This window comes from Halomonas sp. 3F2F (assembly GCF_014897805.1).
Taxonomy (GTDB): Bacteria; Pseudomonadota; Gammaproteobacteria; order Pseudomonadales; family Halomonadaceae; genus Vreelandella.
Genome location: NZ_JABUZE010000029.1, coordinates 1 through 57671 on the forward strand (window position 1 = coordinate 1; position 57671 = coordinate 57671).

General features: G+C 51.3%; 52 protein-coding genes, 2 tRNA genes and 1 pseudogene (1 of these 55 running past the window's edge). 25 read left to right on the forward strand and 30 right to left on the reverse strand.

Annotated features, from left to right (window positions below; translation table 11 throughout):
• Positions 1 to 286: 286 nt before the first annotated feature.
• The 5 genes and pseudogenes from INT21_RS02685 to INT21_RS02705 all read right to left on the reverse strand — a co-directional run bounded on the left by INT21_RS02685 (position 287) and on the right by INT21_RS02705 (position 6141).
• Positions 287 to 1279: an adenosine deaminase gene (locus INT21_RS02685; protein WP_193084838.1), complete on the reverse strand. Its 993-nt coding sequence runs from the start codon at positions 1277 to 1279 to the stop codon at positions 287 to 289.
• Positions 1280 to 1294: 15 nt separating this feature from the next.
• Complete coding sequence (cydC, locus tag INT21_RS02690; protein WP_193060599.1) at positions 1295 to 3022, reverse strand: thiol reductant ABC exporter subunit CydC; 1728 nt, start codon at positions 3020 to 3022, stop codon at positions 1295 to 1297.
• On the reverse strand, positions 3019 to 4698 hold the full coding sequence (gene cydD, locus INT21_RS02695) for a thiol reductant ABC exporter subunit CydD (protein WP_193060600.1): 1680 nt from the start codon (positions 4696 to 4698) through the stop codon (positions 3019 to 3021). Before cydD ends, cydC begins: the two co-directional genes overlap by 4 nt.
• A 49-nt stretch (positions 4699 to 4747) precedes the next feature.
• Positions 4748 to 4951: pseudogene (locus tag INT21_RS02700) on the reverse strand (cytochrome ubiquinol oxidase subunit I); the annotation flags it as partial.
• Between the two features lie 215 nt (positions 4952 to 5166).
• On the reverse strand, positions 5167 to 6141 hold the full coding sequence (locus INT21_RS02705) for a calcium/sodium antiporter (protein WP_089038219.1): 975 nt from the start codon (positions 6139 to 6141) through the stop codon (positions 5167 to 5169).
• A gap of 200 nt (positions 6142 to 6341) precedes the next feature.
• Between INT21_RS02705 and INT21_RS02710 the strand changes: the two genes are divergently transcribed.
• The 8 genes from INT21_RS02710 (at position 6342) to INT21_RS02745 (ending at position 14868) form a co-directional block, all read left to right on the forward strand.
• Positions 6342 to 7688: a PqiA/YebS family transporter subunit gene (locus tag INT21_RS02710; protein WP_443602021.1), complete on the forward strand. Its 1347-nt coding sequence runs from the start codon at positions 6342 to 6344 to the stop codon at positions 7686 to 7688.
• Complete coding sequence (gene pqiB / locus INT21_RS02715; protein WP_193060602.1) at positions 7681 to 9363, forward strand: intermembrane transport protein PqiB; 1683 nt, start codon at positions 7681 to 7683, stop codon at positions 9361 to 9363. The genes INT21_RS02710 and pqiB overlap by 8 nt, the downstream gene beginning before the upstream one ends.
• A 13-nt stretch (positions 9364 to 9376) precedes the next feature.
• Positions 9377 to 9970, forward strand: coding sequence for a PqiC family protein (locus INT21_RS02720; protein ID WP_193060603.1), 594 nt, complete (start codon positions 9377 to 9379; stop codon positions 9968 to 9970).
• Between the two features lie 272 nt (positions 9971 to 10242).
• Entirely contained in the window at positions 10243 to 11499 is a 1257-nt protein-coding gene (locus tag INT21_RS02725) for a DEAD/DEAH box helicase (protein WP_089038216.1), read from the forward strand.
• A 77-nt stretch (positions 11500 to 11576) separates the two neighbouring features.
• On the forward strand, positions 11577 to 12080 hold the full coding sequence (locus INT21_RS02730; RefSeq protein WP_038483828.1) for a hypothetical protein: 504 nt from the start codon (positions 11577 to 11579) through the stop codon (positions 12078 to 12080).
• Positions 12081 to 12088: 8 nt separating this feature from the next.
• Positions 12089 to 13288, forward strand: a complete 1200-nt coding sequence (locus INT21_RS02735) for an MFS transporter (RefSeq protein WP_193060604.1) — start codon at positions 12089 to 12091, stop codon at positions 13286 to 13288.
• 181 nt (positions 13289 to 13469) lie between these two features.
• Positions 13470 to 14540 carry an asparaginase gene (locus tag INT21_RS02740; RefSeq protein ID WP_193060605.1) on the forward strand — a complete coding sequence of 357 codons (1071 nt, stop codon included), beginning with the start codon at positions 13470 to 13472 and terminating at the stop codon, positions 14538 to 14540.
• Positions 14541 to 14628: 88 nt separating this feature from the next.
• Complete coding sequence (locus tag INT21_RS02745; protein WP_193060606.1) at positions 14629 to 14868, forward strand: DUF2789 domain-containing protein; 240 nt, start codon at positions 14629 to 14631, stop codon at positions 14866 to 14868.
• Between the two features lie 53 nt (positions 14869 to 14921).
• On the opposite strand, the gene INT21_RS02750 is transcribed toward INT21_RS02745, so the two are convergent.
• A complete protein-coding gene (locus tag INT21_RS02750) occupies positions 14922 to 15338 on the reverse strand; it encodes an SRPBCC family protein (RefSeq protein ID WP_125747528.1) in 417 nt (138 codons plus the stop codon).
• Positions 15339 to 15541: 203 nt separating this feature from the next.
• Between INT21_RS02750 and queC the strand changes: the two genes are divergently transcribed.
• From queC to INT21_RS02770, 4 genes are read left to right on the forward strand one after another with little or no spacing between them, the layout of a single operon-like run.
• Entirely contained in the window at positions 15542 to 16252 is a 711-nt protein-coding gene (gene queC / locus INT21_RS02755) for a 7-cyano-7-deazaguanine synthase QueC (protein WP_193060607.1), read from the forward strand.
• Positions 16252 to 16896, forward strand: coding sequence for a 7-carboxy-7-deazaguanine synthase (queE, locus tag INT21_RS02760; RefSeq protein WP_193060608.1), 645 nt, complete (start codon positions 16252 to 16254; stop codon positions 16894 to 16896). Before queC ends, queE begins: the two co-directional genes overlap by 1 nt.
• Entirely contained in the window at positions 16896 to 17735 is an 840-nt protein-coding gene (locus INT21_RS02765) for a 6-carboxytetrahydropterin synthase (protein WP_193067871.1), read from the forward strand. The genes queE and INT21_RS02765 overlap by 1 nt, the downstream gene beginning before the upstream one ends.
• Complete coding sequence (locus INT21_RS02770; protein ID WP_193060609.1) at positions 17732 to 18013, forward strand: YkgJ family cysteine cluster protein; 282 nt, start codon at positions 17732 to 17734, stop codon at positions 18011 to 18013. The genes INT21_RS02765 and INT21_RS02770 overlap by 4 nt, the downstream gene beginning before the upstream one ends.
• Before the next feature lie 8 nt (positions 18014 to 18021).
• Here the strand turns inward: INT21_RS02770 and INT21_RS02775 are convergent, their stop codons facing one another.
• Both INT21_RS02775 and miaE read right to left on the reverse strand, forming a co-directional pair.
• Positions 18022 to 21927, reverse strand: a complete 3906-nt coding sequence (locus tag INT21_RS02775) for an AAA family ATPase (protein ID WP_193060610.1) — start codon at positions 21925 to 21927, stop codon at positions 18022 to 18024.
• Between the two features lie 30 nt (positions 21928 to 21957).
• A complete protein-coding gene (gene miaE, locus INT21_RS02780) occupies positions 21958 to 22614 on the reverse strand; it encodes a tRNA-(ms[2]io[6]A)-hydroxylase (RefSeq protein WP_038483807.1) in 657 nt (218 codons plus the stop codon).
• A gap of 521 nt (positions 22615 to 23135) precedes the next feature.
• On the opposite strand from miaE, the gene acnB reads away from it, so the two are divergent.
• From acnB to INT21_RS02795, 3 genes are all read left to right on the forward strand, one after another.
• Complete coding sequence (gene acnB / locus INT21_RS02785; protein WP_193067872.1) at positions 23136 to 25739, forward strand: bifunctional aconitate hydratase 2/2-methylisocitrate dehydratase; 2604 nt, start codon at positions 23136 to 23138, stop codon at positions 25737 to 25739.
• A gap of 194 nt (positions 25740 to 25933) precedes the next feature.
• Complete coding sequence (gene rraA, locus INT21_RS02790; protein ID WP_193067873.1) at positions 25934 to 26428, forward strand: ribonuclease E activity regulator RraA; 495 nt, start codon at positions 25934 to 25936, stop codon at positions 26426 to 26428.
• A gap of 67 nt (positions 26429 to 26495) precedes the next feature.
• Positions 26496 to 28382, forward strand: a complete 1887-nt coding sequence (locus INT21_RS02795) for a glycerophosphodiester phosphodiesterase family protein (RefSeq protein ID WP_193067874.1) — start codon at positions 26496 to 26498, stop codon at positions 28380 to 28382.
• A 113-nt stretch (positions 28383 to 28495) separates the two neighbouring features.
• Here the strand turns inward: INT21_RS02795 and ppsA are convergent, their stop codons facing one another.
• Positions 28496 to 30880 carry a phosphoenolpyruvate synthase gene (gene ppsA / locus INT21_RS02800; RefSeq protein WP_089038205.1) on the reverse strand — a complete coding sequence of 795 codons (2385 nt, stop codon included), beginning with the start codon at positions 30878 to 30880 and terminating at the stop codon, positions 28496 to 28498.
• 283 nt (positions 30881 to 31163) lie between these two features.
• Here ppsA and ppsR point away from each other — a divergent pair, with 283 nt between their 5' ends.
• Positions 31164 to 31997: a posphoenolpyruvate synthetase regulatory kinase/phosphorylase PpsR gene (gene ppsR, locus INT21_RS02805; protein ID WP_193060614.1), complete on the forward strand. Its 834-nt coding sequence runs from the start codon at positions 31164 to 31166 to the stop codon at positions 31995 to 31997.
• Between the two features lie 9 nt (positions 31998 to 32006).
• Here the strand turns inward: ppsR and INT21_RS02810 are convergent, their stop codons facing one another.
• The 4 genes from INT21_RS02810 to INT21_RS02825 form a co-directional block, all read right to left on the reverse strand.
• Positions 32007 to 32585: a hypoxanthine-guanine phosphoribosyltransferase gene (locus INT21_RS02810; RefSeq protein WP_089038203.1), complete on the reverse strand. Its 579-nt coding sequence runs from the start codon at positions 32583 to 32585 to the stop codon at positions 32007 to 32009.
• Between the two features lie 69 nt (positions 32586 to 32654).
• On the reverse strand, positions 32655 to 33665 hold the full coding sequence (gene nagZ, locus INT21_RS02815) for a beta-N-acetylhexosaminidase (RefSeq protein ID WP_089038202.1): 1011 nt from the start codon (positions 33663 to 33665) through the stop codon (positions 32655 to 32657).
• 81 nt (positions 33666 to 33746) lie between these two features.
• A complete protein-coding gene (locus INT21_RS02820; protein WP_193067689.1) occupies positions 33747 to 34268 on the reverse strand; it encodes a L,D-transpeptidase in 522 nt (173 codons plus the stop codon).
• The gene (locus INT21_RS02825) at positions 34246 to 34923 is read right to left on the reverse strand and encodes a TetR/AcrR family transcriptional regulator (protein WP_038483793.1); all 678 of its coding nucleotides are present in this window, start codon (positions 34921 to 34923) and stop codon (positions 34246 to 34248) included. The genes INT21_RS02820 and INT21_RS02825 overlap by 23 nt, the downstream gene beginning before the upstream one ends.
• 337 nt (positions 34924 to 35260) lie before the next feature.
• Here INT21_RS02825 and lexA point away from each other — a divergent pair, with 337 nt between their 5' ends.
• Positions 35261 to 35938, forward strand: a complete 678-nt coding sequence (lexA, locus tag INT21_RS02830; protein ID WP_089038200.1) for a transcriptional repressor LexA — start codon at positions 35261 to 35263, stop codon at positions 35936 to 35938.
• Positions 35939 to 35998: 60 nt separating this feature from the next.
• Here the strand turns inward: lexA and INT21_RS02835 are convergent, their stop codons facing one another.
• Together INT21_RS02835 and purU are read right to left on the reverse strand one after the other, a co-directional pair.
• Positions 35999 to 36670: an energy-coupling factor ABC transporter permease gene (locus tag INT21_RS02835; RefSeq protein WP_193067690.1), complete on the reverse strand. Its 672-nt coding sequence runs from the start codon at positions 36668 to 36670 to the stop codon at positions 35999 to 36001.
• Between the two features lie 86 nt (positions 36671 to 36756).
• Positions 36757 to 37611 (reverse strand): formyltetrahydrofolate deformylase, encoded by an 855-nt coding sequence (gene purU / locus INT21_RS02840; RefSeq protein ID WP_193067691.1) that lies wholly within the window; start codon positions 37609 to 37611, stop codon positions 36757 to 36759.
• A 276-nt stretch (positions 37612 to 37887) separates the two neighbouring features.
• Between purU and INT21_RS02845 the strand changes: the two genes are divergently transcribed.
• Positions 37888 to 39486 carry a ribonuclease J gene (locus INT21_RS02845; RefSeq protein WP_193067692.1) on the forward strand — a complete coding sequence of 533 codons (1599 nt, stop codon included), beginning with the start codon at positions 37888 to 37890 and terminating at the stop codon, positions 39484 to 39486.
• 36 nt (positions 39487 to 39522) lie between these two features.
• Here the strand turns inward: INT21_RS02845 and moaE are convergent, their stop codons facing one another.
• The 10 genes from moaE to INT21_RS02895 all read right to left on the reverse strand — a co-directional run bounded on the left by moaE (position 39523) and on the right by INT21_RS02895 (position 47372).
• Positions 39523 to 39999: a molybdopterin synthase catalytic subunit MoaE gene (moaE, locus tag INT21_RS02850; RefSeq protein ID WP_089038196.1), complete on the reverse strand. Its 477-nt coding sequence runs from the start codon at positions 39997 to 39999 to the stop codon at positions 39523 to 39525.
• Positions 40000 to 40003: 4 nt separating this feature from the next.
• Complete coding sequence (gene moaC, locus INT21_RS02855; protein ID WP_193060618.1) at positions 40004 to 40798, reverse strand: cyclic pyranopterin monophosphate synthase MoaC; 795 nt, start codon at positions 40796 to 40798, stop codon at positions 40004 to 40006.
• A gap of 60 nt (positions 40799 to 40858) precedes the next feature.
• Positions 40859 to 41410, reverse strand: coding sequence for a molybdopterin-guanine dinucleotide biosynthesis protein B (gene mobB / locus INT21_RS02860; protein ID WP_193067693.1), 552 nt, complete (start codon positions 41408 to 41410; stop codon positions 40859 to 40861).
• 41 nt (positions 41411 to 41451) lie between these two features.
• Positions 41452 to 42681 carry a uracil-xanthine permease family protein gene (locus INT21_RS02865; protein ID WP_193060620.1) on the reverse strand — a complete coding sequence of 410 codons (1230 nt, stop codon included), beginning with the start codon at positions 42679 to 42681 and terminating at the stop codon, positions 41452 to 41454.
• 88 nt (positions 42682 to 42769) lie between these two features.
• Positions 42770 to 43399 (reverse strand): uracil phosphoribosyltransferase, encoded by a 630-nt coding sequence (upp, locus tag INT21_RS02870; protein ID WP_038483772.1) that lies wholly within the window; start codon positions 43397 to 43399, stop codon positions 42770 to 42772.
• A gap of 97 nt (positions 43400 to 43496) precedes the next feature.
• Complete coding sequence (gene ung / locus INT21_RS02875; protein ID WP_193067694.1) at positions 43497 to 44180, reverse strand: uracil-DNA glycosylase; 684 nt, start codon at positions 44178 to 44180, stop codon at positions 43497 to 43499.
• Between the two features lies 1 nt (position 44181).
• Complete coding sequence (gene gpt, locus INT21_RS02880; RefSeq protein ID WP_009723428.1) at positions 44182 to 44661, reverse strand: xanthine phosphoribosyltransferase; 480 nt, start codon at positions 44659 to 44661, stop codon at positions 44182 to 44184.
• Between the two features lie 8 nt (positions 44662 to 44669).
• Positions 44670 to 45215: an adenine phosphoribosyltransferase gene (locus INT21_RS02885; protein WP_089038192.1), complete on the reverse strand. Its 546-nt coding sequence runs from the start codon at positions 45213 to 45215 to the stop codon at positions 44670 to 44672.
• A gap of 34 nt (positions 45216 to 45249) precedes the next feature.
• Positions 45250 to 46548 carry an NCS2 family permease gene (locus tag INT21_RS02890; protein WP_193067695.1) on the reverse strand — a complete coding sequence of 433 codons (1299 nt, stop codon included), beginning with the start codon at positions 46546 to 46548 and terminating at the stop codon, positions 45250 to 45252.
• 197 nt (positions 46549 to 46745) lie between these two features.
• A complete protein-coding gene (locus INT21_RS02895; RefSeq protein ID WP_193067696.1) occupies positions 46746 to 47372 on the reverse strand; it encodes a riboflavin synthase subunit alpha in 627 nt (208 codons plus the stop codon).
• A 461-nt stretch (positions 47373 to 47833) separates the two neighbouring features.
• Between INT21_RS02895 and INT21_RS02900 the strand changes: the two genes are divergently transcribed.
• The 4 genes from INT21_RS02900 (at position 47834) to INT21_RS02915 (ending at position 50970) form a co-directional block, all read left to right on the forward strand.
• Complete coding sequence (locus INT21_RS02900; RefSeq protein WP_089038189.1) at positions 47834 to 48877, forward strand: methionine ABC transporter ATP-binding protein; 1044 nt, start codon at positions 47834 to 47836, stop codon at positions 48875 to 48877.
• Positions 48858 to 49511 carry a methionine ABC transporter permease gene (locus INT21_RS02905; protein WP_089038188.1) on the forward strand — a complete coding sequence of 218 codons (654 nt, stop codon included), beginning with the start codon at positions 48858 to 48860 and terminating at the stop codon, positions 49509 to 49511. Before INT21_RS02900 ends, INT21_RS02905 begins: the two co-directional genes overlap by 20 nt.
• Before the next feature lie 114 nt (positions 49512 to 49625).
• Positions 49626 to 50417, forward strand: a complete 792-nt coding sequence (locus tag INT21_RS02910; protein ID WP_193067697.1) for a MetQ/NlpA family ABC transporter substrate-binding protein — start codon at positions 49626 to 49628, stop codon at positions 50415 to 50417.
• A 79-nt stretch (positions 50418 to 50496) separates the two neighbouring features.
• Positions 50497 to 50970, forward strand: coding sequence for a GAF domain-containing protein (locus tag INT21_RS02915; protein ID WP_193067698.1), 474 nt, complete (start codon positions 50497 to 50499; stop codon positions 50968 to 50970).
• Positions 50971 to 51055: 85 nt separating this feature from the next.
• On the opposite strand, the gene INT21_RS02920 is transcribed toward INT21_RS02915, so the two are convergent.
• A tRNA-Val gene (locus INT21_RS02920) sits at positions 51056 to 51132 on the reverse strand.
• A 24-nt stretch (positions 51133 to 51156) separates the two neighbouring features.
• Positions 51157 to 51233 (reverse strand) — tRNA-Val (locus INT21_RS02925).
• Positions 51234 to 51415: 182 nt separating this feature from the next.
• Between INT21_RS02925 and INT21_RS02930 the strand changes: the two genes are divergently transcribed.
• Positions 51416 to 52486 (forward strand): endonuclease/exonuclease/phosphatase family protein, encoded by a 1071-nt coding sequence (locus tag INT21_RS02930; protein WP_193067677.1) that lies wholly within the window; start codon positions 51416 to 51418, stop codon positions 52484 to 52486.
• A 30-nt stretch (positions 52487 to 52516) separates the two neighbouring features.
• On the opposite strand, the gene INT21_RS02935 is transcribed toward INT21_RS02930, so the two are convergent.
• Complete coding sequence (locus INT21_RS02935) at positions 52517 to 53893, reverse strand: class II fumarate hydratase (RefSeq protein ID WP_193060568.1); 1377 nt, start codon at positions 53891 to 53893, stop codon at positions 52517 to 52519.
• Between the two features lie 350 nt (positions 53894 to 54243).
• Here INT21_RS02935 and INT21_RS02940 point away from each other — a divergent pair, with 350 nt between their 5' ends.
• The gene (locus INT21_RS02940) at positions 54244 to 54618 is read left to right on the forward strand and encodes a phasin family protein (protein WP_089038183.1); all 375 of its coding nucleotides are present in this window, start codon (positions 54244 to 54246) and stop codon (positions 54616 to 54618) included.
• Between the two features lie 75 nt (positions 54619 to 54693).
• Here the strand turns inward: INT21_RS02940 and hda are convergent, their stop codons facing one another.
• Complete coding sequence (gene hda / locus INT21_RS02945; protein WP_193067678.1) at positions 54694 to 55398, reverse strand: DnaA regulatory inactivator Hda; 705 nt, start codon at positions 55396 to 55398, stop codon at positions 54694 to 54696.
• The gene (locus tag INT21_RS02950) at positions 55395 to 56507 is read right to left on the reverse strand and encodes an AI-2E family transporter (protein WP_193067679.1); all 1113 of its coding nucleotides are present in this window, start codon (positions 56505 to 56507) and stop codon (positions 55395 to 55397) included. Before INT21_RS02950 ends, hda begins: the two co-directional genes overlap by 4 nt.
• Before the next feature lie 200 nt (positions 56508 to 56707).
• Here INT21_RS02950 and purM point away from each other — a divergent pair, with 200 nt between their 5' ends.
• Positions 56708 to 57671, forward strand: partial view of a phosphoribosylformylglycinamidine cyclo-ligase gene (gene purM, locus INT21_RS02955; RefSeq protein ID WP_193084839.1) — the 5' portion only. The gene runs 104 nt beyond the window's last position; the window shows 964 of its 1068 coding nt (coding positions 1–964); the start codon lies at positions 56708 to 56710; the stop codon falls past the right edge of the window.

Here is a 57671-nt window from a genome sequence, read left to right on the forward strand (position 1 = left end):
TCACCCTCATCGGCAAGCGCCCACATGAATTACCTGATCAAATTATTAAAGAGCTACCGAAGGGCGTTGCCGTTCGATGTGGGGCGTATTCTACCCATTTCTATTTATTCGTCAACACTTTTTTATCTTGTTTGATAGCCACCTAGAAAGAAGATAGGCGACTACTTAAGAAGATAGTTTGTCTAGTAGGAACGTCATTACGGGTAGCAACCAACCCTATGCTGGCCGACGGTGAGATGGGAAGCGATTTACATAAGCCACCATCAACACGAGGTCGGCGGTTCTTTCATACCAACTCAAGACGTTGCAAAAGCTCTTGGCGACGTGGCTCATCAACAAAAGCTTCTTCAATTGCATTACGGTTCAGCATACGGAACACCTCCGCATCCCAGCCAAATGCTTCAGCACAGGCAACATGATTTGTCAGCAACCCACCGCCAAAATAAGCCGGGTCGTCTGAGCTAATTGTCACCTTGAGGTTTTCTTTCAACAACTGGGGAAGAGGGTGATCTCGAAGATCATCAACTACTTTCAAACTGACATTAGACAGCGGGCAAACCGTTAGTACGATTTGACGCTCTCTGAGTCGCTTAACCACCGTGTCACTTTCGAGGCAGCGAACCCCATGGTCAATTCGCTGAACATCGAGGAGATCCATCGCTTCAGCAATATATTCGGCGGGTCCTTCTTCTCCTGCATGGGCAACACGCACCAAGCCAAGTTCTTTAGCTCGCGCAAACAGTGCCTGGAATTTTACCGGGGGATTATCACGCTCTGCGCTGTCTAAACCAATCGCATCTAAAAACTTCCAGTATGGAGCAGCGTTTTCGAGCACGCTGAGCGCTTCTTCAGCCGGACGATCACGCAAAAAAGCCATAATCATACCAACAGACAGATCAAGCGTAGCCTCTGCCTCTTCTTTCGCACGAAGCAATCCCGCCATCACAACCTCAAGAGGAATGCCACGCTGGAGATGGGCCTGAGGGTCAAAATGCATATCAATGTGCACCACCCCTTCACCACGAGCACGCTGAAAATAATCCATCGCCAAGTCATAAAAATCCTGCTCTGTGCGCAGCACATTCATGCCTTGGTAATAAAGATTTAGGAACCCTTGTAGGTCATCGAACTCGTAAGCCGCTTTTGCCTCTTTAGCCGTAGCGTAAGGAAGCTCAATACCATTTCGCTTGGCAAGTTCAAACATTAACTCAGGCTCTAGTGAGCCTTCGATATGCAAATGAAGCTCTACCTTAGGGAGTTGAAGAAGAAATTCATGCATACGAAACTCCTGTCATTAGGATAAATTATTTCCAACATTATCAAGAGTATCCGTATTTAACTTCCCCCCAGCAAGTCGCCAGTGGTAGTTAACGCCAGGCAGCAACGACGGGCATTCTACTTGGTGAATAAAATAGATCGCTGTTCGACCAGTGAGCCAATGGTCAAGAGATTTAGCAATATGCATAGCGGTGAAGGCATCCACACCGGCAAAGGGTTCGTCTAAAAGCACGACTGCTGGATCCCGCAAAAAAACACGAGCCAATGCCACTCTTCGCGCTTGCCCACCTGAGAGCTGCTGCCCCATTTCGCCGACTTGAGTCATAAGCTGATTGGGTTGCTGCTTTACCCAATCTTTTAGGGCGACTTGAGAGAGAGCTTCCCACAGTTGATCATCGCTTGCCTCAGGGTTCGCGATACGCAGATTCGCCGCTAACGATCCATCAAAAAGATCAACCTGCTGCGTGAGCAAAGCAAAATGCTTGGCACGGCTTTCCACAGTAACGTTAGAAGGCGCACAGCTGGCAACGTAAACCTGCCCCTCTGAAGGCGATATTCTACCCATAACAAGGTTAGCCAACGTTGACTTGCCTGCCCCAGAGATACCCGTCACCACTGTTCGCTTCCCGGCAGGCAAGGTAAATGTAGTCTCAGACAGCACCGAATAGACTGTATCGGGATAGCGAAACGAAACATTATAAAACGCCACTGAATGCCCACGAGAAGCATTAGGCAAGGCCAACGACGGCGCCTCAGTCATTATGCTGCTCAGTGCATTTAATCGTCGAGCAGCGCCATAGCTAGCACCGACTTTTAGAAAGGCGTTAGGCAGCGTAGTGAATACTTCATTTATACCCAGCACGGCGATAACCGCCATAACAATGATAGGCCCCGCCACGTGGCCGGCCTCTACAATGAAGCTGCCCAGCCATAATACGCCCACCAACAATACGCCGGTCACCGCTAATACTAGCGCGTTGCCAATGGCCGACTTATAAGCAAGCTGACGCTGATTACTTAGCGCTTGGTCTTCGTGCTGATTAATCCGCGTACGGTACCAAGGATTAGTTTGGTAACTCATTAGCTCAGCCGACGCTTGTACTTGATCAAGCACTAGACGGCGTAACTCTTCTTGGTCGCTAACTTGCTGGTGGCTATTACCAAACCCCAACCACGCATAGCCAAGCGTCACTACAAGCCATAGCACGCTCAACACAGCGGCTATCAAACCACCCAACACTGGCACCCAAATAGCGATAAAGCCAGATACCACCAGGATGCTTAACAGCCCAACTAACGGAGGGATAAGCAAGCGCAGATACAGGTTGTCAAGCGTATCAATATCCGACGTTAAGCGACTTAGCCATTCACTCGCGCGGCGGCGCTTAAGGGTTGCCTCATCCAACCTGGTTAAATCGCCAAATACGCGGTAGCGCAAATCAGCTAATAATGTCAGTACGGTATTGTGGTTATAAAGACGCTCCGCGTAACGTGCCACCGTTCGCAGCAGTGCAAAAAAACGAATACCGCCACCGGGAACATAAATATCCAAAGTAACGGGCAATCCAGCTGCCAACGCGATGCCAGCCAACGCACACGCGGCAATAAACCAACCCGAAAGCCCTAACAGTGCAAGACCTGCCAGGAGCGTCACCAACGCTAACAATGCCCCCATAAAGAAACGCTGACGACGACGCAGCATTATGAGCAGCCATGGTTTCATATCGCGATAAAACTGCTTCATACCGTCGCCTCAATAAGCTGACCGGCTTCACAGGTAAAATGACGATTAGCAACGGCTACCAGCGCAGGGTGGTGCGTTGCAATAACTAGCGTACGGCCTTCCTTTGCCCAATCTAGCAGTGCCTGAATGACAACCTTCTCAGTGATAGCGTCTAGGCTTGCCGTCGGTTCGTCTAATAAAACCAGTTGCGCCTCGCTAAGGTAGACACGCGCCAGCGTAAGACGCTGTGCTTGGCCACCAGACAGTCCGACACCACGCTCGCCTACCAGGCTTTCCAGACCATTTGGTAGCTGGGATAACAACTCACCCAGCCCTGCCCGTTGCAGTGCTCGTACCATTGACACCTGATCAGCTTCAGGGGCCGCTAAGCGCAGGTTATCGGCAAGAGTTCCCTGAATAATGCAAGGCGTTTGATCCAGCCAAGCAACCTGACCACTGTGACGATAGCGGCACTCACCGCTGCTAGGCATCATAAAACCAGCCATTAAGGCTAGGATGGATGATTTACCACTACCTGATTCACCAGTGATAGCAACCACGTCACCACGTCGGATGGTAGCGTTCAGGTTGGACAAGACCGTGGCACGCCCCTCATATCCAACACCAACCCCGCAAAACTCAATAACTGTATTCTCTGAATGAGGCACTGACGTGGCTGAAGGAACCAGATCTGGCTCATTAAGTATTGCCACGATACTTTCAGCCGCCCCTAATGCTGCTGCACGGTCATGATAGTGCTGGGATAGCGTTCGTAGAGGCTGAAAAAACTCGGGTGCCAGCAATAAAACGGCTAGCCCAGTGAAGAGGGTTAGAGCGGAGGATGGCCCATAGTCGATATAACCAAGTAGACCAAAACCGACATACATGGCCACAACCGCAATCGCCACGGATGCAAAAAACTCAAGCACCGCGGATGACAGGAACGCTAGACGCAGCGTGCGCATACTTAGTCGTCGATAGTCATCGGTGGCATACCAAACATCTTTTTGTGCTGACTTGGTATGGCCAAACAGCTGGAGCGTCGTCATCCCTCTGACTCGATCTACAAAGTGGGCCGACAAACGCGACACGGCCATAAATTGATCACGATTCAAACGCTCAGCGCCCATACCTACCAACGCCATAAAAAGCGGGATAAGTGGCGCAGAAAGCAACAAAAAGATGGCCACAAGGTAGTCCAGCCATCCAACAATGCAAAGGATAAGTAACGGTAATGCGACGACAATCCTCATCTGAGGATAAAAACGCGCGAAATAACCGTCTAACGCGTCAATATGCTCTACCGCCTGAGTCGCTATCGCCCCACTCTGTTGGCGAGTAAGCCAAACGGGGCCAAGCGTCGCCACCTTATTTAACAACTCCTCTCGCGCATGCTGGCGAATACGAAGACTTGCCTCTGCACTACTGGCTTCTTGCATTGCTTGGAGTAGTGAGCGACACAGCACCACTGCCACCAACCCCAAGAAAACAACTGTCAGTGATGCCGGTGAGCGACCATGAATGACAAGCTGATCAATGCACCATGCAAGCCCCACCACTAGTAAAACCGTAAGCCCCCCTGCAAGCACGCCACCTATTGCGGCTAGTGTGAGCTTTTTGTGTTCACGCCGAGCAAGAGATTTCAACCATGAGCGTGAAGTTAAGGGTATTACCTGACCTGATTGAGAGGTAGCCATAAGGTTAGTGGCACTCCTCATTTGATGGTCGCGCCTTGCCAGCAATGGATACATCCAAGCTAAAGACAACCGCAAACACTTTTGTCCAAAATAGCGAAAGACGGTCCCAAGCTGGGTTTTGGGTTTTAAAGAAAAGCCCATGGAGTAATGCTATATAGGAGACCAGCCCGATAGTAGAAACTGGAAAAATTGCATGGAAATACTCCACAAAGGCGAACTGAATTCGCGATAGTACGCAGAGGGCAAGCTCCATCACACTCTCCTAAGACCTGGATAAGCATCCCACTGCTGGGCCACACAAGCTTAGTTAAGCCTTACTGGTGCTGCACTTTAGCAATGAGCATGGGCTCTAGGCACGATGCAGCGACACAGCAACTAGGCCTGAGATTCGAATGTGTTGTCATTTGATGCTGTGACAAACGTTATACACTACTAGCGCTTCTTCAAAACTGTGTCGCATTGACGCAGTTAGGACATCACTACGATGCTAACCATGTAGCCAGTGTAAGCAATGAACATAGAGAACAGTACGCCACCCTCGATACGGTTTATACGCCGCGGGCGCCCCCGCCAAGAGAAAGCAAAGAACACCATCATGAGGGTCATAAAGGTCATGACGCTCCAATCACGAATTAGCACTTCGCGCCCTACTTCAATGGGTGTAATAACGCCGGCAAGACCTACCACAGCCAAACTGTTAAACAGGTTAGAACCTACGACATTACCTAGCACCATATCATGCTCTTTGCGCCGCAAAGCGCTGATAGAAGAAGCAAGCTCTGGCAAGGATGTTCCTATTGCTACAACGGTTAAGCCAATAATTAAGTCGCTAACCCCAAAAGCTACCGCTATTTCGACCGCCCCCCACACCAGTATGCGCGAACTAGCGATCAACAAGACTAGTCCAACTAGCGTCCACATAAACGCCTTGCCACGAGACATGGGCTTACTATCCAGCGCTTCTGCTACTTCACCCACTAGCGGATCATCTTGCTGTCCTCGTGAACGAACAATACTAACCCCAATAAAGAGCGCCAACGCACCTAGCAGTAAGACGGCTTCTCCGCGAGAAATCCAACCGTCATAAAGCATATAACCCGTCAAAAGCATGACACCTATCAACAGTGGCATCTCCTTACGGATCACACCAGAATGCACCGCTAAAGGAGCGATCAACGCGACAAAACCTAAAACAAGGCCAATATTAGCGATATTGGAACCATAGGCGTTACCTACCGCTAAACCAGGATTTCCTTGCATGGCCGCCAACACTGACACCATCATTTCTGGTGCAGAGGTGCCAAAACCAATAACCAGCATGCCAATTAATAGAGGCGATAGTCCTAACCACCTAGAGGTAGCTGCAGCACCATCGATAAATTTCTCAGCGCTCCATACAAGAAGCACCAAGCCCAAAACTACAGCCAAAAAAGGGAGCAACATTATTTCATTTCCTTAATAACGTAATGTTAGGCACTATCATTAGGCACCATTGCCGAGGCATCCTTGTCTAACTAGTTGGTTAGGTCAAGTGCTGTTTTACGGGGCGAAGATTAATCTCGATTTGACAGTAGTATCTGCCCACCGTACTAATTTGGATTCCTCAACGTATTGAGAATTAGCAGTTGCCTCATTTTCAGTTTATCAAACGACCTTCTTTGCGGGTGAACTCACCACAGGTCGACTGCCGCCCTCCTGAAGCACGCGCCCAGCGTAGACGCTTACGCGCCTGCCATGAGTGTGACTGGGTGTCTGCACTCCCTCCGCTCGGCTCTGGAGAGAAAGCATCTTGCCCACGCTGTTCACATGTGCTGGTAAAGCGGCATCGTTATCCTGCTCAGAGAAGCATGGCGCTTGCGCTTTCATCCTTGATAGCGCTACTTGCAGCAGTATCATTTCCGTTTGTTAGCTTTAGCATCAGTGGCATTGGTAATCGTATAGAACTTTCACAGACTGCCACTACGCTCATCGCTTTTCATCAGCCTGTTGTCGCTATCGCTGTCATTATGACCATTGTTGTGCTGCCCGCTATTTATCTAATTAGCGTGATCTGGCTTCAGTTTGGTTTACTTCGCGGCCATCCAATGCCGTTTAGTCGGGACATCGCTCGTTCACTAGCGAGGCTTACCCCATGGATGATGGCGGATGTCTTCATCGTTGGGGCGCTGGTGAGTTTGATAAAAATAGCTGGCATGGCACACATTGAAATAGGCATCTCCTTCTGGGCGTTCAGCGCGTTTGCCATCCTTTTACTGTTAACGACACAATCCATTGATTCAGATTGGATGTGGTTCTCTTTAGAGAAAGAACCCCTCGCGCCAGAAGGCACTCTCACAGGAACGACAGCGGCAAGCCAAGGGGTAACCGGCTGCCCAACTTGCGGCCTAATTAATCGGCTTAATGAGCATGCCAAGGGGCACTGTCTGCGCTGCCAAGAAAAGCTCCACCCACGATTACCACACAGCTTGCAACGCACCTGGGCACTGCTTTTTGCAGCAGCGGTGATGTATATCCCTGCTAATGTATACCCTATTATGACCACGACTAGCTTAGGGCACTCATCACCCTCAACGATCATCGGTGGGGTTGTACAGCTGATCCAAATGGGCTCCTGGCCCGTGGCCGTGGTTATCTTTGTGGCGAGTGTTATTGTTCCCGTTGGTAAGCTGGTCGCACTGGTTTGGCTCTGTATGGTCATTAAGCACAGCAACGAACTCAACGCACAAAGCCGAACTCGACTTTATCGGCTGACTGAATTTATAGGCCGATGGTCAATGGTTGACGTATTTGTGGTTTCAATATTAGTAGCTCTGATTCGCGCAGGGTCGTTAATGTCAATTACACCAGGGCCGGCGGCGCTCGCGTTTGCTGCCGTCGTTGTGCTCACAATGTTAGCAGCCATGACGTTTGACCCGCGCTTAATTTGGGACACTCCGCCCCCTCGCTCTACACGCCGTAACACGGCCACCAAGGAAACTGTTGATGGCTAATGATTCAACACCAAAGAAAGCCGATACCAACGACAACAACGATTTACATCGTGCGAAGTCATCACCGCAAACACGGCTCTCTCCGATTTGGATCGTGCCAATCGTTGCTGTTGTGATCGGACTGTGGCTTGCCTACGACAACTACGCCAGCCGAGGCACGCTCGTTACACTAACAATGGACAGCGCGGAAGGTATTGAAGCGGGCAGCACGCTTATTCGCAGCCGCAATGTTGAAATAGGCAGAGTCCAAAACGTTCGCTTATCTGATGACCTTTCCCATGCCGTTATGACCGCCCGCATCCAACCAGAAGCGGAAGCGATGCTAAGGGAAGATAGCCGATTCTGGGTGGTAAAGCCGCGCATCGGCCGCGAGGGCATTAGCGGGCTGGGCACGGTATTGTCGGGTGCCTATATTCAGCTAGAGGCAGGTCAGTCTGATGAACCTGAGCGCGAGTTTACGGTAAGTGATACACCACCAGTTGCCCCAGCTGGGCAGGCTGGTTTGCAAATCAGCTTAGTCAGTCAACTGGGTAACTCACTGCGTATAGGAGACCCTGTTTCTTACCAGGGCTATACCGTAGGACGAGTTGAAGATACTCGGTTTGACGCGGAATCTCGCACCATGCACCACCAAGTATTTATTGAAGAACCCTACGGCCAGTTAGTAACGGATAGCACTCGATTTTGGACATCAAGCGGTGTTGATTTCCAACTAGATGCCGATGGTGTACGTGTCAACGTGGAGTCTCTTGAAGCATTACTGGGAGGCGGCGTTACGTTTGGCGTGCCAGAAGACTTGCCGATGGGGCAACCCGTAGAACCCAATGCACGCTTTAATCTCTATGCGGATGAAAATACTGCCCGGGAAGGAACCTTCAATCAGTATTTAGAGTACGTGCTATTGGTTGATGATACCGTTCGCGGATTATCGAAAGGTGCGCCCGTCGAATTTCGCGGGGTAAGAATCGGTACGGTTGCGTCGGTACCCTGGAACTTTACCGCTCCACAGCCCGACTCGCGTTCTCAGTTTGCCATCCCAGTGCTGATTCGAATCGAGCCTCAGCGGTTGGGCATTGAGAATGCCGACATCGACATAGAACAGTGGGACTCACGCTTTAAGCGCCTTTTTGGCTTAGGGCTACGTGCATCACTCAAAAATGGCAGCCTATTAACGGGTGCACTTTTCGTTGATCTTAATTTTCAACGCGATTTAGCTGATGAATATGTCGCCGAAATGTTCTCCGAGCGGACAGTATTCCCTACTGTTGCTGGCGGCTTTGCACAGATCCAAGCGCAGATAACCAGCCTGCTTGAGAAATTAAACGCGCTTGAAGTTGAGCCATTACTTGCAGGTTTAGACCGAAACTTACAAGCATCTGAAAGTGTGCTCAACGAGATACGCCAAGTAAGCACCTCCATCAACCAGTTGCTGAATGATCCCGATACTCAGGCAGTGGGCGGAAACGTAAATGCGACTCTTGAGGAGCTGCGTAACACCTTGCAAGGTGTATCACCGTCATCTCCAGCCTATCAGGATTTAACAACGGCTATTCAACGGCTGGATCGCTTAATGCGCGACTTACAACCACTTACTCGCACATTAAATGAAAACCCAAGAGCGCTCTTATTCGACAACCTGGATACTCAAGATCCCGTGCCTCGCGCACCACGCTAAGAAGGAGCTTACTATGCGCTATAAGGCAATCCGCTATTTATCACTACTTGGCCTTTGCATACAGCTAAGTGCTTGCGCTAGCAGTGTCACACCACCCTCTCGCTACATGCTACCAAGCGAAAATGCAGTGAGTTCGCCAAACCAGCCGATCGGCACACTGCAAGTGCGAGCACCACGTTTAGCACATTATCTGGATGTGGACGGCATCGTCATGCAGCTTGATGACATCACCCTAATTGAAGCCCGCGAACACCAATGGGCTGAAAGTATTGGACGCCAATTAGAACGTGCATTACGTGCTCAACTATCCCAAGAACTCACGTCCATTCAGGTCGTTCATGCGGATGGCAATGCACCTGAAGCGCTCACATTACTACTTGAAGTTGATCAATTTCAGGGGCGGCACGACGGGCGAGCGGTCACCAGTGGCCAATGGCAGTTACGCGGCGCAGATAACAACCTACTTGCGCTAAAAAGTTTTTCTGCAGAGACCGAGCTCCAGCAGGACGGCTACCCTGCTCTCGTTCGCTCACTTGGCGAAAGCTGGGATAAGGTGGCCCTGCAAATCGCCAACGAGATCCGCGAAGGAAATTATTTTCAGATGTGACATCAGTAAGGCATCCAGCCTCTAGGTTAAACGCTGAAATGAAGTATCCATGATATACTAAAGGAGTCATCTTTCAGCATCACCACGTCACCCCCGATTCAAGCCAATGTCTATTTCACCGTCTTGATCGGCAAAAAAATGACCATCGCGGCAGCGTGCTTTATCTGGCAAACTTCGCTGCCGCGAAGGTGTACCATCCTCGCTTTTTGAACATTACGCTCAGTAACGACGACGCCAAGCGGCGTCACTTACTAAGCGATTGCGGAGAACGCATGAGCTTTTCTGAACTTGGTCTGCACGACGATTTACTACGGGCGGTTACCGCGCAGGGCTATACGCAGCCTACCCCTATTCAACAAAAAGCTATACCCGTTGTACTTGAAGGTCGCGACATGCTCGCCAGTGCACAAACTGGCACAGGCAAAACCGCTGGCTTTACGTTGCCCATGTTACAGCGGTTAGCGAATGGCAAGCGCCCCGGCAAACGCCAAGTACGCGCGTTAGTGCTCACGCCTACGCGCGAGCTTGCTGCCCAGGTAGGCGAAAGCGTAACCGCTTACGGCAAGCACCTCTCTTTACGCTCGCATATTATTTTCGGCGGTGTTGGCCAACAGCCACAAGTGGATGCACTCAAAGCGGGGCTTGATGTGTTGGTCGCCACGCCAGGTCGGCTACTAGACTTGCATCAGCAGGGCCACGTGGATCTATCGGCCGTAGAAATCCTGGTGCTCGACGAAGCTGATCGCATGCTCGACATGGGATTCATCCATGATATCAAGCGTCTATTGCGCTTAGTACCGAAACAGCGTCAAAACCTGCTGTTCTCTGCAACATTCTCCAACGACATACAGTTATTGGCGCAACAGCTGCTCAACAACCCAGCGTTAATAGAAGTCGCACCTCGCAACACGACCGCTGAAAAAATTGAGCAAACCATTTACCGAGTAGATCGTGATAAAAAACGCGAGCTGCTGGCCCATTTAATTCAGCAGCATGGTTGGTTTCAGGTACTCGTTTTCACACGCACCAAACATGGCGCGAACCGCTTAGCAGAGCAGCTCTCTAAGCAAGACATACCCGCCATGGCCATCCATGGCAATAAGAGCCAAGGGGCTAGAACACGTGCACTAGGTGCTTTCAAAAGCGGTGATTTGCAGGTACTTGTCGCCACTGACATTGCCGCTCGCGGGCTAGATATCAACGAACTTCCCCATGTCGTTAATTTCGACTTACCCAATGTGGCAGAGGATTATGTTCACCGTATTGGACGCACCGGCCGAGCGGGCAGCGATGGCGAAGCAGTTTCGCTCGTATGTGTCGACGAACACGGCTTGCTGAGTGGGATTGAGCGTCTTATCAAGCAAAACCTGCCTAAACGTATCGAACCCGGTTTTGAACCTGATCCAAACGCCAAGCCCGAGCCGATTGAAAATGGCCGCCGTGGTCAGAAGCAGCCCCGCGCCAAACGTAAACCGGAAGGGCAAGCAGCTAATACAGGCGGTGAACGTCGTCGTCGCGCCCGTCGCTAGCCCTTAGCTTAGGAATATGCGAAGGTTGTCGCTTCGCGTATTCCGCTGGCACAGCTTAACTTATTCATGGAGTGATTATGGCGTCGTCTCAACTTATTAACGATTACCGCCAGTGGCTTACCTTTCAACGCCAGGAGCAACTAAGCCGTGAGCACCAAGGTATTTCACAGCGGCTAGAAGATGCCCGGGCATCGGCTGGACAAGTGCTGCAGGCGTATCGCAGCATGGCTGAAAAAGCCTCTACAGAGGGCGCTTGTTATCGCACACTTTTCTTACGTGAACGTAATGATAACGAATCGCTACCCTGTGAAGGATGGTTATTTGTACGACGGGTACTTAGCGAAGAGAGCAGCACGCGAGTACGGGTAACGTTACTGGAAACCTTTACGCTGGAAGACGGCATTATTACACCTGGGGATAAACCTGCACGTAAATTAACCCTCGAAATCTACGACAAGCTGAATATTGATAAGGGGATGCGTACCGAGGTGCGCGTAGACTGCTTAGACACGCAGCAAGATTATCATTTCATTACCCTGCTTGATGCGGTACGCGGCGACTTACGCCCCCACCTCAAGTAAATGTCAGCATGGCTTCTCGTCGCACATACACCTTTATTGTTCTGATGTTCGTAGTAGGGCTTAATTTACGCCCTGCTATGTCATCAGTTGCGCCGCTGCTTTCCCGACTGCAAGAAACTGCGGGGTTAAGTCCTGCATCAGCGGGCATTTTAACCACGTTGCCCGTGCTTTTTTTAGGCTTGTCAGCCCCACTTGCTCCCCTATTGGCTAAACAGTTGGGCAGCGAACGGGCCCTGAGTAGTGCACTGCTTTTATTAACTTGCGGTTTAATCTTAAGAGGCATGCCAGTGCCTGGCGCGCTTTTTATTGGCTCAGCAATGGCAGGCAGCGCGATCGGCCTTAGCGGCACCCTTCTACCAGCGCTTGTTAAACGCGAGCTTCCCCACAGCGCCGATCTTCTGACTGGTTTATACACCATGGCGTTATGTTTCGGCGGTGCTTTAGGCGCTGGTCTTAGTGTTCCGCTGATGCAATGGCTAGGCAGCTGGCAGTTGAGTCTAATGAGCTGGTCACTGTTAGCATTAGTAGCCCTGGCACTATGGGTGATCAACATGCCAACGGCCCAACACACCCCACTCAAGCCAAGAAGCTCTTCTTCGCTCGCCCAATTAATGCGTAAGCCACTTACGTGGCATGTCATGCTGTTCATGGGCATTCAGTCTTCCATGGCTTACATTGTGTTTGGTTGGCTGCCCACCTTATTAGTCTACAGAGGCTATGATGAAGCTGCGGCCGGCTGGACAATGGCCATCTCAATCATGTGTCAGTTAGTTTCAGCACTGGGCGCACCTTGGCTAGCCCGCTTAACCCACGATCAACGCCCTGCCTTACTACTAGTTCTTTTTAGCACTGCACTAGGGCTTTGGATGTTGCTTATTGCGCCACTAGCCTGGAAGTGGCCCGGCGCGGTACTTCTTGGTATTGGTCAAGGCGGCAGCTTCAGCTTAGCACTCAGCCTGTTGGTGTTACGAACGGCTAACTCGCGTCTCGCGGGGCAGCTTTCTGGCTTAGTACAGGGTGGCGGCTATACGTTGGCAGCGCTAGGCCCTTTTGGGGTTGGTCTGATGCTGCAAGCCGGAGCAGAGTTAGCCCACATAGCATGGCTGCTTATTCTGCTAATTGTTATTTGTTGCGGATTTGCCTTATTGGCTGGGCGTAACCGCCAATTAGACGATCATAGCGGTGAGTTGTTAGTACATCGCGGTTAGCCGTCGTGCAAGGCAATACCTGCCTCAGTTTGCAGAGCCTGTTTCAATAGCATACAGAGGCACGGACACTTAGGCACAGGTACTTAGACACAAGCACTTAGACACACGTACTTAGACACACGTACTTAGACGCTACGATTGAGAAAGACCCTTTTAGATTCGCCCAATTCAGGAAACGGCTATGAGCATCACTTCTCCCCTGGCAAACGCCGCCCCCACTCAAGAACGTGTGCTGGTCATCTATACTGGCGGCACCATTGGCATGCAGCCAAATGTAAAGGGACTAGCCCCAGGGGGGAACTTTCAAGATCGCATGGCAGACGCACTAAGCCAGCTTCCTATACTGCACCAACATGCCCTTCCCGCTTATGACGTGCTTAGTTATGCGTCATTGATCGACTCAAGTGCAGCGACGCCGCTGACTTGGCAACAGATTGCCAACGATATTGCAGCCCACTTAGCCAACTACCGTGGATTTGTCGTTATCCACGGCACGGATACCCTAAGCTGGACCGCGTCGAGTCTTGCCTATCAGCTACAGGGGATTGACCGCCCGGTTGTGTTAACAGGCTCTATGCATCCTCTTGAAATGATTGATAGCGATGCAATCGGCAACCTTTACGGAGCATTAAGGTTTGCTGCAAACGTTGAGTTACAAGAGGTGGCGATCTATTTTTCAAATCGCCTTCTGAGGGGGGCACGAGCGATTAAACAACACACGGAATCCTTAGATGCATTTATCTCACCAAGCTACCCCTGTATCGGTGAACGCGTTGGCGATGACTTCATTTATTACCCAAGTAGAGGTTTAGGGTTTCAACAACGCGGCGCGCCCCGCTTTGAGCTTGCAGACTATCAAGCCGTCTCCGATGGCGCCGTTATCAGACTAGCATTGTGGCCAGGTATATCGCCTTGGCAATTGGAAGCTCTGCTCGGTGATTCGCGCGTTAAGGGGGCTCTACTGCAGCTTTGGGGAGCAGGTAATATACCCAACGACCCTGCAATCATTGATGTCATTGCTAACGCCAGTGGCGAAGGAAAACTGCTGGCCGCGGTTAGCCAGTGCCCCCAGGGCAGCATTCATATGGGCGAGTACGCAGCGGGCCACGGTCTAGCAGAAGCGGGCCTACTGTCTGGAGATAACATGACACCGGAAGCCGCTTTCACCAAACTCGTTCACCTATTGGCTCAACCCCTTTCCATGGACATTCGACGCCAGCGATTTTTAACGCCACTTGTCGGCGAGCGCTAAACACCGCACGTCGATCAATTCGCACTGGCGTAGTCACTTATACACGCTATGTTTAAACATACGCTAACAACCAAAAGGAAAGCAGCGTATGGAACGGCCTGTACACTATTTTAGCGAGCTATTTGAACAACTCGGGCTACGCTCGGATGCAGAGTCCATAGAGCACTTTATTCAGCGCCACTCCCCCCTTCCCAAAGAAATGCCGCTCGCGGAGGCACCCTGCTGGAACGAAGGCCAAGCTGATTTTCTTCGTGAGGCCGTGGAAGATGATGCCGACTGGGCCGAAGTTGTCGACCACCTTGATGCCTCGATGCACAAACGAGCTTGATTGCTGCTGAACACCTCTTTGCGCGCCGCTCACTAACGGCGCCAATATAGCCATCAACTGTTGAGGCGAGCTTCAACGCGCTCAAGAATTTGCCTGCTCACTTTTCCTACTAATGGCTTTGCAGCACGATTCACCGCTTTTTCCATCAATCGGTTACGGATCTCATAACTCAGCGTAAGCGATACCTCTGTCCCCTCCGGCACTTCACGCAATTGATAACGACCTTGGTTTTTAACGCCTTCCAATGATTCCCATGCCAGCACATAAGGTGGCTTGATCTCGGTTACTGCCACATCAAATGACCAATCCATACCCACCGCGTGGACATGCCAGCGATAACGGTTATCGCCTAAGGTATCAATTGATCTAATGAGATCAGAATAGTCAGCAAAATCTTCAACTCGGCTCAGCAGTTCAAACACTCTTTCAGGCTGAGCATTAATAATTTCGCTATGTTCTATGGTGGCCATGGATTCATCCCTTACGACTAGAAGGATTAGCTTAGCATGTTGGCCCATGCGCATACCGAACAGAAAATGGTACCAATTGCCGCTACCACTGGCCAGGCAAGCCCGCATTGCGTAAACTGCCGTCCTTCCGGACCGGACCCCGGAATCTCATTTAGCGCGACGCTAAAGCACTCAATAAATTCTCCGGCCAATGAGTAATTATTATGTCGTTACCCCCTACCTCTGGCGCAGACGCGTCATCTACCGTTGTGATTTATTCCGGCGGCATGGACTCCTATACCGTTCTTCACCGCGCAATTAAAGAAGGGCTCGAGGTTCATGCGCTCTCCTTTGATTATGGCCAACGCCACGCCAAAGAACTGGACATAGCGAAAGCCGTTTGTAAGCAGCACGATATTCCCCATCAAGTCGTTGATATACGTGCTATTCACGGTTTAATTGATAACTCAGCGCTGACCAACCCAGATATATCAATGCCTGAAGGTGACTACGCCGCTGATAACCTCCCTACCACCGTTGTCCCTAACCGCAATATGATTCTGCTTTCGTTAGCCATTGCTAAGGCAGTTAATATCGGTGCGGGGCGTGTCGATTACGGCGCCCACGGCGGTGATCATATTCTCTACCCTGACTGCCGCCCTGAATTTGTTCACGCAATGAACCAGGTCGCTGGCATCGCTAATTTTGAACCGATAACGCTGCATGCACCTTATCTAGCATCGAGCAAAGCCGATATCTTGCGCGATGGCTTAGCAATGGGCCTGAACTACCGTGATACCTGGACCTGCTATGAAGGGCGCCCACTGGCTTGCGGCAAGTGTGGCAGTTGCCGTGAACGGCTGGCGGCGTTCGCAGCCAACAATACTTCAGACCCACTGGCGTATGAATCTACCCCTGCACAGGTTACCAGCTGATGTATCACGTCAAAGAAGCCTTTTATACCTTGCAGGGCGAAGGTGCACAGGCAGGCCGTGCCAGCGTATTTTGCCGCTTTAGCGGCTGCAATTTGTGGTCTGGGCGTGAAATCGATCGCGCCAGCGCAAAATGCTCCTTTTGCGACACCGATTTTATCGGTACGGATGGCATTAACGGTGGGCGCTTTAACACTCCACGTGAACTCGCTGATCACATTAAAGCCCTTTGGCCAGTTCATGCGGGGAGAGCAACGCCCTACGTGGTATTCACTGGCGGCGAGCCATTACTCCAGCTTGATACCCCGCTGATCGCACTACTACACAGCGATGGATTTGAAGTGGCTGTTGAAACGAATGGAACGGTCATACCACCGCCAGGAATTGACTGGCTATGTGTTAGCCCGAAGGGCACAAACTCATTGGTGGTCACCCGTGGCGATGAGTTAAAGCTGGTTTTCCCACAATCTGCAGCGCCACCCACTCAATTCGCCAATTTGGACTTCAACCACTTTTTTTTGCAGCCGATGGACCACGGCATAGCGCAGAGAAATCACGCGACGGTTCAGGCAACCACCGAGTATTGCATGGCTAACCCCCAGTGGCGGCTATCGCTTCAAACGCACAAGATTGCAGGATTTGAGTAATGGCGTTATTTGTAAATCGTCTCAGCCATATTGATGTTTCACTGTGGTGCCCTACAAAAGGGTTGGTAGGCTGTAGCTGGCAAGTAGATGCTCAACTGGATGGGGAGCTAGGCGAAGATGGTATGCTTTTTGACTTCGGGGAAGTTAAGCCTTGGATCAAACGCACACTCGATAGTGGCCTAGACCATACGCTGCTCGTACCTGTCAACGCGCCCGGCATTAAGGTTACTGACTGCGCTGAAGGTATCTGCATTAGAACAGCGACTCCTTACGAAATGGAAGTTCGCGGGCCAGCCCAAGCATTTACCTTGCTCCCCTGGGATACCATCACTGTTGAGCGTGTCACCCACTATTTAAGCTCACAGCTGACGAAGCAAGAGCAACGGCCAGCTAATGTCCACAGTGTCACGCTAACGCTGAGTGACGAGCCTATAGACGGCGCTGCCTATGGCTACACTCACGGACTGAAACGGCATCTCGGCAACTGTCAGCGGATTGCCCATGGCCACCGCTCGCGCCTGTTTATCTGGCAGCAGCAGGCACGTCAGCCAGCGCTTGAGCAGCGCTGGGCAGCATGGCTGGATAATCGATACCTGCTTGAACAGGCCGATATTGAAAGCCAGGTTGATGAAAAGCTGACTTGCCGTTATCAGTCGGCACAAGGCACATTTTCGATCACGCTGCCTCAAGAACGCTGCTGTGTACTGCCCAAGCCGACAACCGTCGAGAATATTGCGTTATGGCTTGCCAAGAGTATTGCAGATCACAGCGGCCATAAAACACTGGTTCAAGCCTTTGAGGGGATTGATAAAGGCGCGACGGCAGAAGCCTCGCCATGAGTAGTCACGTTTTCGCAACAGACACCGCCGCCTGCCGAGCTGGCTGCGGTGCTTGCTGTATTGCACCGTCGATCACCTCTTATATACCCGGCATGCCAAATGGCAAACCGGCGGGCGTTCGATGCGTACAGTTAAGTGATGACAATCTATGCAGGTTATTTGGCGATCCTAGCCGTCCCGCTGTGTGTGCGCGGTTCGACTATGATGCTGATGTGTGTGGCGAGCACCGAGAAGAGGCGCTCGCCACACTTAACTGGCTGGAAACATCAACCCGTTAGTCACCCGTTCAGGTTTCGTTTTCAACACTTACCGCGTGGGGCAACCGTCTATCAAGCAGACTAACCCAGCGAACAAGCACTGGCGCATCACTATGGCTCACTTCACTCAATAAGCGCCTAAATGCTTCTTTGGCCTGCAAGTCGTTTGGTGCAATACGCGTCAGCCAAAGCTCGAGCGCCGCAAGCTCCTGATGGCGATTGCCATGCTCACGGGCCTGATTAATGGCCATTTCAGCCAGCGCTTTCACTTCATTAGCAGGGTGCCCGAGCAAATCACGCACTTTAGCTAACTGCGTTGCCAACTCAGGTAAAAAGAGCGTTGTGCGCTCTTTGGCAATGACCAGACACTGATCCAGATAATCTTCAGCCGCTTTTAACTCGCCAAGCTCAATACATGCATCTGAGTACCATAGGACCGGACGCTGATAGCGATCACGCCCATTCAGCTCTGCCATCTGGTCCAGGCTGTCCCGCACCTGCACTAAGCCCCCCTGGTCACCCGCCAGCGCTCGCTGCCAGCCAAGAATCCCCTGGGCAGAAATCTGCCACAGTTGCAAATCGGGCGTACCCGTCATTGCAGCAGCACGCTCAGCGTGTCGTGCTGCTAGATGTACATGGCCAAGCTGCCGATAAAGCGCAGCGGAAAACATCAACGCCATGGCAAGCGTACCTGGATGGCCAATTTTTTCAGCTAATCGGATCGCGGAAGAGATATGCCGCTCTGCGCGCTGGTAGTCACCACGCAAGCAGAGCGCCCAGCCTTGGAAAGAAGCCGCGGTTACTTGCGGGTGATCAGAGAATGGCAGCCATTCAATCATCATTTGCGCATTGAGCGGGTCAATTTCGTCCAGGTGGTCATGCGCTTGCTGAATGCGTCCAGCCCAGTATTCGCAATGCGCCCGCGCATAATCTGCCAGCCTTTGGTAGCGCGGATCCTCTAAACGCCCAGCAATGTCTGCCAGCGTCGAGGCGAGTGCAAATGCATCGGCGTGGGCATAGCGCTGACTTCGACCAACCCATAAGCCCCACTTAACCAAAAATATTTGCTCAAGGTCTTCTGGATCTTCCGTGGCGGCGCCACCCGACTGGCGGAGCAACTCCCTCGCACGCACGAAGCTCTCATGCGCAGTGGGCGAACCATGCCCCTCTAAGGCGAAGGCCGCTTGGCCACGCACGGTCAGCAGGCTCACTTCGCGCTCAACTTCATGATCGACATGACGCAGGCTAGCAAGTCCGAAGTCTGCCATGCGCAGTGCCGTACGGTTAGCGCTCACCTTGAGGGCTTCCCGCGCGGCCAGTTCAAAGTAACGAGCGCCCCTGGCGTAGTGGCCGCTGCGGCGTAGGTGGGTTGCAAAATCACCAGGGTGGCGGCTAATCCATACAGGGAAGCGCTCTTCAATCAGCGTGACTACCTGCTGATGAAGCTTAACCCGCACATCCCTAGGGCACGAAAGATAAGCGGCTTCTTGCAGCAGTTGGTGGCTAAACTGATGCTCTGGCTCGCCCCCGTCTTTATCCACTGGCTCGATAATTTCCAGTTGACGCATGTGCTCAATTGCTTGGCACAGCCGCGGCTTTTCCCAACCACTGCACTCTTGCAGAAAATCAAGACGGAAACGCTTGCCTAATACCGCCGCTACGTGGGCAATTTCCCGATCACCCTCCAACTGGTCAATTCGGCTAGCCAGCAGTCCTAACAACCCTTTGGGCAGCTCATCAAACTGCACACTACGACCTTCACGGCGATCCATATCTAAACGCCGACAAATCTCTTGCATATACAGCGGCACCCCATCGCAACGCTCAATGATTTGATTGCGTAGCCGTGGGCTTAAATGAATGCGATACCGGCGGGATAACTGAGAAAGCAAGCGAGACGACTGTTGCGCATCCAGCCTTCCAAGGGTAATTTGCTGATCCCAGTGCAATTTGACCGGCAGTGGCTCTCGGCCATGGTGACTGGCGACCAGCATGAAGGCTGTATTGATCGGCAACCGAGCTTGTAGCCCTGCCAACACCTTGAATGAAGGTTCATCAAGCCATTGCAGATCATCAATCATTAGTACCAATGTCCGTGAACTGGCCAGATGATCGATTAAGCGGTGTAACAGCTTTACAACTAGCTCAATAGCCTCACCATTCTGAGTTAACTGGGCCACTTCTTGAACATCACGCACACCGAGCGCTTCTTCAAGCAGTTGCTGACGTTCATCCTCCAGAGGCTCTAAGGAGAGCGTTTCTTGCAATTGACGAACAGCTTCACAAGTTGGCGTTGCTTCAACATACCAAGCGAGCAGAGTACGTGCGACACCGTAGGGCTCTAGCACCGATAGCCGCGTCGTTGGCTGCCAACAAATGGCAGCATCACGACTCAGTTCTAACTGGCGAAAACCCACCATTAGCGCAGATTTACCCATCCCGGATGCACCACGTACTAGCACACTCTGGCGCAAACCAATGCCTGCCCTCGCCAACGCATCTCTTAACGTGCGTAGTGATGTTTCTCGACCCACTAAACTGGGAGGTAGCGCATCCCTACCGCCCTCATTCACTCCCAGCACTAACGCTCTCAAGCGGACGCGGCCATCGCTCGCCACTAAACGAGATACCAACCGCGGTTGCAAATCAAGTGCAGGCGGCATGTGCTGGCTGGCTTCTTGAGAGATCACCAACTCGCTACCCTCTGCGGCACTCATTAACTCCAGTGATACTTGGGTTACTTGGCCAAGCGGGTCAGCTAGCTGACGTTCAGGTAGATAAACCACTCTTCCGCTATTAAGACCTGCGGCGAGCTCAAATTTTGGAGGATCACCGTCACCGATCCAGTGACGCTGGGACTCTAAAGGCAACGCCAGACGGCAGTGCTCATAAAGCGCAACCAGCTCTGCCAACTGATGAGCCGGACCATGGGTACCAAAGCAGGCCAAGCCAAGCCCACCTGTTGCGCCCGGCAACCAGAAGCCACCTAAGTGATGACACTGCTGCTCTAACCAGCGCAGTAGCTCTAATTGAAGCGCCAAACAGTTCCGGGTAGCCGCGCGATCTTGCCAATCACCTTGTAACTTAAGCCGGATAGCCATCACAGATAACTGGCGCAGCTCAATTTCATCTTCGCGAAGAGGCTTACTATCCGCTGCCAACACGCGCGAAAAAGCGCCTTGCGGGCTCAGTACACGCGGATCATGGTGACCATCTGACCAATAATTAGCTAACTGTAGAAAGCTCGGTTCGGGCTGCTGTCCAGAAAGCGCCAACAACTGTAGATAGCTGTTGTACTGTTCATGGGCAGCCGCCATCTGATTTTTCTCGGCCAACTGACGTACCAGACGTTCATGAAATGGACCGTAGCCAGAAAAGCGACTGACTAAACCTTCCAATAGATTGTCAGGGACATCGGAGTGGGCATCTAACACCTGCTCAGCGAAACGGATAACACGCTGACGCCACTCGTTTCGTACTTGAACTAACCAGCGTTGAAATTCGCTGCAGTTGGCAAGCTGGAGTTCTTCTATCAAATCCCCCTGATAACACGACATCACCTCTTCGAGGTTCGCCAAATCTCGAGGGCCTTCCAACAATTGCTGTAATTCGTGCAAGTCAACCCGCCAGTGGGCAGGCAACTGAAAAGCGATGGTCTGGCGAGATACGTTCAACACTTGCTCGGCATTGTCCCCCATCGACTGACGCAGACAGTGAAGCGCATGACGTAGGTTGGTTCTGCCCGATGACAGCCCCTGGTCTGGCCAAAGCAACTCTGCGAGGGAAGCTCGGTTGACCGGCTGTCGGTGCAGCAACAAATAAACGAGCAGCGCTTTTACCTTGTCATAACTGAAGTGCGTCAGCACATCTTCTCCTTGTGCTAAAGAGAAATGGCCAAACAGGGTCAGTTGGTCTGTCTCACGAGCATCGCGCATGATACATATCCTACCTAGACTAGCGGTGGCTTAAGCAGGCACACCGCTATGAAAACGAAAAGCCGTATCTGGCGAAGTAATCAACTCCGCTTCACGCGCCACAAAAAAGGCGATTCTGTCATCTATTGATGCCGATGTTTGCTGTCTTGCAAGCAGCAAATAGTCTTCAAAGTGACGACCTTCTGACTTCACTAACGTGCGATAGAACTTGGCAAGCTCTTCATCTAAATAAGGAATTAAGCGCGCAAAGCGCTCGCAGCTACGTGCTTCAATGAGCGCACCTATAATTAACACATCAATTAAACGCTCAGGGTCATTGCTACGCACATGCTTGCGCAAGCCTTCGGCATAGCGTGACGCAGTAAGATGACGGTACGCCACGCCTCGCTTCTCCATTAAGCCAACTACCTGCTCGAAATGCAGGAGTTCTTCTCGAGCCAGTTGCGACATCTTGCTTAATAGTAACGGCTGATCAACGTAACGATAGAGCAAGCTCATTGCCGTTGAAGCGGCTTTTTTCTCACACTGAGCATGGTCAATAAGAAGTATCTCTGGGTTATCCAACGCCCATTGCAGCCATGCATCAGGCGTTGAGCACGCAAGAAACTGATGGAGACATTCTGGCAGTAAATCATCCGCTTGAAGCGCATGACCTACAGGTTGCAACATATTTAATTGTATCGACATAACACCATTACCAAGCGCTTATCTCACTATTGTACAACATATAAACGCCCTGGGCGTTTGTTCCCTGCCATTACGCTCGCTGTTGAAAGAGCCGTAACAGCACTTTTTATATAGCACATATCTAATATAAAATTACGCTTATATTGAAGCTCCACACCACAATACCCGCGATTCAGCTGTCGTAGTGATAATAATACGACGAAATAATCAAACAGTATGGTAACGCGGCATCACAATAATCACACGCGCCCTCACCCTCAATTACGCCTGTTCGGTAAAAAACTTCCACCCGCTGGATTAATTAAGAAAAAAACGCGCTATTAAGAAACCCTACACCATCTCCTCAACATAAAGTACAAGGCCCTCAGGAGCTTGCCGCCTTAACATTGTCGACAGTTTCCCGTAGAATCCACCTCATCCACCAGACGCTGTTTTTCAAGCGTATGTCACGTGTCCGGGCACATACTCAATACCGTGTGGGTATGCGCTCGTCACCATTAAGAAGATGAGAGGGCCCCAACGTGCTTGAAGCTTACCGCCAACATGTCGAGGAACGCGCTGCAGAGGGCGTACCGCCCAAGCCCCTGAACGCCGAACAAGTCGCTGCCTTAATTGAGCTACTTAAAAATCCGCCGGCAGGTGAAGAAGAGTTTATTCTTGACCTAATCACCAACCGAGTCCCCCCAGGTGTTGATGAAGCTGCTTATGTAAAAGCAGGTTTCTTAACCGCGATTGCTAAAGGTGAAGCCACCTCTCCGCTGATCGATAAGATCCATGCCGTCAAACTTCTCGGCACCATGCAAGGCGGTTATAACATCGTCTCCATGGTCGAACTATTAGACAATGAAGAACTTGCTCGTGAAGCTGGCGAACAGCTCAAGCATACCCTTCTCATGTTTGATGCGTTCCATGACGTTGAAGAGCGCGCCAAAAATGGCAATTCAGTTGCTAAAGACGTTATTCAGTCTTGGGCTGCTGCAGAGTGGTTCCTCTCCAAGCCTGCACTGGAAGAGAAAATCACCTTAACCGTCTTTAAGGTTCCTGGCGAAACCAATACTGACGACCTCTCTCCTGCGCCTGACGCATGGTCGCGCCCAGACATCCCGCTGCATGCCAATGCCATGCTCAAAAACGAGCGCGAAGGTATTGAACCCGAAGTGCAAGGCACGACTGGCCCGCTGAAACAAATTGAAGAAGTTAAAGCGAAAGGCTTCCCCGTTGCCTATGTGGGCGACGTCGTTGGTACTGGCTCTTCACGCAAGTCCGCCACTAACTCTGTACTCTGGTTCTTCGGCGACGACATTCCTTACGTGCCCAACAAGCGCGCTGGCGGCTTCTGTTTTGGTGCCAAGATCGCCCCGATCTTCTTCAATACTATGGAAGATTCTGGTGCACTGCCGGTTGAAATGGATGTTGCCAAACTGGAAATGGGCGACATCATTGATGTCTATCCATACGAAGGTAAAGTGTGCAAGCACGGTACCGACGAAGTACTGACAACCTTCGAACTTAAAACCCAACTGATTCTTGACGAAGTGCGCGCAGGTGGACGCATTCCGCTGATTATCGGTCGCGGTTTAACCGGTAAAGCGCGTGAATCGCTAGGCCTTGAGCCTTCTGATGTTTTCCGCCTGCCAGACCAGCCGGTTGATACTGGCAAGGGCTTTACCCTTGCTCAAAAAATGGTCGGTAAAGCGTGTGGCCTGGACGGCGTACGCCCCGGCATGTACTGCGAGCCGAAGATGACCACCGTTGGCTCTCAGGACACAACCGGGCCGATGACCCGTGACGAGCTGAAAGACTTAGCGTGCCTTGGTTTCCAGGCCGACTTGGTCATGCAGTCATTCTGTCACACTGCGGCCTATCCAAAGCCTGTCGATGTGGATACTCACCACACACTGCCTGACTTCATCATGAACCGTGGCGGCGTCTCTCTTCGCCCCGGCGACGGCATCATCCACAGCTGGCTGAACCGTATGCTGCTGCCCGACACAGTGGGTACCGGCGGTGACTCTCACACCCGTTTCCCGCTGGGCATTTCGTTCCCAGCAGGTTCTGGTCTGGTAGCGTTTGCTGCTGCGACTGGCGTTATGCCGCTGGACATGCCGGAATCCGTACTGGTGCGCTTTAAAGGTGAGCGCCAGCCGGGCGTGACACTGCGCGACCTGGTTCACGCTATTCCCCTCTACGCCATCAAGCAGGGACTGCTAACCGTTGAGAAATCCGGTAAGAAGAACGCTTTCTCTGGCCGTGTATTGGAAATTGAAGGTCTTGAAGACCTGACCGTCGAGCAAGCTTTCGAGCTTTCCGACGCTTCAGCAGAGCGCAGTGCAGCAGGTTGTACAATCACCCTGTCTGAAGAAAGCGTCACCGAGTACCTTAAATCCAACATCACACTGCTGAAGTGGATGATTGCGAATGGCTACGGTGACGAACGCACTATCAGCCGTCGTATCGAAGGTATGGAAGCATGGCTTGATAACCCAAGCTTGATGCGTGCTGACAAAGATGCTGACTACGCCGAAGTCATCGAAATTGATTTGAGCGAAATTAAAGAACCCGTTCTTTGTGCGCCTAATGATCCAGATGATGCACGTCTGCTATCAGACGTGGCCGGCGAAAAAATTGATGAAGTATTTATCGGTTCGTGCATGACCAACATTGGTCACTTCCGTGCAGCCGGTAAACTACTTGAAAAACAGCCTGCGGGCAGCCTGAAAACGCGCCTTTGGCTGGCGCCGCCGACCAAAATGGATCAGCACCAGCTTACCGAAGAAGGCTATTACGGCATTTATGGCCGTGCTGGCGCCCGTATGGAAATGCCGGGATGTTCACTGTGTATGGGTAACCAGGCACGCGTTGCAGCGAAAAGCACTGTTGTGTCTACGTCTACACGTAACTTCCCGAACCGCTTAGGTGATGGTGCCAATGTATACCTCGCCTCAGCGGAACTCGCAGCCGTCGCTGCCGTGGAAGGCCGCCTTCCAACCGTAGAAGAGTACCAGCGCTACATGAGTGAATTTGACGCACTCGCTGGAGAAATATATCGTTACATGAACTTCCACGAAATCGAGGAGTATCAAAAAATCGCCTCGAACGTGATTCCGGTTGCCCAAGAAGCTTAATGCTCTTAGCAGTACCGAGAACTTATCGCCGATGCTCGCAACATCGCAAGAAGGATGACAATGTCTCCTTTTTGAGCCGATGACCGAACGCCCCAACCTGCTTGCAGGCTGGGGCGTTTTTTTATGGCCGCCTGACTTTCAACAATGGATCTTCATGGGCTAATTTTGAAGATAATGCTTCATAGGAGCGTGTAATGACATATGCAACCCCTGTTGTCACACCAGATTTATGTGATGCGAATCCTGACGTAATAGTACTTGAACCGATGTTTGCTAATTATGGTGGCGTCGACAGTTTTTACGGCCCTATTCGTACCGTTAAGTGTTTTGAAGACAACTCAATGGTTAAGCAAGCTGTTGCCGAACCAGGTGATGGTGCAGTGCTAGTTGTGGATGCTGGCGGGTCACACCGCTGTGCCATGCTTGGTGATATGCTCGCCGAGCAAGCCGCTAAAAATGGCTGGGCTGGTGTGGTGATGTATGGCTGTGTACGAGACGTCGATATTCTTGTCACACTGCCACTTGGCGTTCAAGCGTTAGGCAACCATCCGCGCAAGAGCGAAAAGCGCGGCGAAGGACAACGCGATATAGCCATTACCTTTGCAGGCGCCACGTTACACACTGGACAATGGCTTTACGCAGATAACAACGGCATTATTATCGCCGAAAAACCGCTTGAGCTTTCCTAAGGCAAGGGCTTGCCAGGTGTGGTACTTAGTGCCACCCTGGTAATTCAACCCTGACAAAATTGTAACCATGCAGCCGCTTAACCAATTGGGCTACACCCTACTCCACACTCTGCGCGACCATCTTCGTCCCCTCATTGCCTATCACCTGCTCTTCACCCTGTTAGCCTCTGCTCTTGTAGTGCCATTGATTGCGTGGATCTCTCGGGCCTTACTAGCGCAACTCAACCGAACAGTCGTCACCAATGATGCGCTGATTACACTGCTATTTAGTCCACTGGGCTTAGTTGCGTTGCTCGTGGGTCTTGGCTTTGCATTCTTACTGATTTATTGGCAACAAGCAGGCATGCTGCTGGTGGCCGTCAGACCTAAAGACAACCACTACCGGCTCGCTTTTGAAGCACTGTGGTTAAGCACACGCCGCTTACCAGCACTCGCGGGTCTGGTCATTCTTCAGGTAGGAGCCCACTTGTTGCTTCTAGCCCCTTTTATGATGGGCTTAGCGTGGCTTTATGATGTGTGGTTAAGCGGTATAGATCCCTACTATTTACAACAAACCCGCCCAGCCTCGCTGTGGTATTTTATTGCTTGCGCACTGCCGTTACTGATTATCTGGCTTGGGCTTGCTGCGTGGCTCTACCTGCGTTGGTTACTAGCGCTACCGTTAGTAGTGTTGGACAACTGCTCCCCTTTCCAAGCACTTAAGCGTAGCGTGCGCTTAACTCGCGGCTGGCATCGTTCGATTGGTGTGGCGGTCTTGACACTGCTGATCGTCATTATCAGTCTGCCGATTATCTCTACATGGCTATTTGATAGTGTCGTGACGCCTCTGTTATGGGGGCTACCCGAACATAATGCCGTGCTGATTCCAGCGATGTTGGCTTATTTAACCAGCTACGTACTGGTTACGTTAACCATTACATTTTTAGGTATTGCCACCAATGCCCTCCTATCAGCGTGCTTATACTTGCAACTGGCTTTTCGAGAGACACGCCCTTCGCCTCGGTCGGAACACGCCCATCCTGGTCGCCTTGCGTGGGCGATTGAACTAAGCGTACTGCTACTGGCGGGGCTACAAGCATGGTGGATACTCAACAGCTTTGAAATACGCGATAACGTAGCGGTCATCGCCCACCGAGGAAGCTCGATGGTAGCGCCGGAGAATACCTTATCCGCGATAAGACAAGCGCTTGAAGACGGTGCCAATGCTGTAGAACTGGATGTTCGCCTGAGTGCTGACAACCAGGTGCTTCTTTACCATGATCGCAGCTTGGCCCGGCTAACAGGCGATCGGCGAGAATTTGATTCACTCACTAGAGCAGAGTTGAGCAAAGTTGATGTCGGCAGCTGGTTTGGCGATGCCTTTCAAGACGAAAGGATTGCTGGTTTGGATGATGCTTTGGCGCTAGTGCGAGGACGCGCAGGCTTAATGATTGACATGAAGCCCTCGCCTGGCGACGAAGAGAGACTCGCTCGCGCCGTATTAGCAACCCTTGAGGCAGAAAGTGACATTCGCTATCGCTGCTGGGCAACCCAGGATAACGCGCTCAATGCGAACGCGAACTGCGGGTTTCCAAATGTATTCCTGGAAATGCGCATGGCGACCATGTCACCCAGTATGGTGACTTATTTAAAACAGCAAGCCCCCGAATTACGCATTACCTTACTCGCCCAACTGATCTTGGCTGGCACACTGGATCGACGCCAATTCGATGCTTTAGGCCTGCGTCATAACCGTATCACACAACAAGAAATTCGATTGGCGGCGCTTTATAACTACGAAATACATGCCTGGACAGTGAATGACCGAACGCGCATGTCGGCACTGATTGATCTTGGGGTTGATGCGATAATCACTGACTATCCAGACCGTTTGAGCGAGCTAATAGAAGACCGCCGTGCGCTGAGCGACGGCGGCCTAATGCTGGTAAAACTGCGCAACTGGCTACGCCAATAGCAAAAATCTCTTTATGATTCCAAGTCGCCCGGCCAATGGCCGGGCGAAGATGAGCAACTCAACCCACTATGCCACTCACTGGTGTTGCGAGCCAGTCCTGCGAGCTGACAGTATTATTCGATGGTTTCACCCGCCAGCATAAACCAGGTTTCAAGCACCGCATCTGGGTTTAAGGAGACAGAATCAATTCCCTGTTCCATTAACCACTTGGCCAAATCCGGATGATCAGAAGGGCCTTGACCACAAATGCCAACATATTTGCCTTGTGCTTTACATGCCTTGATAGCCATTGCTAGCAGCTTTTTCACCGCTGGATTTCGCTCATCAAACAGATGCGCAACGATACCCGAGTCCCGATCAAGGCCAAGCGTCAGCTGGGTCAAATCGTTAGAACCAATCGAGAACCCATCAAAGTACTCGAGGAACTCATCAGCCAGTAGTGCGTTAGCCGGTAACTCACACATCATGATAACTTTTAAGCCATCAGGATTAGACTCACCGCCCCGCGGCAAGCCATTAGCCGCTAACAACTCTACGACCTCGCGCGCTTCATCGGTTGTGCGAACAAAGGGCACCATGATTTCAACGTTATCAAAGCCCATTTCTTCACGAACCCGCTTCAGCGCTCGGCACTCAAGCTCAAAACAGGGCCTAAAGGCATCCGAGATATAACGCGAGGCCCCTCTGAAGCCAAGCATTGGATTCTCTTCACCGGGCTCATAAAGCTTGCCACCAATGAGGTTTTCGTACTCATTTGATTTAAAATCAGAGAGCCTTACGATCACTCGCTGAGGATGGAAAGCAGCGGCCAGGGTTGAGATGCCTTCGACCAGCTTATCAACATAGAAACTAACAGGATCATCGTAACCGGCAGTACGCAAATCGATGACCTGCTGAAGATCAGCAGGCAGCGTGTCGTAATCCAACAGCGCTTTGGGGTGAACACCGATCATACGGTTAATGATGAACTCCAGCCTAGCAAGACCAACCCCAGCGTGGGGTAAGCCAGCAAAGCCAAATGCACGGTCCGGGTTACCCACATTCATCATAATCTTGAAGGGAATCTCAGGCATCGCATCGACACTTGAGACCTTGCAGTCAAATGCCAGAAGCCCTTCATATACGTGGCCAGTGTCACCTTCGGCACAGGACACCGTGACATCAATACCCTCTTTAAGCTGAGTGGTTGCATCTCCGCAACCGACCACCGCTGGTATACCCAGTTCCCGGGCAATGATGGCCGCGTGACAGGTTCGTCCACCGCGATTAGTAACAATCGCTGATGCACGCTTCATGATCGGCTCCCAATCCGGGTCGGTCATGTCTGTCACCAGGATGTCACCCTCTTGGACCTTGTCCATTTCTTCTGGGCTAAGCACTGTTTTTACCGTGCCACGCCCAATCCGCTGACCAATCGCCCGGCCTGTAATCAGCGTGCGTCCTTTTTCACGCAGGTGGAAGCGTTCTAACTTTCCTCCTTCCTGTTGTGAAACAACGGTTTCAGGACGCGCTTGAACGATGTAAAGCTGACCATCATCACCATCCAGTGCCCACTCGATATCCATCGGACGCTGGTAATGTTTTTCAATGGTCATGGCTTGCCGTGCAAGATCCATGATCTGCTCATCGTTAATACAGAACCGACCACGATCGTTCAGAGGCACATCAACAGTTTCAACCGATTTACCAGCGCTGGCATCTTGCCCATAGATCATTTTGATCAGTTTAGAGCCTAGCGTCCGGCGTAGCACTGCGGGACGGCCAGCCTCAAGCGTGGGCTTGTGCACATAAAATTCATCAGGATTGACAGCCCCCTGGACGACGGTTTCGCCAAGCCCCCAGGAAGCAGTAACAAACACTGCGTCGCGGTAACCAGACTCGGTATCCAGCGTAAACATAACCCCGGAAGCACCTGTCTCAGAACGCACCATCTTCTGCACACCCGCAGACAGCGCCACATTCTCATGGGCGTAGCCGCGGTGTACGCGGTAAGAGATCGCGCGGTCATTAAATAGCGATGCAAACACTTCGTGCACCGCCTGTTTAATATTGTCAAAACCTTCAATATTAAGGAACGTTTCCTGCTGACCAGCAAAAGACGCATCAGGCAGATCTTCTGCCGTGGCGGAGCTGCGTACGGCAACTTTCAAACTGGGATGCTTAGCCTGAAGCTGCTCATAGGCACCGCGTAAAGCATGTTCAAATGCAGGGGGAAGTGGCGTATCAATAATCCACTGGCGGATAGTCTTACCAGCCTCTGCCAACGCCTTAACGTCATCGACATCCAGGCGAGCAAGGGTGGCGTTGATGCGGTCATTTAACCCTTCGTGAGAGAGAAACTCACGATAGGCATGGGCCGTCGTGGCAAATCCACCCGGCACTGTCACGCCCACACCTGATAAGTTCGAGATCATTTCGCCAAGCGAAGCGTTTTTACCACCCACACGTTCGACGTCTGCCATACCTAACTGATCAAACCATAGAATGTACTCTTCCACGCAACCCCCTCGCTTTTAGACTGCTTTGCGACCTGACAGGCCGACTCTAATTGACCATGTCACACTAGCATCGCCCCGCCGCATTCGCCATTGGTCTAATAGCGAACGGAGTGGAGGATTTTTACAACAAAGTGCAATAAAGGGCTTTTTATGTAGTCTTAATGAGGTAATTTTTATTAAATAAGCGTTAAAACGAACTGCAAAAAGTGAATGGCTTGGCAACGATTGTGCTAACCCACGCCCCACCCCACAATAGCAATTTTATTTATTGACGGATTTAGTGATGAAGCGAACAGCCTTTTTTATTTCTGATGGTACTGGCATTACGGCAGAAAGCCTTGGGCGTAGCCTGTTAGCTCAATTTAGTGATGTTGAAATTAACATGCTGACAAAGCCCTACATTGATACGCTGGAAAAGGCTCGAGCTTTAGCGGAGATAATCGACTCTACCGCCGTCCGTGACGGCCATCGGCCGATTATCATTGATACCATTGTGGATCAGGATATCCGTAACGTCATTCGACAGGCCTCAGGCTTCAAGGTGGATATCTTCTCTACCTTTTTAGAACCCCTAGAGCAAGAGTTAGAAACGCACTCCTCTTACAGCGTCGGCAGAACGCACTCGATTGGTAGCGATGATGTCTACATGGATCGCATCCATTCCGTCCATTTTGCGCTAGATAATGATGATGGCGCACGAACGCACCAATACGATAAAGCCGACATTATTCTGGTTGGCGTTTCACGTTGCGGCAAAACACCCACCTCACTTTATCTAGCGCTTCAATTTGGTATTCGAGCAGCTAACTACCCATTAACCGAAGATGACTTGGATGAAGATGGCAGTTTAAAACTACCCAAGGCACTCGCCCCCCATAGACACAAGCTGTTTGGTCTGACAATTGATGCTCGCAGGCTAGCAGCAATACGCAACGAGCGCCGTCCCAACAGTCGCTACAGTTCAATGGATCAGTGCTTGCAAGAAGTTGAACAGGCTGAGTCGTTATATCGCTCGATGCACATCCCGTTTATCGATACGACACGCTTTTCAGTAGAAGAGATATCAACCCGAATGATTGCAGAGACAGGCCTAGCTAGGCGCTTCTCGCCCCGCTAGGCCAGAGCATTACATGCCCTTGGGAGCAAATATTCCAGGGGCATTACGCCAGTAGCCTTTGTAATCCATGCCAAAGCCGAACACGTAACGATCTGCAACCTCTAGGCTACAGTAATCGGCTTTTAAGCCAGGTACCGCTTTACGATCATGCTGCTTATCCACCAGTACGGCCGTTGTAACGCTCGCCGCTTGGGCTTCCTCGCAGTAGGCAAGAATAGCGGCTAACGTAGAGCCCTCATCAAGAATGTCATCGACGATGACGACGTGGCGCCCTGCCATGGGAATTTCTGGAGAAACACGCCAAAAAAGTTCGCCACCACGCAACTCATTGCGATAGCGGGTGGCATGCAGATAATCGACTTCTAGAGGGAAACCTAATCGGGTTAGCAGGTGCCCTGTTGTGATCAAGCCGCCATTCATAACGCAGTAAAAAACCGGTAACTTATCCCCTAGATCTTTACTAATTTCCTCAGCCATTCGATCCAGTGCACGCTCAACTTGTTGTTGAGAAATCAAGCAGTCAGCGTTATCCATCAACTCACGCATTGAGTCAAGCGACTCAAGCGCCTCTTTATCCAGTTTGGACATCGGGTTACTCCAAGAAGGGGTTAACTAGTCAGTGACTTAAAAACGAAAATAACTTAAGAAAAGATGGGGTTAATTCGCCAACGCTTCTAATTTGGCATGGGTACGACGCCAGCGGCCAAGTGCCGTTAGCGCATCCACGTCTGGACGGGCTCGTCCATAGCGTAGCTTGATTGGTCGTTTACTGTGTAATCCTTGGCATGCTTCAACAACGTCTAACGCTGCAGAGCGGTCATTACAGACCAATAGCATATCGCATCCTGCGGCAAGGGCAGCCCTGGCGCGCTCCTTCGGGTCACCCGCTTCATGAGCACCCGCCATGCTTAAATCATCTGAAAAGATACAACCTTTAAACCCCAGGGACTCTCTTAACATTCCCAACCAACTAGGTGAGAAGCCAGCAGGACGTGAGTCAAACGCACTATAAATAACATGGGCAGGCATAACACCATCAAGCTGAGTAGCAAGCTGGCTAAACGGAACAAGATCGCGCTGTTTAATAAGCGCCAGCGGACGGTCATCCACAGGTAACGCCACATGGGAGTCAGCGGCAACGCCACCATGGCCAGGAAAATGCTTACCTACCGCCGCCATACCCGCTTCATGCAAACCGTTGATAAAACACTGACCCAGCGCAGCGACGTGTGCAGGGTCGGTGCTGAAGCTGCGATCACCGATAACACTAGAGATGCCACTTTCGACATCTAAAACAGGCGCAAAGCTGATATCCAGACCGCAAGCAGCCATTTCCATGCCCAGCAACCAACCCGCGTCTTTTGCTAGTGCAAGACCGGATGCCGAATCCTCAGCGAATTGATCACCAATGCGTGCCATGGCTGGCATGCGAGTAACGCCTTCTTTAATTCGCTGAACGCGACCGCCTTCTTGATCAATACCAAGTAACAGCTCGCCGCGAACACGACGAATATCACTGCAAAGCTTTCTAACCTGGTAAGCATTCTCGACATTTCTAGCGAATAAAATGACACCGCCCACAGCAGGGTCCATCAAAAGATGTTTTTCAGCTTTGGTTAATCGCGGCCCTTCGAGGTCAAGCATGACCGGGCCTAAAGATTGAGTCATTGTGATGGATCCAACAAAAGGGCCGTCAATTTTAGTTGATCAATCTCTCGTGTCAAAAAATCAATAATAAGTTGCCTACGCTTAGCCATTATGAAGCCAAACAGGTGTGCCCGGCGGCACATGCTCAAAAAGATACACCAGATCATCATTGCGCAGCCGAATACACCCATGTGAAGCGGCCACGCCCATCGGTTGATCAGGTGGCGTGCCATGAAGATAGATAAAACGACGCTGAGTGTCGACATCCCCGCCTCGGTTCACTCCTCTCTCTAAACCACAGAGCCACATAATGCGCGTTAAGATCCAATCACGATGAGGGAATTCCGCCGCAAGCGCCGACGTAAACACCTCCCCAGTCCACCGCCGCCCCCGAAAAACAGCATTATCAGCTAAACCGCCACCTATCGATGCGCGGATATAATGCCATCCCAGGGGGGTTTGACCACTGCCTTCCTGCTGCCCTACGCCTTTCTCACCGGTGGACACAGCGCACGTGTACTGCAGCGTGCGCCCTTGCCACCAGCATAGCTGCTGGTGTTTGATATTGATTTCTATCCAACCACCATTCTGCGGGGGTAGTTCAGCTAGCGTGGGCGTTCGCATAATGTCCTTCATCAGCAGCAGGCGGTAGCGGAGCATTCATGGCAGCAACCACGACAGGGCGTAAACGTCTTACCAAATCCCTGACGGTCACTTGCTCATTATAGTCTTTCGCGGCAATGTCTCGCAGCGCATCTAAACCCGACAGCGTAAAAATCACGGTACCCAGCATGAAATGCAGTCGCCAAAAACGCTCAGCATCAGGTAAATCTGGCGTTGCCTGGCGCACCAGCTCAGTAAAGCGGGTAAACACGTCTCCGTACTGCTGTTGGATATAACGGCGTAAATGCCCTTGTGCCTGACTATACGCCAACCCTAGCAGACGCATAAACACCTTCAGGCTATTGCGCTCAGCTGGCACTGCCAACACCGTGCTTGCCATTGTTTCCAACAGCACTTCAAGCGGAATCACATCACCGTTGTACTGCGCTTCCAGCTCATCAAGCGCCGTGTGAAAACGTTGCGAGAAGGGGTCTAAATAGCGCGCAAACACCGCTTGGATAAGCGCCTTTTTGGAACCAAAGTGGTAATTGACAGCCGCCAAATTAACCCGCGCTTTACTGGTGATATTGCGTAGCGATGTTTCGGCAAAACCACGCTCGGCAAACAGCACCTCAGCGGTATCGAGGATACGTGTTACCGTATCAGATTGCGCCATAGCGCCCTCCAGAAAACGAGTGTTTAAAACATCGTTAAATACTATGCCATAACGCTATTTGGCTCAATCACTTATCTTTAGCTTTTTCCCCGATGCTAAAATGCAGCCTAGGCAGCCATTCAAACACCAGCTATCAGACGCTATCGGGTTTGCCACTGCCATAGCCTCTCAGACTCGTCGCTCCTATCTCCATTCCTGGCACCATTCGCATAATGACTGCCATGCCATAGCGAAACGCTCTAGCATGTACTGGACAGAGCAACATACTGTATACTTAACCACATACTGTTTAAGCCGACATGTAGCCACTGTCTTGTTCAATTTTTTGGAGTTTGTTATGTCGCGTCCTCTTACTGCTCGTCAACAGCATGTTTTTGATTTTATTGTTAAAACGATGTCTGAATTCGGCTATCCGCCGACCCGCGCAGAAATTGCCAAAGCGCTAGGCTTTCGTTCTCCTAACGCTGCTGAAGAGCATTTACGAGCGCTTGAGCGCAAAGGTGCCATCCGCATTATCCGTAACACCTCGCGGGGGATTCGACTGCCTAATCAGGAACCACAGGATATCGGTGATGTCTCGGCAACAGCGCCTGCCGCCAACGTAGAACCACTACCGAATGGCTTACCAGTCATTGGCGAAGTGGCCGCAGGAAGCCCGATTCTAGCAGCGGAACACATTGATCGTTATTGCCCACTCCCCGCTGAATACTTTACCCCCAAAGCGGATTACCTTCTTCGGGTGCGAGGCTTGTCAATGAAGGATGTTGGCATACTGGAAGGCGACCTTCTTGCCGTGCATCGCACCGACCGGGTTCGTGATGGCCAGATTGTGGTGGCAAGGCTAGAAGATGAAGTCACTGTAAAACGCTTTAAACGACAGGGCCATACGGTGACACTGATTGCTGAAAACAGCGACTTTGCGCCCATAGAAATTGACCTACGTACGCAGCAGTTGGATATTGAAGGGGTGGGAGTTGGTGTCATACGTGGCGGTAACGGCCAAGCACTGGGATAAGCGAGTAAGTGTAAATGCCGGTGAGGCACTCGATAGAGATACTCACCGGCTATCGCAATGTTACTGAGAGTCTATATAGCGACGATCATTAAACGTAGCTACCCAACTCGGGTGATACACCAATAAAATACTGAGTAACATCCCTGTGATAAAAGCCTCGGAGGGCATTAACAGGGGTAAGAAGCGCGCATACTCTTGGGCTAAGTACACAGCTTCAGAGTCAGTACCCGCCACCATGATTAGCAAGACCGCCGACAACCCTCCTGCCAGTGTTGCCAGCGCTGCGCCAAAAAAGCCGCATACGAATAAAAAGATCATCAAGTTATCCGGCAGGCGCCGGTCTACCCATCGCCATACCAGACCAGTAATGACCGCAGGTACAATGCCGGTTACCAATACATTAGCGCCTAGTAACACCCATTCGTTGCGACCTATAGCTGACATTGCAACATTAATCAGCACATTGCTGATTAATGCGAGAGGCATTTTGAATAGCAACGTCATTAAGACAGTGAAGACTAAGTGCAGGGTTAACCAATCGACTGCCTGAGCACGCAGTTGCCACATCAACACCACAGCGAGCGTCGCGGCTAACCACCGATGCTGAAGAGCCACATCGCCTATCAGCACTCGCCAAGGGCGCAGCCATATCATCCACGCAAGCACGCTCAACGATACCAACCACGTCAGCAACAATGCCCAGGGAGCTAAAACACTTTGCGCGAAAGACATGGATGCCCCTATCTACCCGTTCAGTTAACGACAAGCCAGCTGTAAACTTGAATTGACTAAAAACACTGCGTATCTAAACAGCATGCTTAGCTGAACACCACGGTCTTATTGCCATGGATTAATACTCGGTCTTCTAAATGCCATCGTAAACCACGCGCCAATACCGCTTTTTCGACATCGCGCCCAAAGCGCACGAGATCCGTTGGCGTGTGGCAATGACTTACCCGATGAATATCTTGTTCAATAATCGGCCCAGCATCCAGCTCTTCGGTGACATAGTGACAGGTAGCACCGATTAGCTTAACGCCACGCTGGTAAGCTTGATGGTAGGGCTTAGCACCGGCAAAAGAGGGTAAGAAACTGTGGTGGATGTTAATCACCCGTCCCGCGTAACGCGAGCAGAGCGAAGGTGGCAAAATCTGCATGTAACGTGCCAGCACAATGCAGTCAGCCCTTGCGCTATCAATCTGAGCTTGCACCTGCTCGAAAGCAACCTGCTTGTTATCAGGATCTACGGGCACATGATGGTAAGGAATGCCATACCACTCAGTGAGTGATCGCATATCCTCATGGTTTGAAATAACCCCGACAATATCGCAATCAAGCTCCCCAGCCTGCCAACGATAAAGCAGATCAACCAGGCAGTGAGACTCCCGCGACACCATCAACACCACACGCCTACGCTTTTGAGTATCGACGAGCGACCACTGCATATTGAAGGCTTTAGCCACCGGCTCAAACGCACTACGTAACGCCTCCGCCGACATACCCAACGAATCTGCCAAAATTTCGTATCGCATGAAGAATCGGCCGGTCTCAAGATCAGAGTGCTGACTTGCTTCAGTGATAGAACCACCTTGTTGAGCAATAAAGCTTGAGACACGCGCCACAATGCCCACTTGATCAGGGCAAGAAACCACCAAACGGTAATAATGAGACATAAATAAACACTCTTGACATATTTTAACGGCACGTTCGACAAGCACCTACCAGCGGTAGGGAAGCGGTATATAGGCGAAATAGTGTACCTTATGCTTATCAAGGAAGCACCGCAGCCAAATGCCACGATGATTGTTACCCGCCCCTGCCTTCCCGTATAGTTAAGGTCTTACTTTTTAGGCTTTTCATTACTGATGCACCCACCACGCGTTCAACTTCGTCCCCGCCGTCGCCCTCCCCTGCGCCTACTGCCGCTAGGTGGGTGTGGTGAAATTGGAATGAACCTTACGCTGTATGGATACGATGATGAGTGGATCGCCGTCGACTGCGGCATGATGATTCGCCAAGATCTACCCAATTCCCCGCTGCAGGTGCCCAATACAGATACATTAGCAGCACTCAATATTACCCCAAAGGCACTCTACATTACCCATGGCCATGAAGATCATATTGGTGCCGTGGCGTGGCTCTGGCCTAAGTGGAATTGCCCTATTTTTGCAACGCCGTTAGCGGCGGGATTGCTGCGCCATAAGTTTGCAGAACATCAGCTTAGTAGCGCCGCTATAAACGTTGTGGAACCGGGTGATGCAATGGAGCTCGGCCCCTTCACGCTGCGTTACCTTCACGTTACCCATTCGATTCCAGAAAGTTGCTCAATCCTAATGCAGGCAGGCGACTATCGCGTGCTACACACCGGGGACTGGAAACTAGACCCTACCCCATTAATTGGCTCGCCCATTAACGCTGCTCAATTTCGTGCGCTCGCGCCTATCGATCTCGTCGTAGGCGACTCCACTAACGCCCCGATGCCCGGCCATTCCGGCAGTGAAGGCGATGTTGCTAAAGCACTCGCTCACACCTTAAAACAGTGCAAAGGACGCGTGGTGGTATCTTGCTTTGCCAGCAACCTCGCCCGCGTATTAGCGATTGGAATTGCTGCCCAACAGTGCGGCCGACGCGTCAGCTTGATGGGCCGTTCAATGGAACGCATGGTGAGTGTCGCGAAGGGCCTAGGGTATCTAGACGACTTTCCGCCGCTAGTACCGCCCCATGACTTAGGCTACCTGCCGCCAGAAGAGGTGGTGATTATTGCGACGGGCAGCCAGGGCGAACCACGTGCAGCACTGCAACGCTTAGCACAGCGGAGGCACCCGTTTGTGGATCTTGAGCCAGGCGATAGCATCATTTTTTCTGCCAAAGCCATACCAGGCAACGAGCGCCCTATTGAACAACTGAAAAAACGCCTAGCGCAGCTTGGGGTGTCAATTTTCGATGAGATGAACCACCCAGAATTACACGCGACTGGGCATCCTGCCGAAGATGAGCTGAGAAAACTGTATCAATGGGTTCGGCCAAAAACATTGCTGCCGGTGCATGGGGAGGCGCGCCATCAGGCTGCCCATCAAGAAATTGCCACCAGCCTCGGCATTAACGCCCCGCTCGCACCGGTAAATGGCGACATGTTGATGTTCGACAATCTAGGCTTACGCTGCGAAGCACGCTATCCCCAGCCGCCCTGCATCGTTAATCAGAATAGCGTCGTGCCTCATCCAGGGCTCGATACCGGCTCTCACTCATCGCGGCGCGGCAGTTTGTTCTTAGCGCTTCCCGTTACGGCTACCGACACTGGCTGGTGCCGCATTGGCCGTTTGATGCTGGATGCCAGCGGTACCAGCCCACTCGATGAAGATAGTTTCAGCGAATGGCTAGATGATCAGTTATTAGAAATAGCAGCAGAGACATTGGCCGATTTGCGTCAAGCACTGCAACCGAGGCTAATTCATTGGCTCGCTAATCACCTTCAGCATATGCCAGACGTACATTTACAAATAATGGCAACCGAAATGCCCTCTTCAGAAGCCATTAGCGATAGTTAAAGCCATTGGCGATATTGATGCTGCTGGCAATATCGTCTACCAGCGTTCTGCAGCTTGCTGATCAGTATGCCGCTCTTTTACCCAGTAAGCCCCCTGGCGGGAGTGCTCTTTCTTCCAAAACGGCGCCTGGGTTTTTAAAAAGTCCATAATAAAGTCGCAGGCTTGGAAAGCATCGCGGCGATGAGCACTGGCCACCAGCACCCGCACAATAGGGTCTCCCGGCGTCAAATCACCAATGCGGTGAATAATCCGTACGGCCTGTAACGCCCAGCGTTGACCTGCCTGCTCACCAATCTGCGTTAATGTGCGCTCGGTCATCCCTGGGTAGTGCTCAAGAGTCAGCCCAATAACATCAGGGGATTCATTAAAGTCGCGCACAAATCCCGTGAAGGTGACAATAGCGCCGATATCGGTGCGCTTGCGCAGCGCACTTTCATAGCCATCATCCATTTTAAACGCTGCTTCTTGAACCCTGACAGCAATATCCAATTCAGTCTCTGTAATATCAGCCATCTGATTACCCACCCGTCACTGGAGGAAAGAAGGCCACTTCATCCTCATCGGTAAGGCGCGCACTATCGTTGGCCATCACTTGATTGATAGCACACAACGTGCGCTGCTCTGACAACACATTAAAGCGTGCATCCATAGCGCTTAACGCCGCTTTCAATCCCGCCACATCTCGACTTGGCAGTTGATCAAGCCCAATGGCAAGGTCACTCTCTTCTACCCGCTCACGCAGCTCAGCAAGAAACTTAACCCGCACGCAAGGGGATGCACATCGCTCGCCTAAGCGAACCTCTCCTGCAACGCCACCGCCAGTCACAATTGGTTCTGGCACACCTCGTTGATAATCGCCACGAACACCGCCCCGCTTACTTTCCAATTGAATGGCGTCAATGCGCATCTCTTTATCCACCGCTTTACACATATCGTAAAGCGTCAGACAAGCCACTGACACGGCTGTCAGAGCTTCCATTTCTACCCCGGTCTGTCCGTTAAGGCGGCAAAGCGCGGAGACTTCAACACAGCCGTTAGCGTGATCAATAGCGAAATCTACAGAGACTTTTGAAAGCGCTAATGAATGGCACAACGGGATCAACTCATGCGTGCGCTTTGCTGCCTGAATACCCGCAATGCGCGCGGTCGCCAGCACATCGCCTTTGGGCAACTCGCCATCACTCAACAGCTGCAACGTTTTAGGCTGCATAACGATACGCCCAGACGCTACCGCCTCGCGGCGAGTCTCTCGCTTATCTCCGACATCGACCATGTTGGCTTCGCCGTGTTTATTGAGGTGAGTTAGCTGCATATCGTTACCTTTTTAATCAAGCCACGGTGTTATAAAAATACTGTTTTGGAAGCTGCTAATTTAGTTAGCCACAACATTGGGTTGAGCATCCATCCACTCGATTACCCACTCAGTGATCGCTTCAATATTATTCAGGTCCAGCCGCTTAGCTGTTGGGATAATTGATGGAGGCAGCGAGCCACTTGACGCTACCGCCTGTACCCAGTCGCCACTGACAATAGAAACATCGCCAATCCCTGCACGGTACAGGACTAGCTTAGGAATTGGCCACGCCTTAAAGCCCTCCACAATGACCAAATCTGGCGCCTGGGTAATCATCAGTGACAAGAGGTAGCCAAGATCCGGTTCTTCTTGGCCAGGTGTCTCTTGCATCATGGCAAAACGCTCTCGGGATGCAATCAACATAGGCGCAGCGCCAGCCTGACGAAGTTTATAGCTATCTTTTCCTGGCTGATCGACATCAAAGCTATGGTGGGCATGCTTTATCACCCCCACCCTGAGCCCCTTTTCGCGCAGGCGAGGCAAAAGCTGCGCTAACAGAGTCGTCTTACCAGTCCCACTCCACGCGGCAATGCCGAGTACAGGAAATGGGCTATCAATTGCCTCTTCCATTAACAACTCCCAATGACCAACCGGTGGGTATGATTGAGTGGCTATTCGCCCTCTTTCTCAGCGGGTAACAGCCAGTTTAGCGCAATGCCAACTAACGCGGCTAAGCTCACGCCCTGGAGGGTGAACTGACCACCTCCAAACTGCATTCCACCTATCCCAAATACTAAAATTAACGAAACCACCACGAGATTACGCGCCGCAGTTAATGACTGGCCTGCACGCACCAGGGTATTCATACCAACCACTGCGATCGAACCAAACAGCAGCGTCATAATACCGCCCATTACAGGGCCCGGAATAGTTTGCAGTAACGCGCCCAGCTTGCCTACAAAGGCCAGTACAATCGCAATCACCGCGGCGATGATCATGTACATGGGGTTGAATGCCTTAGTCAGCGTCACTGCCCCCGTTACTTCTGAGTAGGTTGTATTGGGAGGACCACCAAACAGCGCAGCCGCCATTGTCGCCAGCCCATCGCCTAACAAGGTGCGATGAAGACCAGGCTTCTCTAAATAGTTTTTGCGTGTCACTGAGCCTATCGCCACCATATCGCCGATATGTTCCACCGCAGGAGCAATCGCGACAGGAATCATGAACAAAATAGCCGCCCAGTGAAAACTCGGCGCGGTAAAGCTGGGCAATGATAGCCAAGCAGCATCACGCACCGCAGTGAAATCGACAACGCCCATAACAAGCGCCAAACCATACCCCACTGCAATACCACCCATTATCGGCACCAAGCGAAGAATGCCACGCCCGAAGACAGCTAATATCAGCGTTACCAGCAAACTGGCCATGGAAAGGAAAATCGCTTGACCATAGCCAATGTTATCGCTTGTCTCTCCTGTTGCCATACTGACAGCGACTGGCGCCAATGCTAAACCAATCACCATAATAACTGGTCCGACCACAACAGGCGGTAACAGCCTGTGCAGCCAAGCAGTGCCTTTAACACGTACTACTTGAGAAATGGCAACGTACACCACCCCTGCTGCCATTAAGCCACCCAGCGTGGCTGACACGCCAAAGCTTGCTATCGAGCCTTGAATGGGAGCAATGAACGCAAATGATGACGCCAAGAATACCGGCACCGTCTGCTTGGTAATTCCGTGAAACACCAGCGTACCAATACCCGCGGTAAATAGTGCGACACTGGGATCTAGACCAGTCAACAGCGGAACCAATACCAGTGCACCAAAGGCTACGAATAGCATTTGCGCACCTGTCAGCAGCATTTTGGGCCAAGACTCATGACTTGCTGAATGTTTCATCTAAATGTTTCCAATGTTTTCGTTGTCGGTGGTTAGCCAAAAAAATGCCCCCAACGCGAAGCGTAAGGGGCATTGTTAGTCGGGGTGCTTAGCGCGTTCCGAAGATCTTATCGCCTGCATCTCCCAAACCAGGCACGATGTAGCCGTGCTCATCTAGCCGGTCATCAACGGATGCGGTGTAGATCTCAACATCTGGGTACGCATCCTGAACACGCTTAATGCCCTCAGGGGCAGCTACTAGCACGATAACTTTCATATGCTCACAACCACGCTCACGCAACATATCTAACGTCGCCACCATTGAGCCACCGGTCGCAAGCATCGGGTCGATGACAAGTGCCATGCGCTCTTCAATATCATTGGCGAACTTGGCGAAATAAGGCACCGGCTGAAGAGTTTCTTCATCCCGATAAAGACCCACCACGCTGACGCGTGCGCTAGGAATCAGGTCAGTAACGCCCTCCAGCATGCCTAAACCAGCTCGCAGAATTGGCACAACCGTTACTTTTTTACCTTTTAAGCGACGCGTCGCAATAGGCTCGTTGTTCCAGCCTTGAATCTCATGATCCTCGAGCTCTAGCCCCTTTGTTGCTTCATAGGTCAGCAGCTTAGCCACTTCGCCTGCTAGCTCCCGGAAGCTTTTGGTGCTCAAATCGGCTTCGCGCAGCAGTCCCAGCTTATGTTGAACAAGCGGATGATTAATGGCGTAGACACTCATGGGACTTCCTCGCTGCATGGGATTCAGGATGGCGACCTAAGTCGCATCGACAAGCTTACAAAATTGCGCGCCATTCTACCCGCAACTGACCAGCAGGTTAAGGGGTTTCCGGCAATTGCCACTCAATCGGCGAACGCCCATGCTCTGCTAAAAACTGATTGGCACGGGAAAAGTGGTGATTGCCAAAAAAGCCTCGATGCGCTGAGAGTGGCGAAGGATGCGGGGATTCCAACACCAAGTGGCGCGACTGATCAATCAGAACTTTCTTCTGGCGAGCATGACTGCCCCACAACAAGAAAACGCACGGTTCAGCATACCGACTGACGGTTTCAATCGCGCAGTCGGTGAAGTGTTCCCACCCCTTGCCACGATGAGAAGCGGCATTACCCTGCTCAACCGTTAATGCGGTGTTAAGCAGCAGCACACCTTGGGTTGCCCAAGACTCCAAAAAGCCGTGTCGCACGGGTGTAAACCCGACATCAGCAGCTAATTCTTTATAAATATTGACCAAAGAGGGAGGCACTTGGATACCCGGCTGCACCGAAAAGCACAACCCATGAGCTTGGTTTGGGCCGTGATAAGGGTCTTGCCCTAGAATAACAACTTTCACTGAGGCTAAAGGTGTCAGCTCAAAAGCGCGAAACCAATGCGATGAGTGCGGGTAGATAACTTTTTTGGCTGATTTTTCTTGGGCCAAAAATGCTTTCAGGGCTGACATATAGTCAGCCTGAAATTCTTGCCCAAGCCATTGATTCCAATCGTCGGGTAGCGGGTTAGCCATATTACTTCTTCAGTTGATCCGCCAGCGGCTCAACATAAGCAATGCCCATATCCCAAGGAAACTGGATCCAGCACTGCTGAGCCACTTCGGTAAGGTATTGGTCAACCAGAGGGCGTCCTTCTGGTTTAGCATACATTGTCACGAAATGCGCTTTCGGCAGCATTTCACGAACGGCACGAGCGGTTTTACCGGTATCTACCAGATCATCAACCAGCAGCCAACCATCACCATCATGGTCAACGCCCTTCATGATGTCTAAACCGCCTTGATCCATATGATCATAGCTTTTGATACAAACGGTATCGATCAAGCGAATATTGAGTTCACGGGCGATAAGCGCCGCAGGTATTAATCCACCACGGGTAATCGCGACGATACCTTTGAAATCTCGTTCAATTAGCTGATGACAAAGTTGACGCACGTCGCGGTGCAGTTGATCCCAGGAAATGGTGAAGTGCTGATGATAGCGTTCGCTGCTCATAAGAGGCGTTACTCGTCTTCGGTGAATGAACATACCGCGAATACGCTATAGCCAGCGTCGCGAATTTTCTGGGAACCGCCCAGCTCAGGCAGATCAATAATAGTTGCGGTTTCCACCACGTGCCCACCAGAGCGTTGAATTAGATTCGCTGCTGCAAGCATAGTACCGCCAGTGGCAATCAAATCATCCATCAGCAGGATACGGTCATTTTTCTGGAAAGCATCGGCATGAAGCTCAACTTCAGAGTGGCCGTACTCAAGCGTGTAAGTCTCACTGATCGTCTTGAATGGCAGTTTGCCCTTCTTGCGAACGGGCACAAAGCTGCAGCCTAACTCGTAGGCCAAAGGCGCACCGATAATGAAGCCACGGGCATCAATAGCCGCGATGGCATCTAAGTTCATTTCCTGGTAGCGATGCACAAAGCTATCAATCAGCTTACGAAAGGCAGCACTATTTTGCAGGAGCGGTGTGATATCACGAAAATTTACGCCCTGCTCTGGCCAGTCAGGAACCGTGCGAATAACGGACTTAATGTAGTCGCCGTAGATGCTCATCGCGTCTCTCATTGATTAAAGATAAAGCGGGTAATTAACCCAGGAAAAGAAATTTTGCTGCAAACAGTAGCGCCAGCGTTATGACCGCGGGGTTCAAATCGCTGAACCGTCCCGAAAGCGCTTTAATCGCAACATAGCTAATAAAGCCAAGCGCAATTCCCTCAGCAATTGAGAACGTCAGCGGCATAGCCAGGGCAGCGATCAGTACAGGTGCCGCGTCGGTTGGGTCTTCCCAGTTTGCGTGGGCTAAGCTGCCCGCCATCAAAACGGCCACGTAAAGCAGTGCCCCTGCTGTCGCATAGGCCGGAATAGAACCTGCTAACGGCGCAAAGAAAAGGCTAATTAAAAACAGCACACCAACCACAACCGCCGTTAACCCCGTACGACCACCGGAAGCGATACCCGCAGTTGATTCAATATAGCTAGTCGTTGTCGAAGTACCCAATGCAGCACCCGCCATAGACGCGGTACTGTCGGCCATCATAGCGCGACCAATGCGCGGCAACTTGCCATTTTCATCCAGCAGTTTGCCGCGGTGGGCCACCCCTACCAACGTGCCTGACGTATCAAACAGGTCTACAAACAAGAAGGCAAAAATGACGCTTAGCATCGCCACATCCAGTGCGCCCATTAGATCCATTGCCATAAAGGTAGGCGCAATCGAAGGCGGCATCGACATAATACCGCCATACTGGTTATGGCCGAACAGCGTCGCAAGGATCGTGATGCCCAAAATACCGATCATTACCGCACCGGTCACGCGCAGGTAGGAAAGCGCCGTAATAACGAAAAAGCCCAACAAGGCATAAAGTGCGGGTGGCTGGGACAAATCACCCAGCGCCACATAGGTGGCTGGATTAGCGACCACAATACCGGCATTTTTAAGTGCAATCATCGCTAGGAACAAGCCGATACCCGCAGCAATCCCTAAACGCAATGAGAGTGGAATAGAATTAATGATCCACTCGCGGATCTTAAAAATACTTAGCATGAAGAACGTCAGGCCGGAGAAGAAGACAGCCCCCAATGCCGCCTCCCAGGTATAGCCCATTCCCAACACCACACCATAGGTAAAAAAGGCATTCAGCCCCATTCCTGGTGCTTGAGCGATCGGGTAGTTTGCCCAAAGCCCCATAACAAAACAGCCGATGGCAGCAGCGACACAGGTAGCAACAAACACCGCGCCATAATCCATCCCCGCTTCCGAGAGAATACTCGGGTTGACGAAAATGATATAAGCCATCGTAAGGAACGTGGTGAACCCCGCGATCAACTCGGTCTTTACATTGGTCTTCTGCTCGGTGAGCTTGAAGTAATTGTCCAGAAGTTTCATGTCGTTTTTATCCTTCGCGCTTACGCTAAATGCGTCCCTTGATGCGAGAAAAGCCGCACATACTACCTAAAGGCTCTACGCGTTGCGAGCGCCTCGTGTGCCGCTAGTGTTGGTGGGAAGTTCTCCCCCACTAATATGAATAGCAAACTTCAGGCCATGAGCTAACCGATTGGTCAACGGTAAGACAAAAAACACAACTAGAGACGACTCGCTAACACCCTTTCGACTGTTTCAACAATCACCTGGGTTTGCGGATCAATCTCGATATTGACCTTGTCGCCTAGCAAGCGATCTTTTAAAACTGTACGCGCCAGCGTCTCCGGTATCAGGTTGACACTAAACTCAACCCCAGCACCATCACCCGCGGGTCGTACGTCACCTACCGTCAAGCTGATACCATCAACGCCAATGTATCCCTTCTCAAATACAAACTTAGCGACTCTCTCAGGCAGCGAAAACCACAATCGACGATTGTTGGGTGCCTCTTCTATTGCCACCACATCCGCCATACAAATAATGTGGCCAGACATGGAGTGGCCACCAATTTCATCACCAAAACGCGCCGCACGCTCTATATTGACGCACTGACCAGGTACAATTGCACCAAGATTTGTCAAACGTAACGTTTCACGCATCAGGTCAAAACTGACATTCCCATCCTCTATCGCAGTTACCGTCAGGCAAACACCATTATGAGCTACCGATGCACCAATAGTGAGCCCCTGGCATAACGCTTCCGGCAATGCGACTACGTGGGTGCGAAACTCTTCCAGCTCTTTAACAGCGATGACCTCAGCCACGCCTTGCACGATGCCAGTAAACATATTGCTACGCCCTCTTTCTCAACACATTAAAGTCAAAATGAGTACTAAAATTCTGTGCAAGCTTACTACTAAATACTCTTCCCGTGTGCAGCCAGCTGCCTTGCCACAAACGTTGCAACGACTTTTTTTCTGGCAACAAGAGCTGCATAAGCAATCGTCAGAACCAATCACTAAAAAAAGCCATTGACTCAGAAAATAAACCTAAATTATTGCATTAAAACATGAAATAGAATGGCACTCATTGACAAGACACCCACCACTCTTTAGACTTTCGCCGCAAATGTAATGACGCCGATTTGTACCCAGATTGCGGGCGTCCACCAAGCTAATGGCTTGGTGAAGTGCAGCTAAAAGGGTGTGTCCAGCGTTGATGGCCACCCGCAAGGGTGGCCTTTTTTTATTTCCCGCCCTACGCTTGCTCCCTCGCACTCCGTCTTCGGCCTACCGTTAAGGCAGACGCTATGATTGAAATTAGCAACGTTAGTAAAACCTATGGCACTGGCAATAGTGCCGTTCATGCCCTAAAAGATGTCAATTTAACGATTCCCAAAGGCACCATTCACGGCGTTATTGGCCTTTCGGGCGCAGGTAAGTCGACCCTTATTCGCTGTGTCAACCTACTTGAACGCCCAAGCACTGGCAGCGTATCAGTCGATGGCCAGGAAATGACCCGCCTTAGTCGCGGCGAGTTAAACCGTGCCCGACACCGTATTGGAATGATTTTCCAGCATTTCAATCTGCTAACAACGCGTACGGTATTTGATAATGTGGCACTTCCCCTTGAGTTAATGGGCGAAAGCCGCAGTGCTATAAAAGAGCGCGTATTGCCGCTGCTGGAGCTGGTGGGCCTGGCTGATAAAGCCAAACAATACCCAGCCCAGCTGTCTGGTGGTCAAAAGCAGCGCGTTGCCATCGCCCGCGCACTGGCCAGCAAACCCAACGTCTTACTGTGCGATGAAGCCACTTCCGCACTAGACCCCCAGACCACCAGCTCTATTCTTGAGCTGTTGAGAGAAATTAATCAGCAGCTCGGCATCACCATTTTGTTGATCACTCACGAAATGGAAGTTGTGAAATCTATTTGCCACCGAGTAAGCCTCATTTCCGACGGTGAGCTAGTGGAAGACGCCGAGGTCGGTGATTTCTTTACTGCGCCTATCACACAGTTGGGTAGGGAATTCCTGAACGACTTTTTGCAGCTAAGCCCACCTAAAGAACTGATCGAGCGTTTAAGCGATACACCGAGCGAACATACTCATCCCGTCGTGCGGCTAACGTTTTCGGGTGATGCTGTTTCGACGCCGCTTATTTCACGCTTAGCGCGGGAGTGCAGCGTTGATGTCAGCATCCTCCAGGCAAAGGTCGAGTCCATTCAAGACCGCACCTTAGGGCTGATGATTGCAGAGCTGCTCGGCAGCCCCGCTCAAACTCAGGAAGCAATGGCTTATTTAGAAGCACATCAACTACAGGTAGAGGTACTTGGTCATGTCCAGCGCAATGTTTGATCTTATTTTACAAGCCACGCTGGATACGCTCTACATGGTGGCTATTTCAGGCGTGATCGCCACCCTGCTCGGCCTGCCACTTGGCGTCATGCTCTACGTGACTCGCCCTCGCCAGATATTAGCGATGCCAGCACTCAATCAAGTGCTAGGCATTGTTACCAATGTTGGCCGCTCAATTCCGTTCATCATTTTGATGGTGGCGATCATCCCGTTTACCCGCATGCTGGTCGGCACGTCTATTGGTATTAATGCCGCCTCAGTGCCGTTAACTATTGCGGCTATTCCATTTGTAGCTCGGCTAATCGAAGGGGCGCTTAACGAGATATCCCCGGGGCTTATTGAATCTGCTCAATCAATGGGCGCAACGCCTTGGCAGATCATTACCAAGGTACTGATCCCTGAGGCAAGGGGCGGCATTATCACGGGGCTGACGATTACGTTAGTGACACTGGTCAGTTACTCTGCCATGGCGGGCGCCGTAGGTGGCGGTGGCCTGGGCGATTTAGGCATTCGCTATGGCTACAACCGCTTCAACCCCACCATTATGTTAATTACCGTCGTTATACTGGTGGTGATGGTTCAAGGCTTCCAAAGCCTGGGCGACTATTTAGTGCGTAAAAGTGATCGCAAGTGACGATAGTCTGCGCCTTTTATCGGCATAGCCGAATATAACTAAAACGCATTAGAATTTTATTTCTTATTGCCGCATAATCACATCCAACCTTTACCGAGCCACAGGAGTGACACCATGCAAAAACTACTTATCGGCAGCCTGACTGCCTTAGCACTTGCGGTTAACGTTGCCAACGCAGAAACACGCACCATCAAAATGGGCACTGTGGCAGGTCCGGAAACCGAAGTTATGGAAGTGGCGGCTCGTATTGCCAAAGAAGAGTATGACCTAGACGTTGAGATTATTGAGTTCACCGACTACGTCACGCCGAATGCTGCCCTCGCCGATGGCAGCTTAGACGCCAACGCCTATCAGCACGAACCGTACCTACAGGCGATGGTCAATGACCGTGGATACGATCTTGCCATTGCGGGCTACACCTTCGTTTACCCGATCGGCGCTTATTCTGAAAAGTACGACAGCATTGAAGCGCTGCCCGATGGCGCTCAAATCGCGCTGCCCAACGACCCATCTAATGAAGGGCGTGCACTCATTCTGATGCACAACCAGGGCCTGATCACACTTAATGATCCGAGCAACCTGGAAGCTACCCCCATCGACATCGCTGAAAATCCACGCAACTTCCGTTTCCGCGAAATTGAAGCGGCACAACTACCCCGTGTACTACCAGACGTCGACATGGCGTTCATTAACAATACGTTCGCCCAACCGGCTGGCTTGAGCCTGAGTGACGCGATCATCAAGGAAGGTCCTGAATCTCCCTACGTTAACTTGATTGCGGTACGGGGCGGAGACGAAGATCGTGAAGAAATCCGTCAACTTGTTGACGCTTATCAGCGCGACGAGGTCATCGAAAAAGCAGAAGAACTGTTTAAGGGCGCAGCTGTACCCGGCTGGATCGAATAAACAGCACGGTTTTCTCTATCGATGTAATCAGGCCAGCCTTAGGGCTGGCCTGATGTGTTTAATCCTATAAGGAATTCGTATGCATAGTGTTGATTATGCGTTGCTTAATCGGCAGCTTGAAGCTCTGCTAGACACACGCGACTGGCTAACCAACAGCGCACAAACCTGTGCCTTTATTCAACATGCCCTGAGCGACATCAACTGGGTGGGGTTCTATTTGCAGCGCCAGCCCAACCAACTCAGCCTTGGCCCATTTCAGGGCAAACCTGCCTGCCATCCAATCCCCTTCAGCAAAGGCGTTTGCGGGGCTGCTGCCCGCCAACAAGCTACCCAACGGGTTGATGACGTTCACTCTATTGCTGATCACATCGCCTGCGATGCTGACTCTCGCTCAGAGCTCGTTGTTCCCATCGTGATCGACGGCTATCTCTGGGGAGTACTCGACCTAGACAGCCCCCAGCACGCACGCTTTAGTCAAGAAGATCAGGCGGGTATTGAGGCACTGGTGGCTACGTTTATTCGCCAGACTGACCTCCCCCTCTTTATCGACTAGCTTTTTATCGACTAGCTTTTTATCGACTAGCTTTATCGATTAGCCATAAAAAAGCCCCATGCTAAGCATGGGGCTTTTAAGTATTTGGTAGGACCAGGCGGATTTGAACCGCCGACCTCCACGATGTCAACGTGGCGCTCTAACCAACTGAGCTATGGTCCTATAAGTAACTAGCTGCACGTAATATGGTAGGACCAGGCGGATTTGAACCGCCGACCTCCACGATGTCAACGTGGCGCTCTAACCAACTGAGCTATGGTCCTGCTGTGCAACGGATGCGTATTCTACGGCTTCATAGCTGAATTGCAAGTAGTTTTTAGCACTTTGAAATGACGTAAATGAACTACCCCCCCTCAATTTTAATGTCTTATCGACACTTATCTACGGTTACCGCTAAGCTAAACGTAGCTTAACCACTATTCACGGTTAAACCAGGAGGCAAATCTTGCTTGGGCCTTTGCTAGGATGCATCGCCATCTCATTGTTACTCGCCACACTGATTGCCCGCGTGCCTATGCGCTGGTGGTGGGTGCGCAGTTTTGAATTTCCTCGACTGCAAATTGCCGTACTGGCTTTAGCGTGTGGCTTAGCTAGCCTGTGGTTATTAGACCCAGGGCCGTGGCGGGTTACCGCGACACTGGCCTCACTCGCCACGCTAGCGCTTCAGCTGCGCTACATTTTGCCATGGACAACGCTCTGGCCTGTGCAGGTAAAAGACGCCCATAATGCCCCTAAAGACCAGATGATTACGCTGCTAATCGCCAATGTACTGACACCAAACCGCCAGTCAAAAGAGTTACTGGCGATGATAACCCACCACCAGCCCGACATGATTCTGACGTTAGAGTCCGACCAATGGTGGCAAGAACAACTTGACCCAGCATTAGATGCGCTGTGGCCTTATAGCGTTAAGATCCCCCTAGATAACCTTTATGGTATGCACCTCTATTCTCGTCTGGCCCTGAAGAACACCGAGATTAAGTGGCTTATCCAGGATGACATACCTTCGATTCACACCCAGGTAGAGCTTAAAAGCGGCCAGCATATTCGCTTATTTGCCGTTCACCCAAGACCACCAGCACCCAATGAAAGCGAAAAATCTTTATGGCGTGACGCAGAGCTGTTGTGGATTGGCAAAGAGATACATCGACACCCAAAGGCTACTATCGTTGCCGGCGACCTGAATGATGTTGCCTGGTCACGTACAACACGCCGTTTTTGTCGCATAGGGGGTATGTTGGACCCGCGCCGTGGTCGCGGCTTGTACAGCACCTTTCACGCTAATTACCCCCTATTGCGCTGGCCTCTCGACCACGCGTTTGTCAGCGAGCATTTCACCCTCGTCAACATGCAACGACTTGGGGCGTTCGGGTCTGATCACTTCCCTATATTGGCCACTTTTTGCTATCGGCCTTCGCGTCAAGATGAACACGAAACGCCCGATGCCAGTGCAGAAGAGCGTCAAGAGGCGAACGAAACCATTCAAAAGGGCAAAACGGAAAAGCAAGAAACCTAACCGTCTTCCCTCTGAATATCTCAATAGAGGCTACTCAGGGATGCCTCCTTGCGTTAGTACCGCAGGGTCTAGCAAACGCTCGAGCGTTGAGCGATCTAGATCGGTCTCTTCCTCCGCAACGTCGATGATTGGGCGCCCAGCTTGATAGGCTTTTTTAGCCACTGCGGCGGCGGCGTTATAGCCAATCACGCTATTAAGGGCCGTGACTAAAATAGGATTCCGTGCGAGCGGCCCCTGTAAATTATCGTCACGCACTTTGAATGTGGCGATAGCACGCTCACCCAACAAGGTGGCGGTGTTACTCATCAATGTAATCGATGTGAGAAGATTCGAAGCCACTAGCGGCAGCATCACGTTGAGCTGGAAATTTCCACTCTGACCCGCCACCGTTACCGCGGCATCCAAGCCGATGACTTGCGCTGCCGCTTGGGCGGCCGACTCAGGAATCACAGGGTTTACCTTACCCGGCATAATGGAACTACCAGGCTGTAGTGCCTCAAGCTCAATCTCGCCCAACCCCGCCAACGGCCCCGAATTCATCCAGCGCAAATCGTTAGCGATCTTCATAACCACACAGGCCAACCCTTTCAACTGCCCCGATAACTCTACGGCAGCATCCTGGGATGCCAAACTGGCAAAAAAGCTATCATTAGGCACAAAAGGTAGGCCTGTTTGCTGACTTAAATCGCTAGCCATTAGCTCGGCAAACCCCTCAGGCGCGTTAATACCGGTGCCCACCGCCGTGCCGCCTTGCGCTAATCGACATAGCCTTGTCATGGCGCTATCAAAACGCTCGATGGCCTGCCCCACTTGGCTCGACCACGCTCCTAGCTCTTGATCCATACGCAGCGGCATGGCATCCATCAAATGGGTACGACCTGTTTTAACAATATGGGCCAGCTCACTCGCCCTACGATCAATCGTGGCCTGCAGCGTCACCAATGCGGGACGAAGCGCTTCATTAACGGCTATCGCTGCCGAGAGGTGAATGGCCGTTGGGATAACGTCGTTACTCGACTGCCCCATATTAACGTGATCATTTGGCGTTACTTCGACCCCTTCACGACTGGCAAGCGTCGCTAGCACTTCATTGACGTTCATATTGGTCGACGTACCAGAGCCTGTCTGGAAAACATCGATAGGAAAATGCGCATCATGCTGGCCACTAATCACTGCCCGAGCCGCACTCTCAATCGCCTCTGCGCGGGGTTTATCTAACAACCCCAACTGACAGTTACTTCGCGCAGCAGCGAGCTTTATTCGCGCGACAGCGTGAATAAATGCTGTGGGCATGGGGGTATGCGAGACAGGGAAGTTGTTGATAGCCCGTTGGGTTTGAGCGCCATAAAGCGCATTTGCAGGTACATCGAGCTCACCCATGCTATCCCGTTCAATACGTGTATCCATCCTGGCACTCCTTTTAAAAAACGCCTTAGCCAACGCCGCTCACATCACTAACATCACGTTTCCCAACGATTATTTTAGTGATAACGGTTATCTATACGCTTAAGCCTAGTCCTACCGGCGCGTTAGGTAAATCCGTGCGTATCACCGACTCACACAGCTACACTCACACGATCCTTAAATTCACTTCACCATAATGTTGCACCGCACAAAAAGCCCTGTTATGCTGCAACGCAAGATAACTAGATATCAGCCGCGGTGGACGCTTAACAAAACCGTTGCTGATCAACCAACACTAACGGCACCGCCAATCAATGGGCCGATTAGTGAGCAATGGAACAGGAGTGTTTACCATGCAAACATTTAACACCAACGAAATGACTCAGCAGTTCGACAACATGTTCATGGCACCTGTGCGTGCATACATGACGCTAAGCATCGATTACTCTGAAAAAATGCTTAACGCACAGTTTGATGCCAACAAATCTTACGTAGATACTGGCATCACCCAAATGCGTCAGCTGATGAGCGTGAAAGACGCCAACGGCCTGCGTAGCTACATGGAAGGCCAGCAGAAAGTGGCTAAAGAACTCGCTGAGCGTGTAAAAGGCGATGCAGATAAAGTTGTTGCTCTTCAGCAAGACTTCTTGCAGAAAGGCCAAAAACTGACAGAAGATAATGTTAAGCAAGCGCAAGCTGCTGCTAGCAAAATGAGCAAAACTGCTTAATCTGTTAGTTATTGACTTGCTGTCATTAAAACGCCCCTGCCAGTGATCTGGCAGGGGCGTTTTAGCAATTGCGCTTTACCAATTAAGGGCAGACTTGACGAAAGGAATAGTCAGTTTCCGTTTAGCGGATAACGATGCTTGATCAAGCGTTTCCAGTGCATGGCACAAATCCCCCAACTCCCTCGGTCCGCGGTGCATAATGTAGCGCCCTACGTCATCAGGTAACTGCATTCCACGTACGTTGGCGCGAAGCTTTAACGCTGCTAGGCGTTCGTTATCATCCAACGGATGCAGGTGAAACGTAACTCCCCAGGTTAGCCGTGATGCCAAGTCCGGCAATGCAACGTCTAGTTGGCGTGGGGACGTATTGGCGGCAATCACTAAGGCTTTTCCCGCATCACGCAGCCGATTAAAGGCGTGAAAAAGAGCTTCTTCCCAACGCTTACGCCCGATCACATATTCAAGATCATCAATGGCGACGAGATCCAGACGCTCGATATCCTCCAGCATCAGCGGTGGGAAATGACCAAGGTCTGCCAATGGAAGATAAAGTGCCCGCTTATCTGCATCCGAGGCGGCATGACACGCCGCCTGTAAAAGATGGCTACGGCCGCTGCCCGGCGCGCCCCATAAATATAAAAACGGCTCAGCATCAAACTTAAGCTGCCGGCTCAGGTACTCCATTAATGAAGCGTTTGCTTGTGAGGCATAGTAATTATTAAATGTCGCGTCGTCTCGCAACCCTACCCCAAGCGGTAGCTGTGCCGGTAATCGGCTCATGGTGACTCCCTTTCGTCGTGACGACCCAGTCCATCATTGTAATGTTGCTGTTCTAGGGGACGTTGCTCGGCATCATAGAGAGCACTGCCTTTATAGCGATCTTTAATTTCCCTTAAAAGCACCATAATGACCGCTGCGGCAGGCAATGCTAAGAGTACGCCCGTCAGACCGAAAAGATGACCACCCGCCAGTACCGCAAAGATAACCGCAACAGGATGCAAACCTATCTTATCGCCTAACAGCTTAGGCTGAAGTATGACACTTTCTGCCGCCTGACCGATACCGAATACCGCGATCACGCCCAGCACAGCCCACCATGTATCAAATTGGAAAAGCGCCACGATAAGCGCCACCACTAATCCCACAATAAAGCCAAGGAACGGCACAATACTGACAAGCCCGGACACAACACCAATCAGCAGGCCGAAGTTCAGCCCCATCAATGTTAGGCCTGCCGCATATATAATGCCTAAACACAGCATGACCAGTAACTGCCCACGTAGAAACGCTGATAGAACTTCATCGCAGCGCTGAGCCAAGCGGGAAACATCGCTTGTCCATTGACGAGGAACCAAATCAGCAAGACTAGAAATCAACCGGCTCCAATCAAGTAGTAAATAGAACGTTACGACAGGAATCAGGGCGACGTAGGTAACCCAGGAAACGAAAGCCATCCCAGAACGGCCTATTTGACTTAACGCCTGAGCTGCATAGCTACCTGCATCACGCCAGTTCTTGATCAAAGTTTCTCTAACGTTTGTTAGCTCAGCACCTAAATCGTACCCCGTCCACTCCTGAACTTGTGGCGCTAATATGTTCTCGATCCAGTTGAAGACACTCGGCAACGCCTCTCCCAGCTGTTTTGTCTGCTGCACAACCAACGGGATCAAAATAAGCAGGCTTAAAATAAGGATCAGTAACAGGACAAAAAAGACGCTACTAACTGCCCAGGGCCGCTTCATGCCTAACCGCTGGAAATAATTAGCAAGCGGGTCAGCCAAATAGGCCAAAATTAAACCCGCAATAAATGGCATCAGTACCGCATCTAATAAGTAGAGGCAGCCCACCAATACCACCAAAAAAACAACGCCCCACCATGAATGTCGCATGCTCTTTATATCCCTCCTGGAAAGATGGTTAGCGCCCTTAGCGTACTGAATAGTAACAAAAGTAGCGTATTGAACATCGGTTAACGCCGCACATCGATGCGACTTACGTCTCTGGGTGTTACAATCCGTTCCGTTATCGCCCCAGCACTGGCCATTTCGCCAGCACTACCCGTATTGCTATAGGCTTCACAGGATCTGTCATGACCGATACCTCCACTTCTCAGGCCACTCCCTCACTCAGCTATAAAGACGCAGGTGTCGATATTGATGCCGGCAACGCGCTAGTTGATCGCATCAAACACGTTGCCAAACGCACGACACGCCCTGAAGTCCTGGGTGGCCTTGGCGGGTTTGGCGCACTGTGTGAGCTTCCCGCTGGTTATAAACAGCCAGTCCTGGTCTCCGGCACGGATGGTGTCGGCACTAAGCTGCGTCTTGCCATGGACCTTGGTAAGCATGACACCATTGGCATTGACTTGGTCGCTATGTGTGTCAACGATTTGATCGTTGCTGGTGCTGAACCGCTGCTATTCCTTGACTACTATGCCACGGGTAAGCTGGATGTGGATATCGCTGCAGATGTCGTGACCGGCATTGGCGCTGGTTGCGAACTAGCTGGTTGCGCACTAGTAGGCGGCGAAACTGCCGAAATGCCCGGTATGTACGAGGGCAATGACTACGATTTGGCAGGCTTCTGCGTTGGCGTTGTTGAAAAGGCCGATATTTTAGACGGCAGCAAGGTAGCCGAAGGCGATGTACTGCTGGGATTGGCCTCTTCTGGCCCGCACTCCAATGGCTATTCATTGATTCGCAAAATTTTGGAAGTTAGCAACGCTTCACTCAATGATACTGTGGATGGGCAGCCGCTTGGCGACGCGTTAATGGCGCCGACGCGTATTTATGTGAAGTCGTTGCTGTCGATGATGCGCGGCACAGATATTCCCGTTCACGCGCTCTCCCATATTACGGGTGGTGGTTTACTGGAAAACATTCCCCGCGTTCTGCCCGATACCCTCGCAGCCCACGTTGATCTTTCTACCTGGCAGCGCCCAGAAGTATTTAACTGGTTACAAGCCCAAGGCAATGTCAGTGAAACGGAAATGCACCGCGTACTGAACTGCGGCATCGGCATGGTGGTTGTAGTGCCCCAGGCCCAAGCTGAAG

What these genes read in the sequence shown, in the direction of transcription:
- INT21_RS02685 (WP_193084838.1), bottom strand. Translation starts at nt 1,279, where the DNA reads ATGCATGAATTTCTTCTTCAACTCCCTAAGGTAGAGCTTCATTTGCAT.
- cydC (WP_193060599.1), bottom strand. Translation starts at nt 3,022, where the DNA reads ATGAAGCAGTTTTATCGCGATATGAAACCATGGCTGCTCATAATGCTG.
- cydD (WP_193060600.1), bottom strand. Translation starts at nt 4,698, where the DNA reads ATGGCTACCTCTCAATCAGGTCAGGTAATACCCTTAACTTCACGCTCA.
- INT21_RS02705 (WP_089038219.1), bottom strand. Translation starts at nt 6,141, where the DNA reads ATGTTGCTCCCTTTTTTGGCTGTAGTTTTGGGCTTGGTGCTTCTTGTA.
- pqiB (WP_193060602.1), top strand. Translation starts at nt 7,681, where the DNA reads ATGGCTAATGATTCAACACCAAAGAAAGCCGATACCAACGACAACAAC.
- INT21_RS02720 (WP_193060603.1), top strand. Translation starts at nt 9,377, where the DNA reads ATGCGCTATAAGGCAATCCGCTATTTATCACTACTTGGCCTTTGCATA.
- INT21_RS02725 (WP_089038216.1), top strand. Translation starts at nt 10,243, where the DNA reads ATGAGCTTTTCTGAACTTGGTCTGCACGACGATTTACTACGGGCGGTT.
- INT21_RS02730 (WP_038483828.1), top strand. Translation starts at nt 11,577, where the DNA reads ATGGCGTCGTCTCAACTTATTAACGATTACCGCCAGTGGCTTACCTTT.
- INT21_RS02735 (WP_193060604.1), top strand. Translation starts at nt 12,089, where the DNA reads ATGGCTTCTCGTCGCACATACACCTTTATTGTTCTGATGTTCGTAGTA.
- INT21_RS02740 (WP_193060605.1), top strand. Translation starts at nt 13,470, where the DNA reads ATGAGCATCACTTCTCCCCTGGCAAACGCCGCCCCCACTCAAGAACGT.
- INT21_RS02745 (WP_193060606.1), top strand. Translation starts at nt 14,629, where the DNA reads ATGGAACGGCCTGTACACTATTTTAGCGAGCTATTTGAACAACTCGGG.
- INT21_RS02750 (WP_125747528.1), bottom strand. Translation starts at nt 15,338, where the DNA reads ATGGCCACCATAGAACATAGCGAAATTATTAATGCTCAGCCTGAAAGA.
- queC (WP_193060607.1), top strand. Translation starts at nt 15,542, where the DNA reads ATGTCGTTACCCCCTACCTCTGGCGCAGACGCGTCATCTACCGTTGTG.
- queE (WP_193060608.1), top strand. Translation starts at nt 16,252, where the DNA reads ATGTATCACGTCAAAGAAGCCTTTTATACCTTGCAGGGCGAAGGTGCA.
- INT21_RS02765 (WP_193067871.1), top strand. Translation starts at nt 16,896, where the DNA reads ATGGCGTTATTTGTAAATCGTCTCAGCCATATTGATGTTTCACTGTGG.
- INT21_RS02770 (WP_193060609.1), top strand. Translation starts at nt 17,732, where the DNA reads ATGAGTAGTCACGTTTTCGCAACAGACACCGCCGCCTGCCGAGCTGGC.
- INT21_RS02775 (WP_193060610.1), bottom strand. Translation starts at nt 21,927, where the DNA reads ATGCGCGATGCTCGTGAGACAGACCAACTGACCCTGTTTGGCCATTTC.
- miaE (WP_038483807.1), bottom strand. Translation starts at nt 22,614, where the DNA reads ATGTCGATACAATTAAATATGTTGCAACCTGTAGGTCATGCGCTTCAA.
- rraA (WP_193067873.1), top strand. Translation starts at nt 25,934, where the DNA reads ATGACATATGCAACCCCTGTTGTCACACCAGATTTATGTGATGCGAAT.
- INT21_RS02795 (WP_193067874.1), top strand. Translation starts at nt 26,496, where the DNA reads ATGCAGCCGCTTAACCAATTGGGCTACACCCTACTCCACACTCTGCGC.
- ppsR (WP_193060614.1), top strand. Translation starts at nt 31,164, where the DNA reads ATGAAGCGAACAGCCTTTTTTATTTCTGATGGTACTGGCATTACGGCA.
- INT21_RS02810 (WP_089038203.1), bottom strand. Translation starts at nt 32,585, where the DNA reads ATGTCCAAACTGGATAAAGAGGCGCTTGAGTCGCTTGACTCAATGCGT.
- nagZ (WP_089038202.1), bottom strand. Translation starts at nt 33,665, where the DNA reads ATGACTCAATCTTTAGGCCCGGTCATGCTTGACCTCGAAGGGCCGCGA.
- INT21_RS02820 (WP_193067689.1), bottom strand. Translation starts at nt 34,268, where the DNA reads ATGCGAACGCCCACGCTAGCTGAACTACCCCCGCAGAATGGTGGTTGG.
- INT21_RS02825 (WP_038483793.1), bottom strand. Translation starts at nt 34,923, where the DNA reads ATGGCGCAATCTGATACGGTAACACGTATCCTCGATACCGCTGAGGTG.
- lexA (WP_089038200.1), top strand. Translation starts at nt 35,261, where the DNA reads ATGTCGCGTCCTCTTACTGCTCGTCAACAGCATGTTTTTGATTTTATT.
- INT21_RS02835 (WP_193067690.1), bottom strand. Translation starts at nt 36,670, where the DNA reads ATGTCTTTCGCGCAAAGTGTTTTAGCTCCCTGGGCATTGTTGCTGACG.
- purU (WP_193067691.1), bottom strand. Translation starts at nt 37,611, where the DNA reads ATGTCTCATTATTACCGTTTGGTGGTTTCTTGCCCTGATCAAGTGGGC.
- INT21_RS02845 (WP_193067692.1), top strand. Translation starts at nt 37,888, where the DNA reads ATGAACCTTACGCTGTATGGATACGATGATGAGTGGATCGCCGTCGAC.
- moaE (WP_089038196.1), bottom strand. Translation starts at nt 39,999, where the DNA reads ATGGCTGATATTACAGAGACTGAATTGGATATTGCTGTCAGGGTTCAA.
- moaC (WP_193060618.1), bottom strand. Translation starts at nt 40,798, where the DNA reads ATGCAGCTAACTCACCTCAATAAACACGGCGAAGCCAACATGGTCGAT.
- mobB (WP_193067693.1), bottom strand. Translation starts at nt 41,410, where the DNA reads ATGGAAGAGGCAATTGATAGCCCATTTCCTGTACTCGGCATTGCCGCG.
- INT21_RS02865 (WP_193060620.1), bottom strand. Translation starts at nt 42,681, where the DNA reads ATGAAACATTCAGCAAGTCATGAGTCTTGGCCCAAAATGCTGCTGACA.
- upp (WP_038483772.1), bottom strand. Translation starts at nt 43,399, where the DNA reads ATGAGTGTCTACGCCATTAATCATCCGCTTGTTCAACATAAGCTGGGA.
- ung (WP_193067694.1), bottom strand. Translation starts at nt 44,180, where the DNA reads ATGGCTAACCCGCTACCCGACGATTGGAATCAATGGCTTGGGCAAGAA.
- gpt (WP_009723428.1), bottom strand. Translation starts at nt 44,661, where the DNA reads ATGAGCAGCGAACGCTATCATCAGCACTTCACCATTTCCTGGGATCAA.
- INT21_RS02885 (WP_089038192.1), bottom strand. Translation starts at nt 45,215, where the DNA reads ATGAGCATCTACGGCGACTACATTAAGTCCGTTATTCGCACGGTTCCT.
- INT21_RS02890 (WP_193067695.1), bottom strand. Translation starts at nt 46,548, where the DNA reads ATGAAACTTCTGGACAATTACTTCAAGCTCACCGAGCAGAAGACCAAT.
- INT21_RS02895 (WP_193067696.1), bottom strand. Translation starts at nt 47,372, where the DNA reads ATGTTTACTGGCATCGTGCAAGGCGTGGCTGAGGTCATCGCTGTTAAA.
- INT21_RS02900 (WP_089038189.1), top strand. Translation starts at nt 47,834, where the DNA reads ATGATTGAAATTAGCAACGTTAGTAAAACCTATGGCACTGGCAATAGT.
- INT21_RS02905 (WP_089038188.1), top strand. Translation starts at nt 48,858, where the DNA reads ATGTCCAGCGCAATGTTTGATCTTATTTTACAAGCCACGCTGGATACG.
- INT21_RS02910 (WP_193067697.1), top strand. Translation starts at nt 49,626, where the DNA reads ATGCAAAAACTACTTATCGGCAGCCTGACTGCCTTAGCACTTGCGGTT.
- INT21_RS02915 (WP_193067698.1), top strand. Translation starts at nt 50,497, where the DNA reads ATGCATAGTGTTGATTATGCGTTGCTTAATCGGCAGCTTGAAGCTCTG.
- INT21_RS02935 (WP_193060568.1), bottom strand. Translation starts at nt 53,893, where the DNA reads ATGGATACACGTATTGAACGGGATAGCATGGGTGAGCTCGATGTACCT.
- INT21_RS02940 (WP_089038183.1), top strand. Translation starts at nt 54,244, where the DNA reads ATGCAAACATTTAACACCAACGAAATGACTCAGCAGTTCGACAACATG.
- hda (WP_193067678.1), bottom strand. Translation starts at nt 55,398, where the DNA reads ATGAGCCGATTACCGGCACAGCTACCGCTTGGGGTAGGGTTGCGAGAC.
- INT21_RS02950 (WP_193067679.1), bottom strand. Translation starts at nt 56,507, where the DNA reads ATGCGACATTCATGGTGGGGCGTTGTTTTTTTGGTGGTATTGGTGGGC.